This is a genomic window from Pseudomonas vranovensis (assembly GCF_040438935.1).
GTDB classification, from domain to species: Bacteria; Pseudomonadota; Gammaproteobacteria; order Pseudomonadales; family Pseudomonadaceae; genus Aquipseudomonas; species Aquipseudomonas vranovensis.
Genome location: NZ_CP159259.1, coordinates 5,725,693 through 5,780,563, shown reverse-complemented (window position 1 = coordinate 5,780,563; position 54,871 = coordinate 5,725,693). Strand labels below are relative to the sequence as shown.

Below are 54,871 nucleotides of genomic sequence, written 5' to 3'. Positions count from 1 at the left end.
TTTGTTTCAGAAGAAGCAATTTGGCTATAAGCAGCAAGGTTCAGGCGGCAAATAGAAGCAACGGTGCATTCAGGCTTTTGTTGCAGAGAATCTTGGGATATGCCGCGCAAACACGGGAATACGCAGCGCCAATAGAATCACCCCGATCCCCGCATACACCGCCCACTCTTTAAGATCGGCACGCACGACCCACAGGAAGTGCAGCAACCCCAAGGCAAGAATCACATAGACCAGCTTGTGCAACTTCTTCCAACGCGCGCCCAGACGCCGCTGGCTGTAGCGATTGGACGTCACCGCCAATGCCAGCAACCCCAGGAATCCCAACGCCCCCACAATAATGTAGGGGCGCTTGCTCAACTCCACACCCAATTGCCCCCAGTCCAAGCCGAGGACGAACACCATGTAGGCACTCATGTGCAGCACTATATAAGCAAAGCACCACAACCCCAGTTGCCGGCGTGACACGATCCATCCCGCCCAACCTGTCAGTCGCTGCAGCGGCGTCATGGACAATGTGATAAGTAGGAAGATCAGCGCACCCAACCCCAGTCGATCGACCAGGATTTTCCCGGGGTCAGGCCCCAGGGCATTCATGGCGGCCTCATACAGCCACCAGAGCGGCCAAATGCTGGCCAGGATGAAAATACCCAGGCGCAACAGTGGATAGCGCATCAGTAGTTCTTCCGCAGATCAAGACCGCCATACAGCTCCGCCACTTCCTCGGCGTACCCGTTGAACATCTGGGTAGTACGCACGTTGGGGCTGAACAACCCACTGGGCAGTCGTCGCTCGCGGGCCTGCGTCCAGCGAGGATGATCCACCTCGGGATTGACGTTGGCATAGAAGCCATACTCTTCAGGCGCTATGGCTTGCCAGGTGGTCCGCGGCTGCTCTGCTACCAGGCTGATACGCACAATGGACTTGATGCTCTTGAACCCGTACTTCCACGGCACCACCAAACGTAGCGGCGCACCATTCTGATTGGGCAGCTCGCGCCCATACATTCCCACCGCCAAAATCGCCAACGGGTTCATCGCCTCATCCAGGCGCAGTCCCTCTACATATGGCCAATCGATCAAGGCAAAATTGGAGCGCTGCCCAGGCATGCTCGAAGGGTCTTGCAGGGTTTCAAAGCGAATGAATTTTGCCTTGGAGGTTGGCTCCACCTGCTTGAGCACTGCTGACAAGGGAAAGCCCAGCCAGGGAATGACCATCGACCAGGCTTCAACACAACGCAACCGATAGATCCGCTCTTCCAACTGGTAGGGACTCACGAAGTCTTCTAGCACATAGCGCCCCGGCTTACCGACTTCTCCGTCAACCACCACGGTCCAGGGCTGCACCTTGAGACTGCCGGCATTTTCTGCCGGATCGCCCTTGTCGGCACCGAACTCATAGAAATTGTTGTAGTGCGTCGCGTCTTTATAGGGCGTGATCCCCTCCCCTGGCGCGGTTACCGCCTGCCAGCGAGCGGTGGCGAGCTTGTCGCTGAACCAGCCTGGCGCCGCTCCCGCCTCGACATCTGCATAGCGCGATATATCAGCGGCGCCAACCTCGCAGGGAAGTGCCGAAGCCGCCAACGCAGCAACAGAGCCACCGAGCAATGCCCGGCGCGAGAGATAGAAGGATTCAGGAGTAATGTCCGACGCTTTGCAATCGGAGGCTTTGGACAGCTTGATAAGCATGGTGGCTCCGTAGAACTGGAGGACTGATGCACCAGTAGACTACGGAGCCTGAGCGAAATTACATCACTCGATGTTTTTCCGGCGGCGGATACGCAGCAGGTACTGCACCGGGCCGGATGCCGCATAGCCAAGGAACACCAACAGCAGAATGCGCGGTGGATCACTGAAGACTACCGCGAACACCAGCACCACCGCGAGGATCGCTACGAACGGTACGCGCCCCTTGAGGTCCAGCTCCTTGAAGCTGTTGTACTTGATGTTGCTGACCATCAGCATACCCGCCGCGGCCACCAGCAAGGCGACCAGGAACGAGAGTTTCGAGCCCTGGATACCATAGTCGCTGAAGGCCCAGACTGTACCGGCCACCACACCCGCCGCAGCCGGACTGGCCAGACCGATGAAGTAACGCTTGTCAGCTGTACCGACCTGAGTGTTGAACCGCGCCAGACGCAGTGCAGCACCGGCCACGTAGATGAAGGCGACCATCCAGCCGACCTTGCCCATGTCCCCGAGCGCCCAACCGAATGCCAGCAGCGCGGGAGCCACACCAAAGGCGACCATGTCCGACAGCGAGTCATATTCGGCGCCGAAGGCACTCTGGGTGTTGGTCATGCGGGCCACACGGCCATCGAGACCGTCGAGGACCATGGCCACGAAAATGGCGATGGCAGCAAAGGCGAAGTACTTGCTCGCCTCGCGCGGATCACCGGCACTCAGGGCAGCCTGGGCGCTCATGGAGTTGATGATGGAGTAGAAACCGGCGAACAGGTTCGCAGTAGTGAAGAGATTGGGCAGCAGATAGATGCCGCGATGCCGAACCTTGCGTCCTTCGGCGTCATGCCCTTCTTCAACATGCTCATCGATCGGTAGCAGGCTTTCGGCGTCAGAGGCCTTGTTCGGCTCTTCGGGACGTTCGCTCATTGACATTACCTTGCAACGGTGTGGAAAGTTTCGACAGAGGTCTGCGACGAGGGTTCACCGGCAGACGATGAAGCTTTATACCAGATGCTGAGCGCCTAAACGAAAAAACGCGGCCGAAGCCGCGTTTTCATCGCATCAAGCCAGAATCAGTTCTTGGCCTTGTCAACGATCTTGTTGGCGGCGATCCAAGGCATCATCGAGCGCAGTTGCTCGCCGATGACTTCGATGCCGTGAGCGGCGTTGTTACGACGCTTGGCGGTCATCGATGGGTAGCCGGTAGCACCTTCGCTGATGAACATCTTCGCGTATTCGCCGTCCTGGATGCGCTTCAGAGCGTTGCGCATGGCCTGACGGGACTCGGCGTTGATGACTTCCGGGCCAGTCACGTACTCGCCGTACTCGGCGTTGTTGGAGATCGAGTAGTTCATGTTGGCGATACCGCCTTCGTACATGAGGTCAACGATCAGCTTCAATTCGTGCAAGCACTCGAAGTAAGCCATTTCTGGCGCGTAGCCTGCTTCAACCAGGGTTTCGAAACCGGCCTTGACCAGTTCGACAGTACCGCCACACAGAACAGCCTGCTCACCGAACAGGTCGGTTTCAGTCTCGTCCTTGAAGGTGGTTTCGATGATACCGGTACGACCACCACCAACGCCTGCAGCGTAGGACAGGGCGACGTTCTTGGCGTTGCCCGAAGCGTCCTGGTAGATAGCGATCAGGTCAGGGATACCACCGCCTTTGACGAACTCGGAACGTACAGTGTGACCCGGCGCTTTTGGCGCGATCATGATCACGTCCAGGTCAGCACGTGGCACAACCTGGTTGTAGTGGATAGCGAAGCCGTGGGAGAAGGCCAGGGTGGCGCCCTTCTTGATGTTCGGCTCGACTTCGGTCTTGTACAGCTGGGACTGGAACTCGTCCGGGGTCAGGATCATGACCAGGTCGGCACCGGCAACAGCGGTTGCCACGTCGGCAACTTTCAGGCCATGGGCCTCAGCCTTGGCAACGGTGGCCGAACCTTTACGAAGACCGACAGTGACATCCACACCGGAATCTTTCAGGTTGCACGCCTGAGCGTGGCCCTGGGAGCCGTAACCGATGATGGCAACTTTCTTGCCCTGGATGATCGAAAGATCGCAGTCTTTATCGTAGAAAACTTTCATGAACATACCCCTGTTATCTCGGCCCGATAGGGCCATCGCTAATTTTTTGAGTTAGATGCTGAGCACTTTGTCGCCGCGGGCAATGCCGGTGACGCCACTGCGCACTGTTTCGAGAATGGACGCGGTACCGATGGCCTGAATGAAGCTGTCAAGCTTGTCGCTGGCGCCAGTCAGCTGGACGGTGTAGACGCTGCTGCTGACATCGACGATCTGCCCACGATAGATATCGGTGGTGCGTTTGATCTCGGCGCGCTGTGCGCCCGTGGCCTTGACCTTTACCAGCATCAGCTCACGTTCGATGTGCGCGCTTTCCGAGAGGTCGACAAGCTTCACGACTTCAACCAGCTTGTTCAGGTTTTTGGTGATCTGCTCGATCACCTCATCATGACCGACCGTGGTCAACGTCAAACGCGACAGGGTCGGGTCTTCGGTGGGTGCTACGGTCAGGCTTTCGATGTTGTAGTTACGCTGCGAGAACAGACCGACCACGCGAGACAAGGCACCGGGTTCGTTTTCCAACAGCAGGGAAATAATGTGCCGCATGATTAGGTACGCTCCGTCTTGCTCAGCCACATGTCGCGCATGGAACCATCTTTGATCTGCATCGGGTAGACGTGCTCGCTGTTGTCGACCTGGATATCGATGAACACCAGGCGGTCTTTCATGGCGAACGCTTCCTCGAGCTTGGGCTTGAGGTCCTTCAGACTGGTGATGCGAATGCCCACGTGGCCATAGGCTTCAGCCAATTTGACGAAGTCAGGCAGCGACTCCATATAGGAGTGCGAGTGTCGGCTGTTGTAGGCCATGTCCTGCCATTGGCGGACCATACCCAATACACCGTTGTTCAGGTTGACGATCTTGACCGGCAGGTCGTACTGCAGGCAGGTCGACAGTTCCTGGATGTTCATCTGGATGCTGCCTTCGCCGGTTACGCAGGCTACGTCCTGGTCCGGGAAGTTCAGCTTGATGCCCATGGCCGCCGGGAAACCGAAGCCCATGGTGCCCAGGCCGCCAGAGTTGATCCAGCGATTAGGCTTGTTGAAGCGGTAGTACTGTGCGGCGAACATCTGGTGCTGACCCACGTCGGAGGTCACAAAGGCATCACCCTTGGTCACTTCGCACAGAGTCTCGATCACCGTCTGCGGCTTGATAACGCTGCCATCGCCCTTGTTATAAGGGAACATGTCGCGATCACCACGCCACTCTTCGATCTGCTTCCACCACGCGTCGATAGCGGCCTTTTCTGGCTGCTCGCCGATTTCGCGCAAGGTCGCGACCATTTCAGTCAGCACGCTGTCGACCGGACCAACAATCGGTACGTCAGCCTTGATGGTCTTGGAGATCGACGCTGGGTCGATATCGATGTGGATAACTTTGGCGTTCGGGCAGAACTTGGCCGGACCGTTGACCACGCGATCATCAAAACGCGCACCGACGGCGAAAATCACGTCGGCATGGTGCATGGCCAGGTTGGCGGTGTAGCTGCCGTGCATGCCGAGCATGCCGAGGAACTGGCGATCGGTACCCGGATAGCCACCCAACCCCATCAGGGTGTTGGTGACCGGCAGGTTGAGCATCTGGGCGATCTCGGTCAGGGCTTCGGAGCCGCCACCGAGGATCACGCCGCCACCGGCATAGACCACTGGACGTTTGGCAGCCAGCAGCATTTCGGCGGCCTTGCGGATCTGCCCCGAATGACCACGGACAGCCGGGCTGTAGGAACGCATCTTGACCTTTTTGGGGTAGACGTATTCGAACTTTTCCGCCGGGTTGGTCATGTCTTTCGGGATATCGACCACGACCGGGCCTGGACGGCCGGACTGAGCCAGATAGAAAGCTTTTTTCAGGACTTCCGGGATTTCCGAGGCATGCTTGATCATGAAGCTGTGCTTCACGATCGGCCGGGAGATACCGATCATGTCGGTTTCCTGGAAGGCATCGGTACCGACCATGGTGCTAGGCACCTGGCCAGAGAGGATAACCATCGGAATGGAGTCCATGTAGGCGGTGGCAATACCGGTAATGGCATTGGTCGCACCAGGACCCGAGGTCACCAGTACCACGCCGGCCTTGCCGGTGGCACGGGCATAACCGTCCGCCATATGGGTAGCGGCCTGCTCGTGACGAACCAGGATGTGATTGACTTCCGGTTCCTTGAACAGGGCATCGTAAACATGCAGGAGAGCACCACCAGGGTACCCGTAGATGTGCTTAACGCCTTCGTCACGCAAAAAGCGGACGACCATCTCAGCGCCAGATAAAAGCTCCACGTTGTTCACCTCTAAAACGCCAGAATACCGCCCACGGTGGACGGGTCTTAATAGGTTTACTGCCAAGCAGAGCATGAGCGACGGAATCGCCGACTACGTCAGCACTGACTGAGCAAGTATTGGGAGCGCCCCAAAGTGTTGCGGGGTTTTCCCACCCAGCGCGAGGTAACGCGTTGCGGGGTGTAACAGGTCGGCGCGGGTGTGCGCCTCATGATCTGCTTAGCGGGTCTGCTTCTGGCAGTCCCTCTACAGCGGAATCTGGATTCTTGTGATTCGGCGCGCGCAAGTCAAGAAAAATTATTGCCAATTTTCCCCAAGGACGATCAACAGCCACCATTAATGCTAATAGCTGCAGCAGAAAAACAAACATTACAAAGAAAAAGAGCCACATTCTGTGGCTCCAAGGGTGAAAAGAGGGAAATTCAGGCAGATGGACTGATCAATTGATCAAATTCTGCTAGTAGCCTGCGCAGCTCGCGACTTTCGTCCGGGCGGTCTACGTATACCGTTTCAGCCATGACCAGGATGCCGGAAGCATTTGGCAGCGGCAGCCCCTTTTCGAGAATCTCTTTCATTTTCGGCAGGAAAATCCACTGCAGCCACTGATCGAAGCTCATGCTGTCGACCGCAAACGGCACGGTACTCGCCAACGCCTGTGAAGAGGGGGCAACATCGCTCCACCAACCCTGGGCATGCAGTTCGTGTTCGATCAGCAGCAGGTGATCGGCGATATCCAGAATGCGCGGGTCCATTACAAGTTGACCTGGGCTTTCTGCCGCGCCAGCGCCGCGCCGGCCGAATCGCCCTGTTTCTCGCGTGCCTGGGCAATGATGTTCCACAGCCCGGCTTGCAGGTCTGGACGACCATTGGCGTACGTCAGCGCACGTCGCGCCAACTGCTCCGACTGGGCCGCATCTCCTTGGGCCAGGCGCACCTGGGCCAGGCGGTAGAGCACCTGCGGCTCGCGTGGCGCGATGCGCTGGGCGCGCTCAAGGCTCGATGAGGCGCCGTTGTAGTCACCACTACCCTGTTGTTGCTGGGCGGTGGTCAGCAGTGCCAGCACCGGGCCATCGAGTTGCTCGTCGGCCGACAAACCACCGCTGGCTGCGCCGCTGCGCGGGATACCGCTCGGAGCGCTGGGCGCGGTGCTAGGCATGGTGTAACTGCCCGCGTTCACCGAACCACTGTTGTAAGGCGCCGAGCTGACAGGGCCAGGTGTCATCGGACCGGTCGAGATCGGCGCAGCTGCCGTCGAAGCCGGGAATGTCTGGATGGGTGCCGCACCCGCCCCTTGCGGAACCATCACGGTCACACCGGAGTCCTGGGGCACGGCCTGTGCCTGGCGGGTGCCGGCATTGACCTGAGCACCCCGTGCAGCTGAAACCCGATCACTGTTGGAGACTCGAGTACTCGAGTCGACCACAGGAATCGAGCCGCGTTGTACGCTGGCGCAACCGTTGAGCAAAGCCAGTGCCGTAAAGGCAGGTATCCACCACTTGTTCACTTCACACCCTCTTTGCCTAGTGCTTAATTCATCCAGCCCTTGACCCAGTCCATCACGGACTCGGCGGGATCCTGCGTGCCACCACAAGCGGCGCCGGCAGGGGGCTCACTGCCGCGAATATACGGCATCTGTACTGCACCCGGGCAACTGGCGTCGGAGCCTTGCCCAGTGTGTGGATCTACCCAGGCCTGAACCACGTTGTCGGGCAATGGCATGTCCAGCGGTAGCGGGTCGGCCTTGCGCATGAAGCTGGTCCACACCTGCAGGGCACCAGTAGCGCCGGTGAACGGCGTCTTGCCGTTGTCGTCACGACCCAACCAGACCACGGCCAGCAAGTCCTGGCTGAACCCGGCGAACCAACTGTCGCGAGAATCGTTACTGGTGCCGGTCTTGCCTGCCAGGGTCAGGGAGCTTGGCAGTACGCTATAGACCGAACGCCCGGTACCTTCGCGCATCACCCGCTGCATGGCGTTCTGCACCAGATAGATTGCCCCCGGGTCGAAGGTCTGCTGGATCTGAAACGGATAGCGCTTGAGTGGCTCGCCCTCGGCCGTCAGCACACTGCGGATGCCGCGCATCGGTGTGTTGAAGCCGCCATTGGCCAGCGTCTGGTACATGGTCGCAACCTGCATTGGCGACATGCCGCCGGCACCCAGCAGCATCGACGGGAACGCCGGCCAGTCGACGTTCACGCCCAGTCGTCCAATGGTTTTGAGCACATTCGGCACACCCACTTCCAGGCCCAGCTTGGCCGTCGACAGGTTGTAGGAGTTGGCCAGGCCTTGGTACAGATAAATGGTGCCGTGAGAGCGGCGATCATAGTTCTGTGGACGCCAGACCTGTCCGTCGCCGCCTTTCACCGCGAACGGCTCATCCTGCATCCAGGTAGTCAGGGTGTATTTGCTCGGCTTTTCCAGGGCGGTCAGATAGACCGCCGGCTTGACCAGCGAGCCTATCGGGCGAACGGCATCAATGGCCCGGTTGAACCCGGCAAAGCCCGCCTGACGACTGCCGATCAGCGCCTGCACTTCACCGGTTTCCGGATTGGTGACCACCATCGCAGCTTCGACTTCGTCGGACCCCTTGCGTCCGGCCAGGCGCTTGAACGTCTCGGACATCGCCGCCTCAGACTTCATCTGCAGGATCGGGTCGAAACTGGTGAAGATGCGCAGGCCTTCTTCGGTCAAGTCTTCGTCGCGGTAGTCCTGGCGCAGCTGACGCTTCACCAGGTCGAGGAACCCAGGGAAGGAGCTGTCGGCCAGACTGCCACGCTTGGTCACACCCAGCGGCATTTTCTTCGCTGCAGCGACGGCCTCGGGTGTCGCCACCCCCTGCTCGGCCAGCAGGTCGAGCACCAGGTTACGCCGCACGGTGGCCCGTTCCGGGTAACGACGCGGGTTGTAGTAGGACGGCCCCTTGACCATACCTACCAGCAACGCCACCTGATGCAACTTCAATTCCGACAGTGGCTGACTGAAGAAGAACTGGCTGGCCAGGCCGAAACCATGCACTGCACGCTGACCATCCTGACCGACGAACACCTCGTTGAGGTAGGCCTCCAGGATCTCGCGCTTGTCGTAGTGCAATTCAAGCAGCAGGGCCATCATCGCTTCGGTGAGTTTGCGACTGAGGCTGCGTTCGTTGGTCAGGTAGAAGTTCTTGACCAATTGTTGCGTCAGGGTACTGCCACCCTGGCGCATCGCACCCGACGAAGTGTTGACCCAGACCGCACGAGCGATGGACTTGGGCGATACGCCAAAGTGGCTGTAGAAATCGCGGTCTTCCACGGCAACCAGGGTTTCGAGCAGGTACGGCGGCACCTGGTCGAGCTTGATCAGAATCCGGTCTTCGAGGTTCTTGGGGTACAGGCCGCCAATCAGCAACGGTTCAAGCCGCACCACGTCGAGCTTGGAGCCATTGGCGCCGCTCAGGCCCGCCACATAGTCGCCGGAGAAACGCACGCGCACCGCTTGTGCCTGCTCCATGCCTTCATAGAACTGGAAACCACGGGTGTTCAGGTCAACGGTGTTGCCGCTGACGGCAGCGGCACCCGGACCATTGGCGACGCTTTCGCGGCGATAACCCAGGGCATCGAGTTCAATGAGAAAATCGCTCTTGCTCAGCTTCTGTCCGACGAACAGCTCCAGCGGCCGGGCATACACCTTGGCAGGGATGGTCCAGCGCTTGCCGGAGAACTTCTCCTGGACCACAGCGTCGAGATAAATGGCAAAGCCGGCCAGCACCACAAGGCCAACCAGGCTGAGCTTGATGGCCCAGCCCAGCCAGGCGCCAGAGCGGCCAGACGGGCGTTTTTTCGGGGTACGGGGGGATCGGGTACGAGTCATGGCGGCGGATTATACGCACTTTATTGATCGTCGACAGGCGCCCTCCGGCGGTTTGCACCAGCCTCGCTTGCCGCCATAATGGCCGATTCGAATCTCCATGCCCCAGAAGGATCGCCCGTGAGCCAAGCCTTGATCACCGCATTGCAAAACCCCGCCCTGTTTCCCCATCCGGTCAAGCAATTCCAGGTGATTGAAACTCACATTTCCTGGGTGCTGTTGACCGGCGACTACGCCTACAAGATCAAGAAGCCGATGAACTTCGGTTTCCTGGACTTCACCGAGCTGTCCGGGCGCAAGCACTTCTGCGCCGAAGAACTGCGCCTGAACCAGCGCCTGACCGAAGGTTTGTATCTGGAGGTATTGCCGATTACCGGCAGCGCCGAAGCGCCACAACTGGCAGGCGATGGCGAGCCTGTCGAGTACGCGCTGAAGATGCGCCAGTTCCCGCAGGACCAGATGCTCAGCACCCTGCAAGCCAATGGCGAACTGACTGCCGAGCACATCGACCAGATGGCCCGCCAGATCGCCGAGTTCCACCTGCAGGCGCCCAGGGTGCCTGTCGATCATCCACTGGGAACCCCGGACAGCGTCATGGCGCCGGTGGAGCAGAACTTCGAGCAGATCCGTCCGTTCCTTTCCGACAAGGCCGACCTGCAACAGCTCGATGCCCTGCAAGCCTGGGCCCAGGACAGCTTCAAGCGCCTGCACGGCCTGCTCGAAGCCCGCAAGGCCGAAGGTTTCATCCGTGAGTGCCACGGTGATATCCACCTGGGCAATGCCACCCTGATCGACGGCAAGGTCGTGATCTTCGACTGCATCGAGTTCAACGAACCTTTCCGCCTGACCGACGTGTATGCCGACACCGCCTTCCTGGCCATGGACCTGGAAGACCGTGGGCTGAAGTCGCTGTCGCGCCGCTTCATCAGCCAGTACCTGGAACTGACCGGCGACTATGCCGGCCTTGAACTGCTGAACTTCTACAAGGCCTACCGTGCACTGGTACGCGCCAAGGTCGCCCTGTTCAGCATGCCGGCCAACGCCGATGCGGTGCAGCGCGCTACTACCCTGCGCACCTACCGCAACTATGCCAACCTGGCGGAGAGCTACAGCGCCATCCCGTCGCGTTTCCTGGCGATCACCCATGGTGTGTCTGCCGTAGGCAAGAGCCACGTGGCCATGCGCCTGGTCGACGCCCTGGGTGCCATTCGCCTGCGTTCGGATGTAGAGCGCAAGCGCATGTTCGGTGAGCAGGCAAGCGCCAGCGCCGGCCAGTTGCAAGCCGGCATCTATAGCGAGGACGCCAGCCAGGCAACCTACCAGCGCCTGCACCAACTGGCCGAAATCATTCTGCGCGCGGGGTTCCCGGTGGTCATTGATGCCACCTACCTCAAGCAGGCGCAGCGTCAGGCCGCCGCTGGTGTCGCCAGCGAGACAGGCGTGCCGTTCCTGATCCTTGACTGCAATGCCCCCGATGCGGTCATTGCCAGCTGGCTGGCACAGCGCCAGGCCGACCAGAACGATCCATCGGATGCCACGCTGGACGTGATCAAGGCACAGCAAAGCAGCCGCGACCCGCTCAGTGCCGAGGAAGTACTGCAAAGCAAACGAGTGGAAACCAACGAAAGCGGCAGCCTGGATCTGCTGGTCAAGCAGATTCGTCAGCGCCTTCCCGGGCTCTGATCGCCCTCGGAGCGTGAAGCAGTCGACACTTCACGCTTGCGCTCGAACGCCTCCCTGGCGATGACACTATAATGCCATCATCGGGTTTCACAGGGAGGCGTCTTCATGAATCAGCCACGGCAATTGGACAGCGCGCTGTATGCGCTGGTGCATGACGAACAGATCGCTCACTTCAACCGCGAGAAACCCAAGGACGCCGCCATCGACTTTCGCGGTGGTGACTTTCGCGGACTCGATCTGCGGGATCTGGACACCACCGGCATCGACTTCACCGATGCCTATTTCCGCGCCGCAGATCTGCGCGGGCTAGATCTTCGCCATAACGGCCTGGAAGGTGCGAGCCTGGCTCATGCGCAAATTTCCGGCACCTACTTTCCCGGCGAACTGAGCGCCGACGAGATCCTCATGTCGGTCAACTTCGGCACACGGCTGCGATACCGCACCCGCTGATAAACCTTGAACACCCCGCCAGGCGTGGCCTGACGGGGTGTTTGTGGCTGCCCGTCGGCACCCGATGGCAAAACGCCGCGTATTTTTGAAGTGCCGCTACACTGCTCATTGACCTGCCAGCGATTCCCTCTCAAGACCGTTCAGCCGTCGCAAGGAGGCTTGATGAACGATGAACTCCAGCATCTGAAAAATCTTGGCAAGACTTCTGCGCAGTGGCTGCATGCGGTCGGCATTCACAGCGCTTCGGATCTGCGTCGGCTCGGAGCGGTGAATGCCTACCAGGCAGTGCGCACCCGCGGCTTTCGGGCTTCGAAGGTGCTGCTGTACGCGATCGAAGGCGCCCTGCTCGATATGCACTGGAACGACATCCCCCCTGAACGCAAGGAAGCGCTCAACCAGCAACTGGATGCCAAGACGCCGAGGAAAAATAATTGAAAATATGAGATCGCAACGATTGACTTCGAAATGAGAATCGTTATGATTATCACAACTGGTCGCGAGACTGGTTGGGTAACCTGAAAGCCCCTGGTTCGGACTCTCAGATTATCTCCTCATCAGGCTAATCACGGTTATTGACCCGGCAGTTTTGCCGGGTCTTTTTTTGCCTGCGTTTTGTCATTAGCGGGCAATGATCAACGGATGTCCACGCTCCGGATGCGGTTGTACCAGCACATCGATACCAAACACCGCCTTGAGCGATTCAGGTCGCAGAGCCTGTTCAGGGCTGTCCAGTGCATGCATGTGCCCCTGTTCAAGCAACAGTATCCGGTCGCAGTAACGCGCGGCCAGGTTAAGGTCATGCAATATGACCAGCACCGCCGCACCGCGATCGGCGAAATTGCGCACGGCTTGTAATGTGGTGTGTTGATGCAAGGGATCGAGCATCGACGTCGGCTCATCGAGCAGCAGCGTCCTCCCCTCCTCCCCCGGCCACAACTGCGCCAGCACCCGTGCCAGATGAACCCGTTGCCGCTCGCCCCCAGACAATGCCAGGTAGCTGCGCCCGACCAGGTGCCGGGCATCCGCGGCGTCCAACGCCGCGTCGACGATCTGCTGATCACAGACCAGTCCCGTACGATGCGGCAGTCGGCCCATGCCGACCACTTCTTCGACCTTGAACGCGAATCCGAGACTGGAGATCTGAGGCAACACCGCCAGGCGCTGGGCTCGCTCCTGACCAGGCCAGTACGACAGGTCTCTGCCATCCAGGGTCACGCGCCCCTGACTGGCATTCAACTCACCGCACAGCGCACCGAGCAAGCTGCTTTTCCCTGCACCATTGGGGCCAAGTACGCCCAGCACCTGGTAGGACTGCAGCGCCAGGCTGATATTACTCAGCACCTGATTGCTGCCCCGCTGCAGGAACAGGTTTTCGACACAAAGCATCAGGTACGCCCCCGCAGCAACAGGTAGAGGAAAAACGGTGCGCCGATGAAAGCAGTAACGATACCGATGGGCAACTCGGCGGGCGCCAGCGCCAGCCGCGCTATCAGGTCGGCAAACAGCAGCAGTGAAGCCCCTGCCAGCAGCGAGGCCGGCAACAGTACGCGATGATCGGGCCCGGACAACAGGCGAACCAGGTGCGGTACCACCAACCCGATGAAACCGATCAGACCGGCAGCCGCCACCGCCGCTCCGACCCCCAATGCGGTACAGAACACCAGCTCGCGCTTGAGCGCCTCGACCTCTATACCCAGGTGCCTTGCTTCCGACTCACCCAACAACAAGGCATTCAGGGCCTGGGCCCGACGCGGCAGCCACAGCGCGACGCCGACGGCAACCATCACCAGCGGCCACAGCCGCTGATAGCTGGCACCGTTGAGACTGCCCAGGTTCCAGAAGGTCAGCGTGCGCAAGGTCGCGTCATCGGCCAGGTAAGTGAACAGGCCAACGGCGGAACTGGCCAAGGCGGTCAAGGCGATACCCGCCAGCAGCATGGTTGCGACGCTGGTCTGTCCGTCACGCCGGCCCAGGCGATAGACCAGGGCTGTCACGCCCAAGCCTCCGAGAAACGCACAGACCGACAACAGGTACGGCGCAAAGGCTTCCGGGATACCGCCCAGCCAACTGCCGCCAACTATCGCCACCGCCGCGCCAAGCGCCGCGCCACTGGACACTCCGACCAGGCCCGGGTCGGCCAGCGGGTTACGAAACAGGCCCTGCATGGCCACTCCGGACAAAGCCAGCACTGCCCCGACAGTCAGGCCGAGCAGGGTGCGCGGAAGGCGAATCTGGCCAAGGATGAGTTCGGCCTGATCCAGCCCCTCCCCGGCAATCGGTATGCCCAGCAGTCGCAGGCCGGCACGCAGCGTATCAAACAGTGGCAAGCTGACCGGCCCCAGGGCCAGGGACAGCCACACCGCCAGCAGGCACAGCAATGCCAGGGCGACGAAGAGCGTCCTGGGTTTGATAAGCCGGTTCATTGAGCGTCGGGGTAAAAGGCTTGCGAAAGACGCTGCAAGGTGCTCGGCAGGCGTGGACCTAGCCCCCCCACCAGCAAGGTCGGGTCGAGCTCAACCAGTCGCCCCGCTTGTGCCGCCTTCGAGGCCTTCAAGGCAGGATTCTCCTTAAGCAGTGCCTGCAGGGCCTGTTCACCGGTGAGACTGCGATCGGCAAACACCAGCACGTCCGGATTCAAGGCGGCCAAGGCTTCGACCGAAAAATTCTTGTAACCGTCGTTGTCGGCCAGGTTTCGGGCGCCTGCCCGCTGGAGGAGCCAGTCACCGGCGGTATCCTTGCCGGCGATCATCGGCTTGGCGCCGGCATGGCCGACCAGCAGGATTACCCCTGGGGCCGGGTGCCGAGCCTGGATTTGCTTGAGCTTGTCTTGCAGGTGCTCGAGCTGCTGGCGGTACTGAACATAGACCTTCTCGGCCTGTGCCGGGTTACCGAGCAGTTGCCCCAGATGCTTCAGGTTGGACTCCACCGCCTGCAGATCGGCCTTGCTGGAAAACAGTTCGACCTGGACCCCGGCCCCACGGATTTGCGCCAGCACCGGTGGTGGTCCCATTTCTTCGGTACCCACCAGCACATCGGGGCGCAGGCTCAGCACGCCTTCGGCCGACAATTGACGCTGATAGCCAATACTGGGCAAGGTCTTGAGCGATTCGGGATGTTGACTGGTGGTATCAACCCCCACCAATCGCTCCTCTCCGCCCAGCGCCGTGACCCATTCACTCAGTGCCCCACCGGCACTGACCCAACGTTGCGGCAAGGCTTCGGCTTGGACGAGGCTTGTGAATACAAGACCCAGACACAGAGTGATCAGGCTGGCACTTCGGCACATAACGGACTTCCTGGGAAAAGGAGCGGCATCCGGGTGGATAACGCTGGAGCCACGGGGTATAAAGCGTCCGACGCGGCATGTTCGAGCAATTTGATAATTATTTGCATTTGAACGTCAAGCGGCCACCGAGACTTCAGGTACCTCACTTCGCCATGCACTTTCTTTGTTTACCCGACGAATTGGCTGAAGGCCACAGCCGTGGCTTCAGCCTCGACGATACCCAACTGTTCGCCGTTCGCCGCGCAGGCAGGGTCTTCCTGTACCAGAACCGCTGCCCCCATCGCGGCATCCCGTTGAACTGGGAGCCCGATCAATTTCTCGACAGCAGCGCCAGCCTGATCACCTGCCGACGACATGGCGCGCTGTTTCTGATCGAATCGGGTGAATGTGTGGCCGGGCCCTGTGCCGGCGATTACCTGACCGCCCTGGCGTGCCGGGAAGACAGCCAGGGTATCTGGCTCGTCACCTGAGGAGTACCGGCAAGGGCCGATCGATATAGATCTGCTCGCCGTCGATGTGCGTACCGTACGCCAGCACCTCGACCCCATCTGCCACCGCAGCGCGCAAGGCAGATGCATAGGCGGCATCAATTTCTTCGGCTGGGCGCACCGCCTCGATGCCGCTGAGGCTCACACAGTACAGCTGTACCGCCCGCACGCCTTGGCGCGCCAGCGCCGCCAGTTCGCGCAGGTGCTTGGCGCCGCGCTGGGTGACCGCGTCCGGAAAGGCCGCAACGGCCGTTTCGGTGTACCCAAGGGTCACGCTCTTGACCTCGACATAAGCCGGCCCCTGGGCATAGTCCAGGCGAAAATCCACCCGGCTGCGCTCCTCGCCGTAGGCAACCTCGCGCTTGAGCCCAGTGAATCCGGCCAGCTCGGGGATGCGACCGGCACGCAATGCTTCCTCGACCAGTGCATTGGCCCGCCCGGTATTCACACAGGCCAGCCGCCCCTGGGGGGTTTCGCTGATTTCCCAAGTGCCCGGCAGCTTGCGCTTGGGGTCGTTGGAGCGGCTGAACCACACCTGCCCGCCTTCGACCATGCAATTGAACATCGAGCCCGTGTTGGGGCAATGGATAGTGATCTGCTCGCCGCAGGGCAGCTCGATATCGGCCAGGAAGCGTTTGTAACGACGCAGTAAACGAGCGGTTTCAAGGGGTGGACTAAAACGCATCAGCCTTGCCAACTCCGCAAGCCCCGGGCAATCCGCTCCACCGCTTCCTGCAGACGCGGCAAGCTCTGGGTATAGGCAAAACGCACATGATGCCCAGCCAGGTGGCGGCCGAAATCCAGTCCAGGCGTAAACGCAACGTGTTCGGTTTCAAGGAAATGCTGGCAAAACGCAAAGGCGTCACCACCAAAGGCGCTAATGTCGGCGTACAGGTAGAACGCGCCTTGGGGCTCCACGGCGATGCCAAAGCCCAGCTCACGCAAGGCAGGCAGCAGGAAATCGCGGCGACGTGCAAACTCGGCACGACGCTCTTCGAGAATGGCCAGGGTTGGCGGCTCGAAGCAGGCCAGCGCCGCATGTTGAGCCATACTCGGGGCACTGATGTAGAGATTCTGCGCCAGCTTCTCCAGATCGCCTACCGCTTCTGGAGGGGCCACCAGCCAGCCAAGGCGCCAGCCGGTCATGCCGAAATACTTGGAAAAACTATTCAGGACGAAGGCGCCGTCATCGACTTCCAACACGCTGGCAGCGTCCATCCCGTAGGTAAGCCCGTGGTAAATCTCGTCGACGACCAAGTGACCACCATGGGCGCGTGTGGCCGTAGACAGGTCAGACAGTTCGGAGCGATCCAGCACCGTACCGGTCGGGTTGGCCGGGGATGCCACCAGGGCCCCCACAGTGTCGTTGTCCCAATAGCGCTCGACCAGATCGGCAGTCAGTTGATAGTTGACTTCAGGCCCTACAGGTACCAGTTGCGCCCCCCCTTCGACCAAGCGCAAAAAGTGCCGGTTGCAGGGGTAGCCCGGGTCTGCCAGCAACCAGTGCTTGCCCGGATCCACCAGCAGGCTGCTGGCCAGCAGCAAGGCGCCGGAACCACCAGGGGTAATGAGAATGCGCCGGGGGTCGATGTTCAGCCCGTAGCGCTGCTGGTAGAAGCCTGCAATGGCTTCTCGCAAGGCAGGTAGACCGCGTGCAGCGGTGTAGCGCGTGTGCCCGGCAGCCAGCGCGGCCTGCCCGGCCTCGATGATCGGCGCGGCGGTGGTGAAGTCCGGCTCGCCGATTTCCAGGTGAATCACATCACAGCCGCTGGCTTGCAACTCATTGGCGCGCGCCAGCAGGGCCATGACGTGGAAGGGTTCTATGGCGCGACTGCGCGCACTGTAGGACTGGGCCATCAACCTTCTCTCAAATGGGTCTAGAATAATGATTCTACCCATGTGCCGAAGCGAACGTGTGGCTAAACCTGCTGTCAACCACGAAGACAACCGGGAGTAGCGCGCCCCGATTCGATCTGGTAAGTTCGGCGGCTCGCAGTCGCAGGGCCGGCGGGCGCCGGAGATGGAGCAGCCTGCGCAATGGATTAGAAGAGTGAGAGGCGGTCTATTCATGTCCACCCAAGAAAAGCAACAAAGCAGTCAACTCGTTCGCGGCTTCGAACCCTACAAAGAAACCAAGGGTGAGGAGTACATGGGTGCCCCCATGCGCAAGCATTTCACCACGCTCCTTCATAAGTGGAAGAAAGAGCTGATGGAAGGTGTGGACGCGACTGTGGACCACATGAAAGACGAGGCAGCCAACTTCCCGGACCCGGCCGATCGCGCCAGCCAGGAAGAAGAGTTTGCCCTTGAGCTGCGTAATCGCGATCGCGAACGCAAGCTGATCAAGAAAATCGACAAGACCCTGCAACTGATCGAAGACGAAGAGTACGGCTGGTGCGAAAGCTGCGGCGTGGAAATCGGTATCCGTCGCCTGGAAGCACGTCCGACCGCCGACCTCTGCTACGACTGCAAGACCTTGGCGGAAATCAAGGAAAAGCAGGTCGGCAAGGCCTGATCTGACCAGAACGGGGCGCTCAAGGCGCCCCGCTTCATTTATAGCTGCACCGATTGTCTCGTACCCTCGCCATGAGCATGAACAACCCTCGCTATATCGGGCGCTTCGCCCCTACTCCCAGTGGATTCCTGCATTTTGGTTCGCTGGTCGCAGCCTTGGCCTCCTGGCTCGATGCGCGCGCAGTGGACGGGCAGTGGCTGCTGCGCATGGAAGACATCGACCCACCGCGTGAAGCTCCCGGTGCCCAGGCGGCCATCCTGCACACCTTGGAAAGCTACGGCCTGACATGGGACGGCGAAGTCGTCTACCAAAGCCAGCGTCACGACGCCTATGCCGAAGTGGTCGAACGCCTGTTCCGCCAGGGGCTTGCCTACGCATGCACCTGTTCGCGCAAACAGCTTGAGGCCTACAACGGCATCTACCCGGGCCTGTGCCGCAACCTGGGCCATGCCCAGCAGGATGCCGCCATTCGCCTGCGCGTACCGGAATTGACCTACCGCTTCGAGGACCGGGTGCAGGGCATTTTTGAACAACACCTGGGGCGCGAAGTGGGCGATTTTGTGATCCGCCGTCGCGATGGCCTCTACGCCTATCAACTGGCCGTCGTGCTGGATGATGCCTGGCAAGGGGTGACCGATATCGTGCGTGGCGCCGACTTGCTCGACAACACTCCACGCCAGCTCTACCTGCAGGAACTGCTGGGCCTGTCGCAGCCTCGCTACCTGCATGTTCCGCTGATCACCCAGCCTGACGGACATAAACTGGGCAAGAGTTACCGCTCCGCTCCATTACCTGCCGAACAAGCGACGCCGCTGATCCTGCGCGCCTTGCGCGCGCTGGGCCAACCCACTGATCCCGCCATGCAACACGCCCGGCCCGCCGAGGTACTGGCCCATGCCGCGCGGCACTGGAGCGCCAATGCCGTCCCCCGGCGCCTGAACGTGCCCGAAGCAGACCTGCACTGAATCCGGTAGGAATGGGCCTGCCCAGCGATTACACGCTCGCGGGGCAAGCGCGCTCCTACACAAAGCTCAATAAATTCAAAACTTTGGCGAAAGCACGCCCATCCGTTACCATCGCCGCAGCCATTTGCGCCAATAATAAGTCCAAGCAGCAGCGCCCTAACCTTTGAGGCCAGCATGTATATCTATCGTTTGGTCCTGCTTCTGGTCGTGGGGATCTACCTGTTCTCCCCGGCCATCATGGACTGGTGGATCGAGCCGACCGGAGCCTGGTATCGCCCATACCTGCTCTGGCTGATCCTGATCGTCGTGACCTTTATCCTGCAGAGCCAACGTGATGCCGATGAGCTTTAGCCTGACCCAGATGATCCTGATCAGCGCCGCCTACCTGCTGGTGCTGTTCGGCGTGGCCTGGGTCAGCGAACGCGGCATGATCCCGCGCTCGATCATTCGCCACCCGCTGACCTATACCCTGTCACTCGGGGTCTACGCGAGTGCCTGGGCCTTCTATGGCTCGGTCGGCCTGGCCTACCAGTACGGCTATGGATTCCTCGCCTGCTACCTCGGTGTTTCCGGCGCCTTCCTGCTGGCGCCGGTGTTGCTGTACCCCATTCTGAAGATCACCCGCACCTATCAGCTGTCGTCCCTGGCCGACCTGATCGCCTTCCGCTTCCGCAGCACCTGGGCTGGTGCGCTGACCACGGTGTTCATGCTGATCGGCGTGCTGCCGTTGCTGGCGTTGCAGATCCAGGCGGTGGCCGATTCCATCAGCATCCTCACCGGTGAACCTGTAAAGGCCAGAGTGGCCCTGGCGTTCTGCGCGCTGATTACCCTATTCACCATTTTCTTCGGCTCGCGGCATATCGCCACACGGGAAAAGCACGAAGGCCTGGTATTCGCGATTGCCTTCGAGTCGGTCATCAAGCTTCTGGCGCTGGGGGGCATCGGCCTGTATGCCCTCTATGGCGTGTTCGGCGGCCCGCACCAGCTGGAAGTCTGGCTGCTGCAGAACCAGACCGCCCTGGCCGCACTGCACACCCCCTTGCAGGAAGGTCCATGGCGCACCTTGCTGCTGGTGTTCTTTGCCTCGGCCATCGTCATGCCGCACATGTACCACATGGCCTTTACCGAAAACCTCAATCCCCGCTCGCTGGTCAGCGCCAGCTGGGGCCTGCCGCTGTTCCTGCTGCTGATGAGCCTGGCGGTGCCGCTGATCCTCTGGGCGGGCCTCAAGATGGGCGCCACTACCAGCCCCGAGTACTTCACCCTGGGCCTGGGCATTGCCGCCAACAACCAGGCGCTTGCCTTGCTTGCCTATGTCGGTGGTCTGTCTGCCTCCAGCGGCCTGATCATTGTCACGACCCTGGCGCTCTCAGGCATGGCCCTCAACCATCTGGTACTGCCGCTGTACCAACCGCCAGCCGAGGGCAATATCTATCGTTGGCTGAAGTGGACCCGCCGGGCCTTGATCGTCGCCATCATTGCCGCAGGTTTCGGTTTCTACCTGACCCTGGGCAGCCAGCAGGATCTTGCCAACCTCGGCATCGTCGCCTTCGTTGCCACCCTGCAGTTCTTGCCCGGCGTCCTCTCGGTCCTGTACTGGCCGACCGCCAATCGACGTGGGTTCATCGCCGGGCTGCTCGCCGGGATCCTGGTGTGGATGGTGACCATGTTGCTGCCGCTGGTGGGCAACCTGCAGGGTTTCTACATCCCGCTGCTGAACATGATCTACGTGCTCGACGACACCAGCTGGCACATGGCAGCCATTGCCTCGCTGGCAGCGAACGTGCTGTTGTTCACCCTGATCTCGCTGTTCACCAACGCCAGCAGCGAAGAAGTCAGCGCTGCCGAAGCCTGTGCCGTCGACAACGTGCGCCGCCCACAGCGGCGCGAGCTGCATGCCGCGTCCCCCCAGGAGTTCGCCACGCAACTGGCCAAGCCCCTGGGTGCCAAGGCGGCACAAAAGGAAGTCGAGCAGGCCCTGCGCGACCTTTACCTGCCGTTCGATGAACGCCGCCCCTATGCACTGCGCCGCCTGCGCGATCGGATCGAGGCCAACCTGTCAGGCCTGATGGGCCCCAGTGTTGCCCAGGACATGGTGGAAACCTTCCTCCCCTACAAATCCGGTAATGAGAACTACGTCACCGAAGACATCCACTTCATCGAAAGCCGCCTGGAAGACTACCACTCACGTCTGACCGGCCTTGCCGCCGAACTCGATGCCCTGCGTCGCTACCACCGCCAGACCCTGCAAGAACTGCCCATGGGCGTCTGCTCGCTAGCCAAGGACCAGGAAATCCTGATGTGGAACAAGGCCATGGAAGAGCTCACCGGCATCCCGGCCAAGCGCGTGGTAGGCTCTCGCCTGACCACCATCGGCGAACCCTGGCGCGGGCTGTTGCTGGGCTTTATCAATGTCCCCGATGAACACCTGCACAAGCAGCGCCTGGGGCTCGATGGCCAGACTCGCTGGCTGAACCTGCACAAGGCCGCCATCGACGAGCCGCTTGCGCCGGGCAACAGCGGCCTGGTGGTACTGGTCGAAGACTTGACCGAAACCCAGGCCCTGGAAGACAAGCTGGTGCACTCCGAGCGCCTGGCCAGCATCGGCCGCCTGGCTGCAGGCGTCGCCCACGAAATCGGCAACCCGGTCACTGGTATCGCCTGCCTGGCCCAGAACCTGCGCGAAGAACGTGAAGACGATGGCGAGATCACCGAGCTCAGCAGCCAGATTCTGGAACAGACCAAACGTATCTCGCGCATCGTGCAATCGCTCATGAGCTTTGCCCATGCCGGTAGCCACCAGCAAAGCGACGAGCCGGTGTGCCTGGCTGAAGTGGCGCAGGATGCCATCGGTCTCCTGGCCTTGAACCGGCGCAATTTCGAAGTACAGTTCTTCAACCTGTGCGACCCCGAGCACTGGGTCGAGGGCGATCCGCAACGCCTGGCCCAGGTACTGATCAACCTGCTTTCCAACGCCCGCGACGCGTCCCCTCCCGGCAGCGCCGTGCGGGTAAAGAGCGAAGCGAGCGAGCATACCGTCGACCTGATCGTCGAGGACGAAGGCAGCGGTATTCCGAAAAACATCATGGATCGGCTGTTCGAACCCTTCTTCACTACCAAGGACCCGGGCGAAGGTACCGGACTGGGGCTTGCTCTGGTCTATTCCATCGTGGAAGAGCATTATGGACAAATCACCATCGACAGCCCGGCCGATACTCAAAGCCAGCGCGGCACCCGGATCCGAGTGACCCTGCCGCGTCATGTCGTAGCGACGTCCGCTGTGAACTGAGACCGTCGAGAGAATTGAATCAATGCCGCACATTCTGATCGTCGAAGACGAAACCATCATCCGCTCGGCACTGCGTCGACTGCTCGAGCGGAACCAGTACCAGGTCAGCGAAGCCGGCTCGGTGCAGGAAGCCCAGGAACGCTTCAGCATTGCCACCTTCGACCTGATTGTCAGCGACCTGCGCCTGCCCGGCGCCCCGGGCACCGAGCTGATCAAGCTCGGCCAGGGTACGCCGGTGCTGATCATGACCAGCTACGCAAGCCTGCGCTCTGCCGTCGACTCGATGAAGATGGGCGCGGTGGACTATATCGCCAAGCCGTTCGATCATGACGAAATGCTCCAGGCGGTAGCGCGTATCCTGCGCGATCGCCAGAACGCTCCGACGGTTCCCACCGAGCCCCGTGGCAATGGCAAGTCTGCTCCGGCAGACAAAGGCACCAGCAATGCGGCCAATGGCGAGATCGGCATCATAGGCTCATGCCCCCCGATGCAGGACCTGTACGGCAAGATCCGCAAGGTGGCGCCTACTGACTCCAATGTATTGATCCAGGGGGAGTCGGGCACTGGCAAGGAACTGGTCGCCCGTGCCTTGCACAATCTGTCGCGCCGGGCCAAGGCACCGATGATTTCGGTGAACTGCGCAGCGATTCCTGAAACCCTGATCGAATCGGAACTCTTCGGCCACGAAAAAGGCGCCTTTACCGGTGCCAGCGCCGGCCGCGCCGGCCTGGTCGAAGCCGCAGACGGCGGCACCCTGTTCCTCGACGAGATTGGTGAGCTGCCCCTGGAAGCCCAGGCGCGCCTGCTTAGGGTGTTGCAGGAAGGCGAGATCCGCCGGGTCGGCTCGGTGCAGTCGCAAAAGGTCGATGTGCGCCTGATCGCGGCAACCCACCGTGACCTGAAGAACCTGGCCAAGGTCGGCCAGTTCCGTGAAGACCTTTATTACCGCTTGCACGTCATCGCCCTCAAGCTACCCGCCTTGCGCGAGCGCGGCGCCGACGTCAACGAAATCGCCAACGCCTTCCTCGCCCGCCAGAGTGCGCGCATCGGTCGTAACGACCTGCGCTTTGGCCATGACGCAGAACAGGCCATCCGTCACTACTCCTGGCCCGGTAACGTCCGGGAACTGGAGAATGCGGTCGAGCGTGCGGTCATTCTTTGCGAAAGCCCGGAAATCTCCGCCGACCTCCTGGGTATCGACATCGAGCTGAGCGATCTGGACGACGATGAACCCTTCGCCAACCTGCCCAGCAGTGGCAGTACGGCCAGCAACACCAGCCACGAGCCCACCGAGGACCTGTCCCTTGAGGACTATTTCCAGCACTTCGTACTCGAGCACCAGGACCACATGACCGAGACCGAGCTTGCACGCAAGCTGGGGGTCAGTCGCAAGTGCCTGTGGGAACGTCGTCAGCGTCTGGGCATCCCACGGCGCAAGAGCGGCGCGACCAGCGACAGCTGATACCTTTCAGCTGTCACCGCGGGCGCGCGGCGGTAACACTGTCACGTTGCGACAAACTGTTACCTCGCCACAATCTCGTAACAAAAACCGGGGCTTACGGTAACGAAGCCTCGGTTTTTTTTTACCGTCCAAGGCCCGCAGAATCGCTCCAACCCCTTGTTTTACTGGGGTTTGCAAAAGTTGGCACGGCACCTGCTATATGTTTGGTACAAGAACAATAACAAGCACTGCAAAAGACAATAAAAATAAGACGAATCGGCTCACGCACAATAAGAACAAGACGGCGGAGGCGCAGCTAACTGATTCTTTTGGAGAGGAGTTGTTTTTGGGGCTTGCCCCACAACCAGGCAGAGAACAACAAAAACTGCACTCAAGCAGGGCCTGAACTGGTTGGATCGCAAGATCATTGCAACGTCAGCGACCAAAGCAATCCGTTTGCTCTTGAATCCCGGTTAGGGAGATCGTCCACAAGCTTTGCGTTTTGTGGATAGGGCGCTCAACAAAAACAAAAAGCCCGGCAAAAAAACAATAAGAGCACGCAACTACTTCTTGGGGAGCTTCGGCTCCCCTTGTAGTTTCTCCCCGGCGTCACCCCCACGTTGCTACCGCCTACACCATCTGCCCAGTAAATGCTAGAATCCCCGGCCATCATGCGGCCATTCTTCTTTTTTGGCCGAACATTCCTTCAAACAGTGCATCCCATGCTGAAGAAGCTGTTCCAGTCGTTCCGTCCTCCCGTACGTGGTCCGCACCACAAGCGCACCACGCCTGAAGTGATCAATAGCGGTCAACACTCGCTGCAACGTGGCCAATTCAGTCGTCATGCGGTGAGCATCGTCGAGCGCCTGCAAAATGCTGGCTACCAGGCCTATCTGGTTGGTGGCTGCGTGCGTGACCAACTCCTGGGGATTACCCCCAAGGACTTCGACGTCGCCACCAGTGCCACGCCAGAACAAGTTCGCGCCGAGTTTCGCAACGCACGCATCATTGGTCGCCGTTTCAAACTGGTTCACATCCATTTCGGACGTGAAATCATCGAAGTCGCCACCTTCCGCGCCAACCACCCGGAAAGCGAAGCTGAAGACAGCCACACCTCGTCCCGCAACGAGAGTGGGCGAATTCTGCGCGACAACGTCTATGGCACCCTGGAAGAAGACGCGCAACGCCGCGACTTCACCATCAATGCCCTGTACTACGACCCGGTCAGCGAGCGCATCCTCGACTACGCCAATGGCGTACACGATATTCGCAATCGCCTGATCCGCCTGATTGGCGATCCGACCCAGCGGTACCAGGAAGACCCGGTACGGATGCTGCGTGCCGTGCGGTTTGCCGCCAAGCTGAATTTCGGCATCGAGAAGCACACCGTGCAGCCGATTCGCGACCTGGCGCCCATGCTGCGTGAAATTCCAGCCGCCCGCCTGTTCGAGGAAACGCTCAAGCTGTTCCTCTCCGGCTACGCCGCCGATACGTTCGAGATGCTGGTCGACCTGCAACTGTTCGATCCACTGTTCCCGGCCAGTGCCGAGGCCCTGGAAGAACACCCGACCTATACGCATACCCTGATCAGCCAGGCACTGATCAACACCGACTTGCGCATCAAGCAAGGCAAGCCTGTGACGCCCGCGTTCCTGTTTGCCGCCATGCTCTGGCCGGCCTTGCCAGGTCGAGCGTTGCGCCTGCAAAGCCGTGGCATGCCGCCGATTCCGGCCATGAACGAAGCGGCCCATGAGCTGATCGCCGAACAGTGCCAGCGCATTGCAATCCCCAAGCGGTTCACCCTGCCGATCCGCGAGATCTGGGACATGCAAGAGCGTCTGCCGCGGCGCAGCGGCAAGCGTGCCGACCTGTTGCTGGACAACCCACGCTTCCGGGCCGGTTACGATTTCCTGTTGCTGCGCGAGAGTGCTGGCGAGGAAACCGACGGCCTGGGCCAATGGTGGACCGACTACCAGGACTGCAACGACACCGAGCGCCGCGACATGATTCGTGAGCTGGGCTCTCGTGACGAAGGTACCGGTGCCGCTCCGCGCAAACGCAAGCGCAGCCCGAGCAAACGCAAACGTGCCGACGCCGCAGGCGAATAAAGCATGGAGCGCGTGTATATCGGCCTGGGCAGCAATCTGGATGAGCCTAACCAACAGTTGCGCAGTGCAATCGATTCGCTGCGCCAGCTGCCTGAAACAACGATGACGGGGGTTTCTGCGTTCTACAGCAGCGAATCACTGTCACCGGGCCAACCGCGCTACACCAATGCCGTTGCCGCCCTGGAAACCGATCTGGCCCCACTGGTGCTGCTTGATAGCTTGCAGACCATCGAGGCCGCGCAGGGTCGCGAGCGCAAGGAGCGCTGGGGCCCGCGCACCCTCGACCTGGACATCCTGCTGTACGGCGACCAGGTTATCGATATTCCCCGCCTCAAGGTCCCGCATTACCACATGCAGGCCAGACCGTTCGTCCTTTACCCCCTTGCCGAACTGGTCCCGAACGACTTCCTGCTGGCCGATGGGCGCGCGCTCGCCCAACTGCTGGCAGATTGCCCGTTCGTCGGCCTGGAGCGCCTGTAGACGGGTACTCCCCCACACGGTAACGCCTGTAACAGCGCATTCGTAACAATGCGGTAACAGGGTAATTGACTTCAGCCCCCACCCTCACGACTATAGGCGTCCCGCGGCGCCTGCGCGCCGCAAAAAGGCGTATATAGGCCTGGAACAGGTCGTAACCAAAACACCACAATCGATGATGTGCTGTTCCAGAAGATGAATACACGCGTTGTACGCAGTCGTTTTTCACAGCGCCTGAACGAGGATTCCTTTTCATGCCAGAAGTAACCCTGACCACCCTGCAGAGCCTCAAGGCCAAGGGTGAGAAAATAACCATGCTGACCTGCTATGATGCGACCTTTGCTCAGGCTGCCAGCCGTGCCGGCGTGGAAATCCTGCTGGTGGGTGACTCCCTGGGCATGGTCCTGCAGGGCCATGACAGCACCCTGCCCGTCAGCACCGCCGACATGGCCTACCACACCGCCTGTGTGAAGCGCGGAAACGAAGGCGCGCTGATCCTTGCCGACTTGCCCTTCATGGCCTACGCCACTGCCGACCAGGCCTTCGCCAACTGTGGCGCCCTGATGCAGGCTGGCGCCCATATGGTCAAGATCGAGGGTGCCGCCTGGCTGGGCGATACCATTCGCATGCTCGCCGAACGTGGCGTACCGGTATGTGCCCACATGGGCCTGACCCCTCAGGCGGTCAACATTCTGGGTGGCTACAAGGTCCAGGGTCGCCAGGAAAGCCAGGCGCGCCAGATGCGTGCCGACGCCATTGCCCTCGAGCAGGCCGGCGCCGCCATGCTGCTGCTTGAATGCGTACCGAGCGAACTGGCGGCTGAAATCACCCAGGCAGTGAGTATTCCAGTGATTGGCATCGGCGCCGGCAGCGCGACCGACGGTCAGGTCCTGGTGCTGCACGACATGCTGGGCTTGTCGTTGACTGGTCGAGTGCCCAAGTTCGTGAAAAACTTCATGGCCGGTCAGAGCGACATCCAGGGTGCGCTCCAGGCCTACGTAACAGCGGTCAAGGACGTCAGCTTCCCAGGCAGCGAACACGGGTTCAGTGCATGAATACAGTCAAGACCGTCCGCGAACTGCGCGCCGCCGTGGCGCGCGCGCGCAGTGAAGGCAAGCGCATCGGCTTCGTACCGACCATGGGCAACCTGCACAGCGGCCATGCCGCCTTGGTGACCAAGGCCGCGCAGCGTGCCGACTTCGTGGTCGCCAGCATCTTTGTCAATCCGTTGCAGTTTGGCCCCAGCGAAGACCTCGACAAATACCCTCGTACCCTCGCTGCCGACCAGGAGACCCTGCTCCAGGCGGGTTGCCACCTGCTGTTCGCGCCCACTGTCGAAGAAATGTACCCCGACGGCACGGCCGGCCAGACCCGGGTCAGCGTCCCACAATTGTCTGAAGGCCTGTGCGGTGCTAGCCGCCCGGGGCACTTCGAAGGCGTGGCGACCGTGGTCAACAAGCTGTTCAACATGGTCCAACCGGACTTGGCCGTGTTCGGCCAGAAGGACTTCCAGCAGCTCGCGGTGATCCGCGCGCTGGTACGCGACCTGAACATGCCGATCCAGATCATTGGCGAGCCTACCGTGCGCGCCGACGATGGCCTGGCGTTGTCGTCGCGCAACGGCTACCTGAACGAAGAACAACGCGCCACCGCGCCAGCGTTGTATCGCGTGCTGAGCGCCATGGCCGCGGCCATCGAGCAAGGCACGCGTGATTACCCGGCCCTGATCGCCGGCAGCCAGGAACAACTAATCGCTGCCGGCTTTCGCCCCGACTACCTGGAAGTCCGCCAGGCCCTCAGCCTGCGCCCGGCCACCGCCGATGACCGCGACCTGGTGATCCTCGTGGCTGCGTTCCTGGGGGCGACGCGCCTGATCGACAACCTGCACTTGAACCTCGACGACCAGTAACAAGATCCCGCAGAGGAACCCCATGCACGCCATCATGCTCAAGGCCAAACTGCACCGCGCCGAAGTCACCCACGCGGTGCTCGACTACGAAGGCTCCTGCGCCATCGACGGCCTCTGGCTCGACCTGGCCGGTATTCGCGAGTACGAACAGATCCAGATCTACAACATCGACAATGGCGAGCGCTTCACCACCTATGCTATTCGCGGCGAAGAAGGCTCGCGGATGATCTCGGTCAACGGCGCTGCCGCACACAAGGCCAAGGTCGGTGACCGGGTGATCATCTGTGCCTATGCTCACTACAGCGAAGCCGAGCTGGTCAACTTCAAGCCCCGCATGCTCTACATGGCCCCAGGTAACGAGCTGAGCCACACCAGCAACGCCATTCCCGTACAACTGGCATGAGGCCAGCGCGCCCTGATCTCCAGGCTGTGTGCCTATAATTGTCACCAGCCTGCAAACAGGTCGTTTTTTCTAGTGTCCCAGGTAGCTCACGCAATAAGGAAATCTGCAGCAATGGCGTATTACCGCACCCCCCATGACGTTACGTCCCTGCCAGCCTGGCTGGCACTCCAACAGCACCGCGAAGCCTTGCAGGATTTCAGCATGCGGGACGCATTCAATGCTGATGCGCAACGTTTCAATCAGTTCTCCTTGAGCACCTGCGGCCTGTTTCTCGACTACTCGAAGAATTTGATCAACGGCCAGACCCGCGACCTGTTGGTCAACCTGGCCAACGAAGTCGGCTTGCAGGACGCGATCAAATCGCTGTTCGCCGGCGAAATCCTCAACGCCTCCGAAGGCCGCCCGGCGCTGCACACGGCCCTGCGCCGTCCGGTGGGCGACAAGTTGAACGTCAACGGCGTCAATGTGATGCCCGAGGTGCACAAGGTCCTGAACCAGGTAACCGAACTGGTCGGGCGCATCCATGACGGCCTGTGGCGCGGTTACAGCGAAAAGCCGATCACTGACGTGGTGAACATCGGTATCGGCGGCTCGTTCCTGGGCCCCGAGCTGGTCTCTGAAGCCTTGCTGCCCTACGCCCAGCGCGGCGTACGCTGCCACTACCTGGCCAATATCGACGGCAGCGAGTTCCACGAGCTGTCGGCCAAGCTTCGCGCCGAAACCACGCTGTTCATCGTTTCATCGAAATCCTTCAACACCCTGGAAACCCTGAAGAACGCCCAAGCGGCGCGCAGCTGGTACCTGGCCCAGGGTGGTTCTGAAGCCGAGCTGTACAAGCACTTCATCGCTGTTTCCAGCAACAAGGCCGCCGCCGTGGCCTTTGGTATCCGCGAAGAAAATATCTTCCCGATGTGGGACTGGGTGGGCGGTCGTTATTCGCTGTGGTCGGCGATCGGCCTGCCGATCGCATTGGCCATCGGCACTGCCAACTTTAAGGAGCTGCTGTCGGGTGCCTACACCATGGACCAGCACTTCCAGAACGCGCCTTTCGAGCAGAACATGCCCGTGCTGCTGGCCCTCTTGGGTGTCTGGTACGGTAACTTCTGGGGGGCGCAGAGCCATGCAATCCTTCCCTATGACCACTACCTGCGAAACATCACCAAGCACCTGCAGCAGTTGGACATGGAGTCGAACGGCAAGAGCGTTCGCCAGGACGGCACCCCAGTCAACCACGACACCGGTCCGGTGATCTGGGGTGGCGTGGGCTGCAACGGCCAGCACGCCTACCATCAGTTGCTGCACCAGGGCACCCAGCTGATCCCGGCCGACTTCATCGTTCCGGTCGTCAGTTTCAATCCGGTCGCCGATCATCATCAGTGGCTATACGCCAATTGCCTGTCGCAAAGCCAGGCCCTGATGCTCGGCAGAACACGCGCCGAAGCAGAAGCCGAACTGCGCGACAAAGGCCTGGCCGAAGACGACATCCAGAAACTTGCGCCACACAAGGTGATTCCGGGCAACCGTCCGAGCAACACCCTGGTGGTCGAGCGCATCAGCCCCCGTCGCCTGGGTGCGCTGGTTGCGATGTACGAGCACAAAGTGTTCGTGCAGAGCGTGATCTGGGGTATCAACGCCTTCGACCAATGGGGCGTGGAGTTGGGCAAGGAGCTTGGCAAGGGTGTGTACCAGCGCCTGACCGGCGGCATCGAAGAGCCCGCCGAGGACGCATCCACCCAAGGCCTGATCAACTTCTTCCGCAGCCGCCACCGCGGTTGAACCGCCTTCGCTACCCCGGGTCGAACGAACACGGCCAGGGGTAGCGGCTACACTGTTCTGACACTGTTGCAGGCGCCTGCCCCCGGCAGGCTTCTGACCAAAACAAGCAGAACAGGACCCCGCCATGTTCGATATCAGCGCATATCCCCATGCCGACGCCGTCAGCAAAGCGGCACGACTGAGCCAGGCCGATTACGAGCGCCTGTACCGCCAGTCGATAGAAGATCCCGATGCCTTCTGGACAGAACAGGCCAAACGCCTGGACTGGATAAAACCCTTCGCCAGTGTTCAGCACAGCGACATGAAGACCGGCCAGGCACGCTGGTTTGAAGGCGCGCAACTCAATGTCAGTTACAACTGCATCGATCGTCACCTGGCCACGCGCGCCGATCAAGTCGCGATCATCCGCGAAGGCGACGATCCCAACGATTCCAGCCAGATCACCTACCGCGAATTGCATGACAAGGTCAGCCGCCTGGCCAACGTGCTCAAGCAGCGCGGGGTGAAAAAAGGTGACCGGGTGTGCATCTACATGCCGATGATTCCCGAAGCGGCGTACGCCATGCTGGCCTGCAGCCGGATCGGCGCCATTCACTCGGTGGTGTTCGGCGGCTTTTCTCCCGATGCCTTGCGTGACCGGATTCTAGACGCCGACTGCCGCACGGTCATTACCGCTGACGAAGGGGTACGCGGCGCCAAGACCATTGCCTTGAAAAAGAATGTCGACAAGGCCCTGGCCAGTTGCCCGAACGTGAGCACCGTCGTGGTGGTGAAGCGCACCGGCGGCGCTATCGACTGGAGCGAAGGACGCGATATCGCTTACCACGACGCCATTGCCAAGGTCAGCCCTGACTGCCCACCCGAGCCGATGGCCGCCGAAGATCCGCTGTTTATCCTCTACACCTCCGGCAGCACCGGCAAACCCAAGGGAGTGATGCACACCACCGCCGGCTACCTGCTGCAAGCCACCATGACCTTCGAGACAGTGTTCGACTACCGCGACGGCGAAGTATTCTGGTGTACCGCTGACGTGGGTTGGGTCACTGGCCATAGCTACATCGTCTATGGGCCGCTGGCCAACGGTGCGATTACCCTGATGTTCGAAGGCGTGCCCAACTATCCAGACGCCTCGCGCTTCTGGCAGGTGGTGGACAAGCACAAGGTGAACATCTTCTATACCGCTCCCACCGCGTTGCGCGCCCTGATGCGTGAGGGCGATGGCCCGTTGAAGAACACCTCGCGCAAAAGCCTGCGCCTGCTTGGCAGCGTTGGCGAGCCGATCAACCCTGAAGCCTGGGAATGGTATTTCGAGGCCGTGGGCGAGAAACGCTGCCCCATCGTCGACACCTGGTGGCAGACCGAGACCGGCGGCATCATGATCAGCCCGCTGGTGGGTACGCGGCGCATCAAGCCCGGTTGCGCGACACAGCCCATGTTCGGCGTACAGCCCGTGCTGCTCGACGACAAGGGCAAACTGATCGAAGGCGCCGGAAGCGGGATGCTGGCGATAAAGGCCAGTTGGCCTGCTCAGATCCGCAGCGTGTACGGCGATCATCAACGAATGATCGAAACCTACTTCAAGCCGCTGCCGGGGTACTACTTCACCGGTGATGGCGCACGCCGCGATGCCGATGGCGACCTGTGGATAACCGGCCGCATCGATGACGTGATCAATGTGTCCGGACACCGGATCGGCACCGCCGAAGTCGAAAGCGCACTGGTGCTGCACGATGCCATCGCCGAGGCGGCCGTAGTCGGGTACCCTCACGATCTGAAGGGGCAAGGGGTCTACGCCTTTGTGACACCGATGAACGGCGTTGCGGCAGATGACGTCCTCAAGCAGGAGCTACTGGCCCTGGTCAGCAAGGAAATCGGCAGCTTCGCCAAGCCGGAACTGATCCAGTGGGCCCCGGCCCTGCCCAAGACCCGCTCAGGCAAGATCATGCGCCGCATCCTGCGCAAGATCGCCTGCAACGAACTCGACAACCTCGGCGACACGTCGACCCTGGCCGACCCCAGCGTGGTCCAGGGGCTTATCGACAAGCGCCTCAACCAGTAAGCGGCAGCCTGTACACGGCTACCGCGCAATAAGGTAGCCATGGAAGCGATTCGCCGCCGCATCGAAACCCAGGTGATGAGCCTCACGGGCTTGTCCCTGGGGCAACTGGATCTGGAAAACCCCAAGGGCGACCCTGGCCTGTTCGGCCCAGACAGCGTCAGCTGGCGCGTCCATGGGGATTTTCCGAGCATGCTGGTCGGTGGGATCAGTGCCTTGCTCTTGCAACTGCTGCATCCGCTTGCCCTGGCTGGGGTGTGGGATCACTCCAACTTCCGTCAGGACCTGCTCGGGCGCCTGCGACGCACCAGCCAGTTCATCTCGGGGACCACGTTTGGCGCCACCCGAGATGCCGACTGGCTCATCGACAAAGTACGCACCATTCACCTTCAGGTGGTGGGAAGCGCCGCAGATGGTCGTCCTTACGCCGCCAGCGACCCTGACCTGCTGACCTGGGTGCATGTGGCTGAAGTCAGCAGCTTTCTCGCTGCCCATCTGCGTTACCGCAACCCGCACATGCCGCTGGCCGAGCAGGACGCTTACTATGCTCAGATCGCCCTGATCGCCGAACGCCTGGGGGCCCGCAATGTACCCCGCTCCCATCAGCAAGTGAGTGACTACCTGCAGGCCATGCGCCCGCACTTGCACTGCGATGCCCGCAGCCAAGAAGTGGTACAGGTGTTGCTCGATGCCCCGGCGCCCAGCCGCCTGGCCAAGCCGATGGGCAGTCTGATGCTGCGCGCGGGCATCGACCTGTTACCGCCATGGGCCAGCGCCATGCTCGACCTGCACCAACATCCCATGCAACGCCGACTGATCCGCCTGGGCATCAGCAGCACCGCACCGGTGCTGCGCTGGGCCATGCGCGATGGCTCGCTGCAACGAGCCCGGCGGCGCATGGGGCTCGGTTGAACACGAGCGAGCGGTTCGCCGTTGGCGGTCCCCCCGGCATCTATGCCACCATGACGGTCTATCAAGGCCCGAGGGGCCTGTGCTGTTCTGACACCAAATCGAATAAGAGTGAGGACCTGCGCCATGCAAGATGTCGTTATCGTTGCCGCCACCCGTACCGCTGTCGGTAGCTACCAGGGAGCGTTGGCCACCATCCCAGCCGTAGACCTGGGCGCGGCCGTGATTCGCCAGTTGTTGGCCCAGACCGGCGTCGACGGTGAACTGGTCGATGAAGTCATCCTCGGCCAGGTATTGACCGCAGGCGCCGGGCAAAACCCCGCGCGCCAGGCGGCGATCAAGGCTGGACTGCCCCACGCCGTCCCCGCCATGACCCTGAACAAGGTGTGCGGCTCGGGGCTAAAAGCCCTGCACCTGGCCACTCAGGCCATCCGCTGCGGTGACGCCGACGTCATCATCGCAGGTGGCCAGGAAAACATGAGCCTGGCCAACTATGTGATGCCCGGTGCCCGAACTGGCCTGCGCATGGGTCACAGCAGCCTGATCGACAGCATGATCAGCGACGGCCTGTGGGACGCCTTCAACGACTACCACATGGGCATCACCGCCGAGAACCTGGTGGCGAAGTACGGCATCAGTCGCGAGGACCAGGATGCCTTCGCCGCGGCCTCGCAACAAAAAGCCGCAGCGGCCATCGAGTCGGGACGGTTTGTCGACGAAATCACGCCGATCCTGATCCCTCAGCGCAAGGGCGACCCGATTGCCTTTGCCGTCGACGAGCAACCCCGTGCCGGCACCACCGCCGAGTCCCTGAGCAAACTCAAGCCTGCCTTCAAGAAAGAGGGTACGGTTACGGCCGGTAACGCCTCTTCACTGAATGATGGTGCTGCGGCAGTGATGCTGATGAGCGCAGCCAAGGCACAGCAGCTGGGCTTGCCGGTCCTGGCTCGGATCAAAGCCTATGCCAACGCTGGTGTCGACCCGGCAATCATGGGCATCGGCCCGGTAAGCGCTACGCGTCGCTGCCTGGACAAGGCCGGCTGGCAGTTGGCCGACCTGGATCTGATCGAAGCTAACGAAGCGTTCGCTGCCCAGGCGTTGTCGGTTGGCAAGGAGCTGGGTTGGGATGCCAGCAAGGTCAACGTCAATGGCGGTGCCATTGCCCTGGGCCATCCGATCGGCGCTTCTGGCTGTCGCGTACTGGTCACTCTGCTGCACGAAATGATCAAGCGTGATGCCCAAAAAGGCCTGGCTACCCTGTGCATTGGTGGCGGTCAGGGCGTAGCCCTGGCGATCGAGCGCTAATCACCCCGGGAGGGGCTGCAACGGCCCCTCCCCCGCCTTCTGCTGCTAAACTGCACGTCCGCAAACCAAGGCCACGTGCATGTCCCTCTTGAATCAGGCGCTGCGCGCCGCCCTCGATGCCCGCAAGGGCCTTCTCAGCGAACTGCATGCCCAAGGCACCGATTGCTACCGTTTGTTCCATGGCAGCCAGGAGGGCGCCGGCGGCTTGACCATCGATCGTTATGGCCCACAGCTGCTGGTGCAGAGTTTTCACCATACCCTGGACACCGACACCCTTCTTGCCCTGCACGCAGCCATCGAAGCAGAACTGCGCCTTGCCTTGCTGCTGGTGTACAACGACCGCTCCCAGGGCAACAGCCGGATAGACCGCCGCGACCCGGTCTACCAGGCGAGCGAAGCAGCCCTGGGCGATCACATCGGCCACGAGTGGGGCCTGAACTACCGGGTACGAGGCCGCCATGCCGGCCAGGACCCGCTGCTGTTTCTCGACCTGCGCAATGCCCGCGGCTGGGTCAAGCAGCACAGTGCCGGCAAGCGTGTGCTCAATCTGTTCGCCTACACCTGCGGTGTCGGCCTCAGCGCTGCGGCGGGAGGTGCTCGCGAGGTGTGCAACCTGGACTTTGCAGAGGGCAACCTGGCAGTGGGCAAGGAAAACAATGCTCTCAACCCACAGTTGCCAGCGATGGCATTTGTCCAGTCCGACTACTTCCCTGCCATCCGCCAGCTCGCAGGTCTGCCCGTCAGCCAGCGGCGCGGGCACAAGCTGCCGCCTTACCCGCGCCTGGAGCAGCGTCAGTTCGACCTGGTGTTTCTCGACCCACCGGCCTGGGCCAAGAGCGCCTTCGGCACCGTCGACCTGCTGCGTGACTATCAGAGCCTGCTCAAGCCGGCCCTGTTGAGCACTGCCGAAGACGGCGTACTGATCTGCTGTAACAACCTGGCCAAAGTCAGCTTCGACGAATGGCGCGACCAAGTCCTGCGCTGTGCCGAAAAAAGTGGTCGTCCGGTACGTGATTGGCAAGCCCTCAAACCCGCCGGCGACTTTCCGTCGCAGGACGGCCAATCACCGCTCAAGACCTTGATTCTTCAGCTCTGAAGCGAAATTTCGCTAATTATTGGAGTAATTTCGGAACCGATTTTACGTGCCATACTCCAAGCACTCCCGTTCGAGACAGACGACGTCGCACATGCCCAAAGGATTGAAACGCGCCATCGGCGCCATGCTGGCCGCAGTGGCCTTGTACAGCCTGCTAGGCTTTCTGATTCTCCCAGGGGTGGCCCTGCGTATCGTCAACCAGCAGTTGGCCAATTACGCCACGGTGCCCGCCCACTTGCAGCGTATCGAGCTCAACCCGTTCAGCCTGGAGTTGACGCTGTGGGGGCTGCAGATTGGCGAGACCGGCAAGGAACAGGTCGGCTTCGAGCGCCTCTATGCCAACCTGCAGATCGACAGCCTGTGGTCCGGTGCCCTGCACCTGGAGGGCATCGAACTGGACAAGGCCCGCACCGAAGTATTGTTTGCCAAGGATGGCAGCCTGAACCTGACCCAACTGTTCAGGTTGCCGCCCAGTGAGCCCAAGTCCGAGGAGCCACCGAGCGATCCCTTTCCGGTGCGCATCGGCAGCATCAAACTGAGTGAAGGCTACCTGCACTTTGAAGACCTGCGCCCCAGCGAACCGATCGAGTTTCTCTACGACTCGATGAACCTGGAACTGAAGAACCTCAGCACACTGCCCGAAGACAGCACCGACATGACCTTGGTGGCCATCGGCCCGCACGGCGGTCGTATCGACTGGAGCGGCACGTTCAGCCTGATCCCCCTCACCTCTGAAGGCACCCTGAAGATTACGGACGGCAAGATGAAGGCCTTCTGGCCCTATGTCCGCGATGCCGTCCCGCTGGTGTTGGAAGAAGGCGTGCTCAGCCTCGACACCCACTACTCGCTGAACCTCTCAAAGGAAACCGAACTGCTGCTCGACAACACCGCGATCAGTATCGCGCCGTTTGCCATCAAGGCCCCGGATGGACGCCCGCTGGCCCGCCTGGCGCGCCTGGATGTGAGTGAAACGTCCGTGGACCTGGCCAAACAACTGGTCACTGTCGGCAAGATTCGCAGCGAGAAGCTGGAAACCTGGGCTGCCCTGGAATCGGATGGCCAGCTCGATTGGCAAAAGCTGTTCGCCAGCGAGCCCGCCAAGGCCAGCTCGCAAGAAAAGGCTGCGCCTGCAGCCGCCGCACCGGATGCCAAGGAAGACACCGCAGCCGCGGCACCGGGCAAACCCTGGCAAGTCCTGCTCAAGGACGTGCAGTTGCGCAATTATCAGGTTCATCTGGCCGACCGTTCGCAAAAAGAGCCCGTCGCGCTGGAGCTTGGCCCCCTGAATCTGGACCTGCAGAACTTCGACAGCCTCAATCAGTCGCCCTTTACTCTCAAACTCGATACCGGCGTGGGTAAGCAAGGCAAACTGCAGGCCGCCGGCGAGGTCAACCTGGCGCCGATCACGGCACGGGTCAAGGTCAACACCCAGGACATCGACCTGCGCGTTGCCCAGGCCTACATCAGCCCTTTCATACGCCTGGAGCTGCGCAGCGGCATGCTGGGCAGTGATCTCGATGTAAACCTCAAGAGCGTCGAGCCCTTGGCCTTCACGATTGAGGGCAAGGCCCAGGTCGACCAACTGCACACCCTCGACACCATCAAGGATCGAGACTTTGTCAAATGGCAGCAATTGAACCTGGATGCGGTGTCCTACCGCCACGGTGATGCCCTGAGCATCGGCAAGGTAACCTTGAAGCAACCGTATGCGCGCTTCATGATCAACGAGGACCGCACGACCAACATCGACGACCTGCTGATTCCGCAGCCGGCCACGGCTCAGACCCAGACTGCGAACAAGCCTGCAGCAGGCAGCGCCAAGCCACTGGGCATTCGCATCGGCGCCATCGACATCAACGATGGCTCGGCCAACTTTGCCGACTTCAGCCTGACGCCCAACTTTGCCACGGCTATCCAGCAACTCAACGGCCAGATCGGTACCATCGACAACCGCCAGCCCAAGCCAGCGAAGGTTGACATCAAGGGCAAGGTCGATCGCTATGCACCTGTCACCATCAAAGGTGCACTTAACCCCTTCGACCCGATGGCCAGCCTGGATATCGCTACCAGCTTCAAGCGTGTCGAGCTGACCACCCTGACGCCCTACTCAGGCAAGTTCGCCGGGTTCCGCATCCGCAAGGGCCGTCTGAATATCGACCTGCACTACATCATCACTCAGGGTCGGCTAAAGGCCGAGAACAAGGTGGTGGTCGAGCAATTGCAACTGGGGGAGAAAGTGGACAGCCCGGATGCCGTCGACCTGCCGATACGCCTGGCAGTGGCGCTGCTCAAGGATACCGATGGCAAGATCTCCATCGAGCTGCCAGTCACAGGCGACCTGAACGATCCGCAGTTCAGCGTCATGCCAATTGTCTGGCAGACCCTGCGCAACCTGGTGCTGCGTGCAGCCCAGGCGCCGTTCAAGTTCATTGGCGGCTTGATCAGTGGCGGCGATGCCCAGGACCTTGGCAGCGTGGCCTTTGCCGCCGGCTCCAGCGACCTGGCACCGGATGCCCAGAGCGCTCTGGACAAACTGGCTGCCGCCCTCAAGGAACGCCCGGCCCTGCGCCTCGAGATCGAAGGCACCAGCGCCCAGAGCAGCGACGGCCCGCTGATTGCCCAGCAGCGCTTGGAGCGCGAGTATCAGAGCACCTATTACAAGATCCTCCAGCGCCGCGGCGACAAGGTGCCGGCCCAGGCTTCCGAGCTGAAAGTGCCGGATGGTGACAAACCGGCCATGCTCGAAGGCATCTACCGTACCCGCTTGAAGAAGCAACCGCCTGCAGAGTGGGAGCAACTGGACCGTGAACAGCGCACGACGCAGTTGCGTGATGCGGTGCTCAAGTCATGGGCTGAAAGCGCGCTGCTACTGCGCCAGCTCGGCCAGGCGCGGGCCAGCAGTATCAAGGACTACCTGGTCGACAAGGCCAAGCTGGAAGATGACCGGGTGTATTTCATCGATGCCAGCCTGGGCCAGTCCGAACCTGACGGGCGAGTCATCACGCCTATGCATCTGGATGCCGAGTAGGCGCGGCCAATAAAGAAGCCCCGGCAACCTGTGCCGGGGCTTTGAGCGACCAAGTCCTTTTGGTCTTTCGCATGAACCGTTGAGTTCTGCGAGTCGGGACAAACTTGCTGCTTATTCGGATTTCAGGCCATCAGCCGAGACGGCTTTCACGCCTTGGATTTTCTTGGTAATGGCCACTGCCATATCTTTCTGCGAGTCGGACAGTGTCACGTCGGAAGACAGGGAAACCACGCCTTTGTTGGTTTCGACTTTGATGTCTGTGCCAGGGATACCTTTTTCAGTCATCAGGTCAGCTTTGACCTTGGTAGTGATCCAGGTGTCGGAGGTCGCTTCTTTTGCCTCGGTCATTTCACCGGCAGCAACGGTCAGCGGTGCCTGAGTAGCCTGTTGGGCAAATGCCGCGTTAGCCATGGTCAGGGTCAGGGCGGTGGCAGTAGCGGCAGCAATAGCGAACTTCTTCATACGAGACACTCCTGTTTTTCGAAAAGTCTGCGCCGTAAGTCCTGGCAGCAGGGGTATGAATACCATTGCAGGGCTTGTGCCAGTTTGCGCAACAATATAAGTCCTTTAAAATCAAATACTTAAAAATCAAACTCAAAACCATGATCGTGCATTTTGCAAGGCCGGTGAAAATCCTGCTTGCAAGATGCATGTCCACAAGGTATTTCCTGCCGGCATAAAAAAAGGACCCCGGAGGGTCCTTTTTCAACACACCAAGCTTAGACGCCCGATGCCTTTGCTGCTGCAACGTCTTTGATCGACAGCTTGATACGGCCGCGGTTGTCCACGTCCAGTACCAGTACTTCCACTTCCTGGCCTTCCTTGAGGATGTCGGTCACTTTCTCGACGCGAGCATCACTCAGCATAGAGATGTGAACCAGACCGTCCTTGCCCGGCAAGATGTTGACGAAGGCACCGAAATCAACGATGCGCTCGACCTTGCCGACGTAGATCTTGCCGATCTCGGCTTCTGCAGTGATGCTCAGAACGCGCTGACGAGCAGCTTCAGCGGCGTCTTTGGTCTCACCGAAGATCTTGATCGAACCGTCGTCTTCGATATCGATCGAAGCCTTGGTTTCTTCGCAGATGGCACGAATGGTCGCGCCGCCTTTACCGATGACGTCACGGATCTTGTCGGTGTCGATCTTCATCGCGATCATGGTCGGAGCGTTTTCCGACAGTTCGCTGCGGGACTGACCGATGATCTGGTTCATCTGACCGAGGATGTTCAGGCGCGCTTCCAGGGCCTGGCCCAGGGCGATTTCCATGATCTCTTCGGTGATGCCGTTGATCTTGATGTCCATCTGCAGCGCGGTAACACCTTTGGCGGTACCCGCTACTTTGAAGTCCATGTCACCGAGGTGGTCTTCGTCACCCAGGATGTCGGTCAGAACAGCGAATTTTTCGCCTTCTTTAACCAGACCCATGGCGATACCGGCAACTGGCGCCTTCATCGGTACACCAGCGTCCATCAGAGCCAGGGAAGCACCGCAGACCGAAGCCATGGAGCTGGAACCGTTGGACTCGGTGATTTCCGATACGACGCGGATGGTGTAAGGGAACACGTCAGCGGCAGGCAGCATGGCCTGAACCGAACGACGGGCCAGACGGCCATGACCGATTTCGCGACGGCCAGCACCACCCATGCGACCACACTCGCCCACCGAGAACGGAGGGAAGTTGTAGTGCAGCATGAAGGGGTCTTTCTTCTCGCCTTCGAGGGTGTCGAGCAGCTGTGCGTCACGGGCAGTACCCAGGGTCGCAACGACCAGGGCCTGGGTTTCGCCACGGGTGAACAGGGCCGAACCGTGAGTTTTCGGCAGCACGCCGACTTCGATGTTCAGCGGACGCACGGTCTTGGTGTCGCGACCGTCGATACGTGGCTTGCCGTTGACGATGTTTTCGCGAACGGTGCGGTATTCGATTTCGCCGAAGATTTCCTTCACTTCGGAAGCCGAAGGTTGACCTTCTTCACCAGAGAACTTGGCGATCGCCTGATCACGCAGCTCGCCCAGGCGCGCGTAGCGGTCGGCCTTGACGGTGATGGTGTAGCCCTGGGAAACGGCTTCGCCGAATTCGGCGCGGATGGCGTTCAGCAGTTCGGTGTTGGCAACAGCGGGTTTCCAGTCCCAGGTCGGCTTGGCAGCTTCGGCAGCCAGCTCTTTGACAGCCTGGATAACAGCCTGGAACTCGTCGTGGGCGAACAGGACGGCACCCAGCATCTGGTCTTCGGTCAGCTCTTTGGCTTCCGATTCAACCATCAGTACGGCGTCGGAAGTACCGGCAACGACCATGTCCAGGCTCGAGGCAGCCAGTTGCTCGTAGGTCGGGTTCAGCAGGTAACCGGTGCTTTCATGGAAAGCAACGCGCGCGGCACCGATCGGGCCTTCGAACGGAATGCCGGAAATAGCCAGGGCAGCCGAGGTACCGATCATCGCAGCGATGTCCGGATCGGTCTTTTTGCTGGTGGAGACGACGGTGCAGACAACCTGCACTTCGTTCATGAAGCCTTCTGGGAACAGCGGACGGATCGGACGGTCGATCAGACGCGAAGTCAGGGTTTCTTTCTCGGAAGGACGGCCTTCACGCTTGAAGAAACCACCAGGGATCTTGCCGGCGGCGTAGGTCTTTTCCTGATAGTGAACGGACAGGGGGAAGAAGCCTTTGCCTGGATCGGCCTGTTTGGCACCGACCACGGTCACCAGTACGGTGACATCGTTGTCGACGGTGACCAATACGGCGCCGGACGCTTGACGAGCAATACGGCCCGTCTCGAGGGTAACGGTCGATTGACCGAACTGGAATTTCTTGATTACCGGGTTCACGGTTTCCTACCTTCTTCAGTGGCTCTGGGGGAACTGGTTCTTGCGAATTCTTGGGCAGAACAGGGAATCGGCCCCGTTGACCGTCCAGATAAAACTAGAGGTTGGGAGCCTGCCCTGCCCTTGCGGTAAACCGCTCAGGCGAGGCAGACAGCCAACCTCATAGATACGCGCGGCGTGTTCATCACTCCCGATGCCAGGCACCGGAAGCGAAGAATGCAACACGCCGTGCACACCACTGGCCAGGCCGCTATTAGCGACGCAGACCCAGGCGACCGATCAGGGCGCTGTAACGAGTGGTGTCTTTGCCCTTCAGGTAGTCCAGCAGCTTACGACGCTGGTTAACCATGCGGATCAGACCACGACGGGAGTGGTGATCTTTACCGTTGGCCTTGAAGTGGCCTTGCAGCTTGTTGATGTTGGCGGTCAGCAGTGCAACTTGCACTTCCGGGCTACCGGTGTCACCAGCTGCTTGCTGGAATTCGCCAACGATCTTTGCTTTTTCTTCAACGCTGAGTGCCATTTGGCTTCTCCAAATCAAGGGAAACCGAACAAACGGTTTCCAATAGGCCAGGGACAAATCCCTGTATTCATAAGTGAGGCGTAACCGTGCCTATTAACAGCCATCCTCTTTGCCACCAGTGCCGGGCCTGGGCCCGACACTGAAGGTTTCGATCATTCTGACCGAATCAATCGACGCGGCGCGATGCGCCCGTCTTCGCTCACTTCACCGATACCGATGAAACGACCGTTTTGATCTTGTACCCGAACCATGCCGAACTTCGGCGCGTCGGGAGCCCTGACTGGCTGGCCATGCAGCCAGTAGAAGGCGCTGTGCTCGGAAAACTGCAACAGTGGCCAGTCTTGCAAGCCGCTATCGGACGGCATCAGGAAACGGTCGACCGCCTCGTTGCCGCCTTCGGCGTGAACCGCCTCGAGCGCTTCGAGGGTCACCGTCTGGGCAAGCTCGAAGGGACCGGCATGAGTACGACGCAGTTCAGCAACATAGGCGCCACAACCAAGGATCTCGCCGATATCTTCGACCAGCGTGCGGATGTACGTGCCTTTGCTGCAACCAACTGAAAGCCGAACCCGGGTGCCTTCACACTCGAGTAACTCCAAGCGGTTAATAGTAACAGAACGTGCTTCACGCTCCACTACTTCACCTGCGCGCGCCAGCTTGTACAACGGCTGGCCATCACGTTTGAGGGCCGAGTACATCGGTGGTATCTGACTGATTTCACCACGAAATTGTGGCAGAACCGCTTCAATATCGGCGCGACCAACGGTCACATCCCGGGTTTTCAGCACTTCGCCTTCAGCATCGCCCGTGGTGGTGGTCTGCCCCAATTGCATGACCGTCTCATATCCCTTGTCGGAATCGAGCAGGTACTGGGAAAACTTGGTGGCCTCCCCGAAGCACAGCGGCAACACGCCGCTGGCCAGTGGGTCGAGGCTACCCGTGTGACCAGCCTTTTCAGCGTTGAGCAGCCAGCGGACTTTCTGCAGGGCAGCATTGGAGGTGAACCCCAACGGCTTGTCGAGCAGGATGATGCCGCTGACATTGCGACGGATACGTTTGACCTGGGCCACCGCTTACTCCTTGGTGTCCGAGGTATCGGCGGCCTGGTGCTGGCTGTCTTCGGCGACAGCGCGCTCGATCAGTGCCGACAGGTGGGCACCGCGGGTCACGCTTTCGTCGTAGTGGAAGTGCAACTGCGGCACGCTGCGCAGTTTCATTTCCTTGCCCAACTGCATGCGCAGGAAACCTGCAGCGGAATTGAGCACTTTCAGGCTTTGCTTGATGTCCTCGGCGCTGTCCTGGCCCATGACGGTGATATACACCTTGGCATGGCCAACATCGCGGCTGACGTCTACGGCGGTGATGGTCACCAGGCCGACGCGTGGATCTTTGACTTCGCGACGAATCAGTTGAGCCAGCTCGCGCTGCATCTGATCGCCAATGCGTTGGGTACGGCTATATTCTTTTGCCATTTTTGCTACCTGTAACTAAAGCGGCAAACGCCCGGCCAGGCTTGAGCCTGACCGGGCGTTGCGTTCAGAGCCGCTGACGACCGCCTTGCGACGGGCATTTCGCGCCTCCCATGCTCGATACTTAGAGCGTACGAGCCACTTGGACTTTCTCGAAGACTTCGATCTTGTCACCGACTTTGACGTCGTTGTAGCTCTTCACGCCGATACCGCATTCCATGCCGGCACGCACTTCGGACGCATCGTCCTTGAAGCGACGCAGCGATTCCAGCTCGCCTTCGAAGATCACCACGTCTTCGCGCAGAACGCGGATCGGACGGTTGCGGTAAACCACACCCTCGATGACCATACAGCCAGCGATGGCGCCGAACTTCGGCGAGCGGAACACATCACGCACTTCGGCGATACCCAGGATGTTCTCGCGAACATCGCTGCCGAGCATACCGGTCAGGGCTTTCTTGACGTCTTCAATGATGTCGTAGATCACGTTGTAGTAACGCATATCCAGACCTTCCTGCTCGACAATCTTGCGCGCACCGGCATCGGCACGCACGTTGAAACCGAACAGTACTGCATTGGAAGCCAGGGCCAGGTTGGCGTCGCTCTCGGTGATACCACCGACACCACCGCCAATCACGCGAACCTGTACTTCGTCGTTACCCAGACCGCTCAGGGAACCCTGCAGGGCCTCGAGAGAACCACGAACATCGGACTTGAGCACGATGTTGAGGGTTTTCTTCTCTTCCTGGCCCATGTTCTCGAAGATGTTCTCGAGCTTGCCGGCATGTGCGCGAGCCAGTTTGACTTCGCGGAACTTGCCTTGACGGAACAGAGCAACTTCACGGGCCTTCTTCTCGTCAGCCACAACGCTCAGCTCGTCGCCAGCGTCCGGGGTGCCGTCCAGGCCGAGAATCTCGACTGGAATCGACGGACCGGCTTCCTTAACAGGCTTGCCGTTTTCGTCGAGCATGGCACGTACGCGGCCGTAGTTCGAACCACACAGGACCATGTCGCCTTGACGCAGGGTACCGTCCTGAACCAGCACGGTGGCCACTGGGCCGCGGCCTTTGTCCAGACGCGACTCGACAACTACACCACGACCTGGGGCCGATGGAGTGGCCTTGAGCTCGAGGATCTCGGCTTGCAGCAGAACGGCTTCGAGCAGTTCGTCAACACCGGTACCCATCTTCGCCGAAACCTTGACGAACGGAGTATCACCACCCCAGTCCTCGGAGGTAACGCCTTCGACGGCCAGCTCGTTGCGAATGCGATCGAGGTCAGCACCTGGCTTGTCGATCTTGTTCACCGCCACGACCAGCGGAACACCGGCAGCCTTGGCATGCTGGACTGCTTCGCGGGTCTGAGGCATGACGCCATCGTCCGCCGCGACCACGAGGATCACGATGTCGGTCGCCTTGGCACCACGGGCACGCATGGCGGTAAACGCGGCGTGGCCCGGGGTATCGAGGAAGGTGACCATGCCGCGGTCGGTTTCTACGTGGTACGCACCGATGTGCTGGGTGATACCACCGGCTTCGCCGGCAGCTACCTTGGCACGACGGATGTAGTCGAGCAGCGAGGTCTTACCGTGGTCAACGTGGCCCATTACGGTCACAACCGGAGCACGGGAGAAGGTCTCACCTTCGAACTTCAGCGACTCTGCCAGGGAATCTTCCAGGGCGGTGTCGCTGACCAGGGTAACCTTGTGACCCAACTCTTCAGCGATCAGCTGAGCGGTCTCCTGGTCGAGCACCTGGTTGATGGTCACCGGAGTGCCCAGCTTGAACATGAACTTGACCACTTCAGCGCCCTTGACGGACATCTGGTTGGCCAGGTCGGAAACCGTGATGGTCTCGCCGATCTGCACGTCGCGGATAACCGGACCGGTCGGGTTCTGGAAACCGTGGGCATTGCGCTTCTTCGGCTTGCCCTTGCCACGGCCACCACGACGGAAACCATCGCTTTCTTCGTCGGTGGTACGTGGAGCGGCACGCGGAGTTGGCGCCTTTTCCTTTTCCTTGACCTTGACCGAAACACGCGGTGCTTCGTTACGGCGCTCACCACCACGACGTTCGTCGTCACGCGACTTGTCGTTGCGACGCACGTCGTCTTTCTTGCGGTCGGCGACAGGTGCCGGAGCGGCGTCTGCAGCCTCGATCACCGGGGCCGGAGCCGGGGTAACCGGAGCAGCGGCAGCAGGTGCGGCATTCGCAGCGGCTGGCTGGCGACGAGCGTCTTCCTCGGCACGCTGACGTGCCTCGGCATCGGCTTTTTCACGCGCAGCGTTCTCGGCTACACGGCGCTCTTCCTGCTCGCGTTTCTGCTCGGCCTGGATTTCTTCCGGGCTGCGCTGAACGAATACTTTCTTCTTGCGTACTTCTACGCTGATGCTCTTGCTACCGGCAACACGCAGGGTGCTGGTGGTCTTGCGCTGCAAGGTGATCTTGCGCGGCTCTTCCACCTTCGCCTTGTGGCTGCTCTTCAAATGAGCCAGCAAAGCCTGCTTCTCATTGTCGGTCACTACCTGACCGGCGTCGGTGTGCGGCAGACCTGCCTCACGCATCTGCTGCAGCAGGCGCTCTACCGGTGCAGCGACCTCTTGGGCCAATTCTTTCACCGTGACTTGCGTCATGCACTTCTCTCCTCAGGCCGCGCCTAATTACTCGAACCAATGGGCTCGGGCGGCCATGATCAACTTGCCGGCACGCTCTTGGTCGATGCCGTCGATGTCGAGCAGGTCGTCAATCGACTGCTCGGCCAGGTCTTCGCGGGTAACTACGCCGCGCACCGCCAGTTCCATCGCCAAATCCTTGTCCATACCCTCAAGCGAGAGCAGGTCTTCGGCCGGATGGGCGTCTGCCAGCTTTTCCTCAGTAGCGATGGCTTTGGTCAACAAACGATCCTTGGCACGAGCGCGAAGCTCGTTGACGATGTCTTCGTCAAAGCCGTCGATGTTGAGCATTTCTTCCAACGGTACGTAGGCAATCTCTTCCAGGCTGGTGAAGCCTTCATCGACCAGCACCTGTGCCAGCTCTTCGTCGACTTCCAGCTCGTCGATGAAGTTGCGCAGGATGTCACCGGTTTCAGCTTGCTGCTTGGCCTGGATGTCCGATTCGGTCATCACGTTCAGGGTCCAGCCGGTCAACTGGCTGGCAAGACGCACGTTCTGGCCACCACGGCCGATCGCCTGGGCCAGATTGTCGGCACCTACAGCGATATCCATGGCGTGGGCATCTTCATCGACGATAATCGCCGCGACTTCAGCCGGCGACATTGCGTTGATGACGAACTGTGCCGGATTGTCGTCCCACAGGACGATATCAACACGTTCGCCGCCCAGTTCGCCGGACACTGCCTGGACACGCGAACCGCGCATGCCGATACAGGCGCCTTGCGGGTCGATGCGCTTGTCTTTGGAGCGTACGGCGATTTTGGCGCGCGAGCCCGGATCACGGGACGCGGCCATGACTTCGATCAGGCCCTCGGCGATTTCCGGCACTTCAATGCGGAACAATTCGATCAGCATCTGTGGCGCGGTACGCGACAGGATCAGCTGCGGGCCACGGTTCTCGGTGCGGATTTCCTTGAGCAGGGCACGCAGGCGCACACCAACACGGAAAGTCTCGCGGGAGATGATGTCTTCACGGGCCAGCAACGCTTCGGCGTGGTTGCCCAAGTCAACGATGACGTTGTCACGGGTGACTTTCTTGACGGTACCGGAGATGATTTCGCCCAGACGCTCACGGTAGGCATCTACCACTTGGGCGCGCTCGGCTTCACGGACCTTCTGTACGATGACTTGCTTGGCGGTCTGGGCAGCGATACGACCGAATTCGATCGACTCGATCTTTTCTTCGATTACATCGCCAACCTTGGCTTCAGGATGGGTTTCCTGAATCTTGGCCGGCCAGACTTCGATTGCTGGATCATCCAGATCCGCTTCTTCGACGACCGTCCAGCGACGGAAAGTCTCGTAGCTACCGGTGTGGCGGTTGATTTCCACACGCAGGTCCACTTCGTCGTCAAAACGTTTTTTGGTTGCAGTGGCCAGTGCCACTTCCAGTGCTTCAAAAATTACGCCAGCCGGTACGCCTTTTTCGTTGGATACCGACTCAACAACCAGCAGTACTTCTTTGCTCATCGTACGCCTCGCCTTTCGCAAGCCATTGGATCCGCGCGGTCCGCCGGACCCGGCACGTCTCAGTCAAAACTGGGAATAATGTTGGCCTTGTCGATCGAATCGATCGGCAACAGGAACTCATTGTTGTCTACCTGGACAACAACATCCTGCTCCTCCACACCACGGAGAAGGCCCTGAAAGTTACGACGACCTTCAAAGGGCGTACGCAGCTTGATCTTCACTTGTTCGCCGGCATGCGAAGCAAACTGTTCCAATGTGAACAGTGGGCGATCCATGCCAGGAGAGGACACTTCAAGGGTGTATTCGGAACTGATCGGATCTTCGACATCCAGGATACCGCTGACCTGGCGACTGACAACTTCACAGTCTTCGACCAGAATGCCGTCCGCTTTGTCGATATAAATACGCAGTACCGAATGCTTGCCCTGAGAGATGAATTCGATCCCCCAGCATTGATAGCCAAGAGCCTCGACCACCGGGGCCAACAAGGCCTGCAACTGTTCTAGCTTGCTCGACACCTGAACCCCCTCGTGCATGCTGTGCAAATAAAAAATGGGCAAAGCGCCCATCCCTGATACGTCGTTGAATACCGACGTTATGACTGTTCAGCCAAGAAAAAGCCCCTGCAAAAGGGGCTCCGCTGAAACTGGTTGCGGGGGCTGGATTTGAACCAACGACCTTCGGGTTATGAGCCCGACGAGCTACCAGACTGCTCCACCCCGCGACAAAGCTGGGGCGAAAGTATACGACCGAACCCCGACAGGGTCAATCTAACCTCCACCTACAAGAAAGCCCGCTGTAGCGGGCTGTCTTGTTTCAATTGGTACCGAGAAGGGGACTCGAACCCCTACACCCTATGGGCACAACCACCTCAAGGTTGCGTGTCTACCAATTCCACCACCTCGGCAATACTACTTTGAAACCCGTTACTTCTGCTCTTGAGCGGGAGGAACATCGCCAGCATTAGTGGCTTCGCTCTTCTGCTCCTGGAGCACCGGTACATCATCTGTTGCCGGTTTTTGCTGCTTCACTTCCAACACTGCTGGATCTGGCAACCCTACTTGAGTCAGCTCGTGAGCTTTCTCTTTAGCAAAGTATCCTAACCCAAGAGCAGTTAAGAAGAAAGAGGCAGCTAGTATAGCAGTAAACTTACTTAGAAAGGTAGCAGAACCTTGGCTTCCGAACACAGTATTTGAAGCACCTGCGCCGAAAGATGCACCCGCTTCCGCACCTTTACCCTGTTGCAGCAACACCAGCACTACCAAACCCAGTGCGCCCAACAGATGAAAAACTACTACGACTGTTTCCAGCATTTTTCAGTTTCCTGCGGCGCGACAAATTGCACCGAATTCGTCTGCGTTCAGGGACGCCCCACCAATCAGGCCCCCATCGATATCCGGCATGCCGAACAGCTCAGCCGCATTGGCCGCCTTCACGCTGCCGCCGTATAGAAGCTGCACATTTTGTGCAACTTCGGCATTCTCTGCCGCCAGCTGGGCGCGGATGGCTGCGTGCACATCCTGCGCTTGCTGTGGCGAGGCCGTCAGCCCTGTACCGATGGCCCATACAGGCTCATAGGCAATCACCGCACTGGTGAAGGCTTCAACACCGAAAGCTTCGATGATGCTGCCCAGCTGACGCCCGACAATCTCAAGCGTTTTACCTGCTTCGCGCTCTTCGAGGGTTTCCCCCACACAGAGCACTGGCTTCAAACCACAAGCCTGTGCTGCAGCGAACTTGCGATTCAGGACTTCGTCGTTTTCACCAATGATCTGGCGACGCTCCGAATGCCCAATCAACACCAGTCCGCAACCTGCATCAACCAGCTGACTCGGTGCAATTTCACCGGTCAGCGCGCCTTGCGCAGGCTCTACCGCAGAATTCTGAGCGCCAACGGTAATCGACTTGCCCTGCAACCCATCAACCACTTGGCTGATGTACAACGAGGGAGGAAACACCGCGACCTCAACACCGCTCGGCAAGGCCAGATTACTCAGGCCATCGATCAGCTCAGCGACGCTGGCGCGGGTACCGTGCATCTTCCAGTTACCAGCTACCATAGGGCGACGCATGCTGTACCTCGTCGGTCAAAGTGGGCGCAGATGTTACCCAACCCGATCACTGCTGGCAAGCGTATTTCAGACGCAAACTTCACTTACCAGTTTTGCCAGGGCTTCGGCATGGCTACGCACCTGACCTTCGTCATCGCCTTCCACCATTACACGCACCAGCGGCTCTGTTCCGGACTTGCGCAACAACACACGCCCGCGACCCGCCATTTCCTCGGTAACCCGCGCACTGGCCTCTTTTACAGCAGGGTGCTCGAGCGGATCGACCTTGCTTGCGCCAAAGCGCACGTTGATCAATACCTGCGGGCATTTGCGCAGTGCCTGGCGAGCCTGCGCCAGCGTCTCGCCACGGCGCTTGAGCGCCATCAACACCTGGAGCGCGGCGATGATGGCGTCACCTGTGGTGGTATGGTTGCAGCACACCACATGCCCGGAGTTCTCCCCCCCGATCACCCAGCCGCGCTCCAGCAACTCTGCCATCACGTAACGGTCACCAACTTTGGCCCGCACAAAAGGTATGTCGAGATCTTTCAGGGCCAGCTCAAGCCCCAGATTGCTCATCAACGTACCGACCACCCCACCCTGCAGCTTGTTACGCTCCTGCAGGTCGCGGGCAATGATAAACAGCAACTCGTCACCGTCGACGACTGCGCCGGTGTGATCAACCATCAGAACACGGTCACCGTCACCATCGAACGCAATCCCGAGATCGGCATGCCCCACCAAAACTGCGGCCTGAAGTGACTCTATGTGGGTCGAGCCGCAATTTTCATTGATATTCAGGCCATCCGGCTGAGCCGACAGGACGGTGACTTCAGCACCCAACTCGCGAAACACACTCGGTGCGACCTTGTAAGTGGCGCCATGCGCACAATCGACCACCAGCTTGAGACCGGCAAAATCGGTGCTGCTCGGCACACTGCTCTTGCAGAATTCGATATAGCGCCCGGCAGCATCATTGATTCGTGACACTTTGCCCAGTTTGCTGGACTCGACTACTGTCATCGGCTGGTCGAGCAATTCCTCGATCATCAGCTCGACTTCGTCAGGCAGCTTCGTCCCCTGACCCGAGAAGAACTTGATGCCGTTGTCATCATGCGGATTGTGCGAGGCACTGATGACGATACCAGCCTCGGCATGGAAGGTGCGTGTCAGGTAGGCGATGGCCGGAGTTGGCATCGGCCCCAGCAGCAACACATCGGCTCCCGCCGCAGACAGTCCGGCTTCCAGCGCCGATTCAAACATGTACCCGGAAATACGGGTGTCCTTGCCCACCAGAACCCTGCAGGCACCCTGCTTGCGAAATGCCATGCCTGCAGCCCAGCCGAGCTTGAGCATGAAGTCAGGGGTGATCGGATATTCGCCGACACGGCCACGAATACCGTCGGTACCAAAATATTTTCTGCTCATAGATGCTCCATCACTCTTATTCGGCGGCTTGGACCGCTGCAATCATTCGCACGACGTCGACGGTTTCGGCAACATCGTGAACGCGCAAGATGCTTGCACCCTTGGTCACGGCCAACGCAGCCAGTGCCAGGCTGCCGTAGAGTCGCTGCTCGACCGGGCGATCGAGAGCCTGTCCAACCACGCTCTTGCGCGAGACCCCGACCAGCAATGGCCGCCCCAGGCGATACAGGGACTCCATATGCTTGAACAAGCTCAGGTTGTGCGCCAGTGTCTTGGCGAAGCCGAAGCCGGGATCAAGGATGATCCGACCAGCTTCGATGCCAACAGCCGCACAAGCAGCCATCCGCTGCTCAAGATAACTCGCAACTTCGACGCTGACATCCTCGTAATGAGGATTATTCTGCATATCACCCGGCTCACCGCGCATATGCATCAGACAAACCGGCAACTCGGTCGCAGCCGCCGCATCCAGGGCGCCGTCGCGGGTGAGCGAGCGGACATCATTGATCAAGCCGGCACCAAGCCGGGCTGATTCTCGAATGACGGCAGGCGTCGAGGTATCGACAGAAATGATCACATCCAGCTCGCGAGCGATCGCTTCAACCATCGGCGCCACTCGCTCAAGCTCCTCGAGCGCGGAAACTGCCTTGGCACCGGGCCGGGTGGACTCACCACCTATATCGATCAAGGTTGCACCAGCCACGACCATTGCCTCGGCATGGCGCAAGGCAGCATCACGCTGATTGAAGCGGCCGCCATCGGAGAAGGAGTCGGGAGTGATATTGAGAATACCCATGACATGGGTATGGGACAAATCAAGAACCCGGTTGCCGCAAGGCAACCGGGTTGGGTACTGCTGTGAGGTCATATACGCCCTTAGACTTGAGCCGCTGGACCGCCGATCGGCGACTCTGGACGGTCACCCTGCTGCGCAGTGGCACCTGGAGTACCTGATCCACCTTCCCAGTCACGCGGCTCGCGCGGGGTTCGACCTGCCATGATGTCGTCAATCTGCTCAGCATCGATGGTTTCGTACTTCATCAATGCATCGGCCATGGCATCGAGCTTGTCACGGTGCTCGGTGAGAATCTGCTTGGCAGTGGCGTAGCACTGATCAATGATGCTGCGCACCTCGGAGTCGATCAGCTTGGCTGTCTCACCAGAGACGCTGGCATGCTGAGAGCCCGCACTACGTCCCAGGAAAACCTCGCCTTCTTCTTCGGCGTACATCAGCGGACCGAGCTTCTCGGACAAGCCCCACTTGGTCACCATGTTCCGGGCAATCTGACTGGCACGCATGATGTCGTTGGAAGCACCAGTAGTGACGCCGTCGAAGCCCAGGGTCATTTCCTCGGCAATACGACCGCCATACAACGAACAGATCTGGCTGATCAATGCACGCTTGGACAGGCTGTAACGATCCTCCTCAGGAAGGAACATCGTGACACCCAGCGCACGACCGCGAGGAATGATCGAAACCTTGTAGACCGGATCGTGCTCAGGCACGACGCGACCAACGATGGCATGACCTGCTTCATGATAGGCAGTGTTCTGCTTCTCTTTCTCGGACATGACCATGGTCTTGCGCTCGGCGCCCATCATGATCTTGTCTTTGGCCAGCTCAAACTCCTTCATCTCGACTACACGCTTGCCACCGCGGGCAGCGAACAGCGAGGCTTCGTTGACCAGGTTGGCCAGGTCTGCACCGGAGAAACCAGGGGTACCACGGGCAATGACCGCAGGATTGACGTTCTCGCCAATCGGCACCTTGCGCATGTGAACCTTGAGAATTTGTTCACGACCCCGAATATCCGGCAGACCGACCACGACCTGACGGTCGAAACGACCTGGACGCAGCAGAGCAGGGTCAAGTACGTCAGGACGGTTGGTCGCGGCGATAACAATGATGCCATCGTTCATTTCAAAACCATCCATCTCGACCAGCAACTGGTTGAGGGTCTGCTCGCGCTCGTCATGACCACCGCCCATGCCCGCGCCACGATGACGGCCGACGGCGTCGATTTCGTCGATGAAGATGATGCACGGCGCATGCTTCTTGGCTTGCTCGAACATGTCACGGACACGGCTGGCACCGACACCCACGAACATTTCGACGAAGTCGGAACCGGAAATCGTGAAAAACGGCACCTTGGCTTCACCGGCAATGGCCTTGGCCAACAGGGTTTTACCAGTACCTGGTGGACCGACCATCAGGACGCCACGAGGAATGCGACCGCCCAGGCGCTGGAATTTGCCCGGATCACGCAGGAACTCAACCAGTTCGCCTACTTCTTCCTTGGCTTCGTCACAACCTGCAACGTCGGCCAGGGTAGTCTTGACCTGATCTTCGGAGAGCAGGCGCGCCTTGCTCTTGCCGAAGCTCATTGGCCCGCCCTTGCCCCCTGCACCGCCTTGCATCTGGCGCATGAAGAACATGAACACGGCAATGATGACGAGGATCGGGAAACTGGCGACCAGCAGCTGAGTCCAGATGGACTGTTGCTCAGGCTGCTTGCCTTCGACCACGACATGGTTGTCGACCAGATCGCCGATCAGGCCGTTGTCCTGAATGGCCGGACGGATGGTCTTGAAGCTGTCGCCATCGGTACGCTTGCCGGTAATGACATAGCCATCGACCGCAACGCGCTCGACCTTGCCATCCTTGACCTGCTGAATGAAGTCGGAATAGTTGAGGGTCTGCGGCTCATTCGGGCTGGAGAAGTTGTTCATCACCGTCACCAGGACAGCTGCGATGATCAACCACAGGATCAAGTTCTTTGCCATATCGTTCAATTAGCTACCCTCTGAGGCCGGCTGACGGCGCAACCGTGCCTCGCATGATATTCACCGGCTTAACTTACTACATAACCTACACAACTGCAGGCGCCGTCTGTAACCCTTTGTGAAACCTAGACTACACGAAGTTCATCCAGGTCAGGCAGGATAGCCGATTGGAAAAAGCTATCGGACACCCTGAAAGCTGCCGGCCTGACGCCCTACTCGCCGCGATAACCTCTCGCCAGCAAGTACTGTTCGCGGGAGCGATCCCGCGAAGAATCCGGTTTGAGCATCTGGACCTTGTCGAATTTCTGACGAGCGTCCTTCAGGTAAACGTCAAACCCTTCACCCTGGAAAATCTTGATCAGGAAATCGCCACCCGGCTTGAGCACACGGGTCGCAAGATCCAGGGCCAGTTCACACAGGAACATGGCCTTGGGGATATCCACGGCGGGCGTACCACTCATATTGGGGGCCATATCGGAAATCACAAGGTCCACGTGCGAATTACCTACCGCCTCCAGAATTTGCGCCAGCACTTCATCCTGGGTGAAGTCGCCCTGGATAAAGGTGACATCCGGAATGCTGTC

At 60.0% G+C, this 54,871-nt stretch carries 47 protein-coding genes, 2 tRNA genes and 1 pseudogene (1 of these 50 cut by a window edge); 20 read left to right on the top strand and 30 right to left on the bottom strand.

Annotation, left to right across the window (positions count from 1 at the left end; genetic code table 11):
• Window positions 1-69: 69 nt before the first annotated feature.
• From msrQ to mrcB, 9 genes are all read right to left on the bottom strand, one after another.
• Window positions 70-672, bottom strand: a complete 603-nt coding sequence (gene msrQ, locus ABVN19_RS26790) for a protein-methionine-sulfoxide reductase heme-binding subunit MsrQ (RefSeq protein WP_028944486.1) — start codon at window positions 670-672, stop codon at window positions 70-72.
• On the bottom strand, window positions 672-1,685 hold the full coding sequence (gene msrP / locus ABVN19_RS26785) for a protein-methionine-sulfoxide reductase catalytic subunit MsrP (RefSeq protein WP_028944487.1): 1,014 nt from the start codon (window positions 1,683-1,685) through the stop codon (window positions 672-674). Before msrP ends, msrQ begins: the two co-directional genes overlap by 1 nt.
• Before the next feature lie 63 nt (window positions 1,686-1,748).
• The gene (gene pssA, locus ABVN19_RS26780; RefSeq protein ID WP_028944488.1) at window positions 1,749-2,606 is read right to left on the bottom strand and encodes a CDP-diacylglycerol--serine O-phosphatidyltransferase; all 858 of its coding nucleotides are present in this window, start codon (window positions 2,604-2,606) and stop codon (window positions 1,749-1,751) included.
• A 146-nt stretch (window positions 2,607-2,752) separates the two neighbouring features.
• A complete protein-coding gene (gene ilvC, locus ABVN19_RS26775; RefSeq protein WP_028944489.1) occupies window positions 2,753-3,769 on the bottom strand; it encodes a ketol-acid reductoisomerase in 1,017 nt (338 codons plus the stop codon).
• Between the two features lie 51 nt (window positions 3,770-3,820).
• Window positions 3,821-4,312 carry an acetolactate synthase small subunit gene (gene ilvN, locus ABVN19_RS26770; protein ID WP_028944490.1) on the bottom strand — a complete coding sequence of 164 codons (492 nt, stop codon included), beginning with the start codon at window positions 4,310-4,312 and terminating at the stop codon, window positions 3,821-3,823.
• 2 nt (window positions 4,313-4,314) lie between these two features.
• A complete protein-coding gene (locus ABVN19_RS26765; protein ID WP_028944491.1) occupies window positions 4,315-6,039 on the bottom strand; it encodes an acetolactate synthase 3 large subunit in 1,725 nt (574 codons plus the stop codon).
• Between the two features lie 422 nt (window positions 6,040-6,461).
• Complete coding sequence (locus ABVN19_RS26760) at window positions 6,462-6,791, bottom strand: YqcC family protein (protein WP_028944492.1); 330 nt, start codon at window positions 6,789-6,791, stop codon at window positions 6,462-6,464.
• Entirely contained in the window at window positions 6,791-7,543 is a 753-nt protein-coding gene (locus ABVN19_RS26755; RefSeq protein ID WP_028944493.1) for a tetratricopeptide repeat protein, read from the bottom strand. Before ABVN19_RS26755 ends, ABVN19_RS26760 begins: the two co-directional genes overlap by 1 nt.
• 23 nt (window positions 7,544-7,566) lie before the next feature.
• Window positions 7,567-9,888 carry a penicillin-binding protein 1B gene (mrcB, locus tag ABVN19_RS26750; protein ID WP_028944494.1) on the bottom strand — a complete coding sequence of 774 codons (2,322 nt, stop codon included), beginning with the start codon at window positions 9,886-9,888 and terminating at the stop codon, window positions 7,567-7,569.
• 117 nt (window positions 9,889-10,005) lie between these two features.
• On the opposite strand from mrcB, the gene ABVN19_RS26745 reads away from it, so the two are divergent.
• The 3 genes from ABVN19_RS26745 to ABVN19_RS26735 all read left to right on the top strand — a co-directional run bounded on the left by ABVN19_RS26745 (window position 10,006) and on the right by ABVN19_RS26735 (window position 12,453).
• Window positions 10,006-11,568 carry a bifunctional aminoglycoside phosphotransferase/ATP-binding protein gene (locus tag ABVN19_RS26745; protein ID WP_105642699.1) on the top strand — a complete coding sequence of 521 codons (1,563 nt, stop codon included), beginning with the start codon at window positions 10,006-10,008 and terminating at the stop codon, window positions 11,566-11,568.
• A 105-nt stretch (window positions 11,569-11,673) separates the two neighbouring features.
• A complete protein-coding gene (locus tag ABVN19_RS26740) occupies window positions 11,674-12,018 on the top strand; it encodes a pentapeptide repeat-containing protein (RefSeq protein ID WP_028944496.1) in 345 nt (114 codons plus the stop codon).
• 162 nt (window positions 12,019-12,180) lie between these two features.
• Entirely contained in the window at window positions 12,181-12,453 is a 273-nt protein-coding gene (locus ABVN19_RS26735) for a TfoX/Sxy family protein (protein ID WP_028944497.1), read from the top strand.
• A 183-nt stretch (window positions 12,454-12,636) separates the two neighbouring features.
• On the opposite strand, the gene ABVN19_RS26730 is transcribed toward ABVN19_RS26735, so the two are convergent.
• Genes ABVN19_RS26730 through ABVN19_RS26720 form a run of 3 tightly spaced genes read right to left on the bottom strand, consistent with a single transcriptional unit; the run spans window position 12,637 to window position 15,304 of the window.
• Entirely contained in the window at window positions 12,637-13,404 is a 768-nt protein-coding gene (locus ABVN19_RS26730) for a heme ABC transporter ATP-binding protein (RefSeq protein ID WP_028944498.1), read from the bottom strand.
• Window positions 13,404-14,387, bottom strand: coding sequence for an iron ABC transporter permease (locus ABVN19_RS26725; protein WP_167332122.1), 984 nt, complete (start codon window positions 14,385-14,387; stop codon window positions 13,404-13,406). The genes ABVN19_RS26730 and ABVN19_RS26725 overlap by 1 nt, the downstream gene beginning before the upstream one ends.
• A 50-nt stretch (window positions 14,388-14,437) precedes the next feature.
• Entirely contained in the window at window positions 14,438-15,304 is an 867-nt protein-coding gene (locus ABVN19_RS26720) for a helical backbone metal receptor (RefSeq protein ID WP_028944500.1), read from the bottom strand.
• Window positions 15,305-15,456: 152 nt separating this feature from the next.
• Between ABVN19_RS26720 and ABVN19_RS26715 the strand changes: the two genes are divergently transcribed.
• Complete coding sequence (locus ABVN19_RS26715) at window positions 15,457-15,774, top strand: Rieske 2Fe-2S domain-containing protein (protein WP_028944501.1); 318 nt, start codon at window positions 15,457-15,459, stop codon at window positions 15,772-15,774.
• On the opposite strand, the gene sfsA is transcribed toward ABVN19_RS26715, so the two are convergent.
• Together sfsA and ABVN19_RS26705 are read right to left on the bottom strand one after the other, a co-directional pair.
• Complete coding sequence (gene sfsA, locus ABVN19_RS26710) at window positions 15,767-16,477, bottom strand: DNA/RNA nuclease SfsA (protein ID WP_028944502.1); 711 nt, start codon at window positions 16,475-16,477, stop codon at window positions 15,767-15,769. The two genes, ABVN19_RS26715 and sfsA, sit on opposite strands and share 8 nt — an antisense overlap.
• Window positions 16,477-17,649: a pyridoxal phosphate-dependent aminotransferase gene (locus ABVN19_RS26705; RefSeq protein ID WP_105642700.1), complete on the bottom strand. Its 1,173-nt coding sequence runs from the start codon at window positions 17,647-17,649 to the stop codon at window positions 16,477-16,479. The genes sfsA and ABVN19_RS26705 overlap by 1 nt, the downstream gene beginning before the upstream one ends.
• Before the next feature lie 211 nt (window positions 17,650-17,860).
• On the opposite strand from ABVN19_RS26705, the gene dksA reads away from it, so the two are divergent.
• From dksA to ABVN19_RS26625, 16 genes are all read left to right on the top strand, one after another.
• Entirely contained in the window at window positions 17,861-18,307 is a 447-nt protein-coding gene (gene dksA, locus ABVN19_RS26700; RefSeq protein ID WP_028944504.1) for an RNA polymerase-binding protein DksA, read from the top strand.
• A gap of 77 nt (window positions 18,308-18,384) precedes the next feature.
• Window positions 18,385-19,272 (top strand): tRNA glutamyl-Q(34) synthetase GluQRS, encoded by an 888-nt coding sequence (gene gluQRS, locus ABVN19_RS26695; protein WP_028944505.1) that lies wholly within the window; start codon window positions 18,385-18,387, stop codon window positions 19,270-19,272.
• Between the two features lie 174 nt (window positions 19,273-19,446).
• The gene (locus tag ABVN19_RS26690) at window positions 19,447-19,623 is read left to right on the top strand and encodes a hypothetical protein (RefSeq protein ID WP_003250005.1); all 177 of its coding nucleotides are present in this window, start codon (window positions 19,447-19,449) and stop codon (window positions 19,621-19,623) included.
• The gene (locus ABVN19_RS26685) at window positions 19,607-22,561 is read left to right on the top strand and encodes a sensor histidine kinase (RefSeq protein ID WP_028944506.1); all 2,955 of its coding nucleotides are present in this window, start codon (window positions 19,607-19,609) and stop codon (window positions 22,559-22,561) included. The genes ABVN19_RS26690 and ABVN19_RS26685 overlap by 17 nt, the downstream gene beginning before the upstream one ends.
• Before the next feature lie 22 nt (window positions 22,562-22,583).
• Window positions 22,584-24,023, top strand: a complete 1,440-nt coding sequence (locus ABVN19_RS26680; RefSeq protein WP_028944507.1) for a sigma-54 dependent transcriptional regulator — start codon at window positions 22,584-22,586, stop codon at window positions 24,021-24,023.
• 701 nt (window positions 24,024-24,724) lie between these two features.
• Entirely contained in the window at window positions 24,725-26,110 is a 1,386-nt protein-coding gene (locus ABVN19_RS26675) for a polynucleotide adenylyltransferase PcnB (protein ID WP_028944508.1), read from the top strand.
• A 3-nt stretch (window positions 26,111-26,113) separates the two neighbouring features.
• The gene (folK, locus tag ABVN19_RS26670; protein WP_028944509.1) at window positions 26,114-26,590 is read left to right on the top strand and encodes a 2-amino-4-hydroxy-6-hydroxymethyldihydropteridine diphosphokinase; all 477 of its coding nucleotides are present in this window, start codon (window positions 26,114-26,116) and stop codon (window positions 26,588-26,590) included.
• 251 nt (window positions 26,591-26,841) lie between these two features.
• The gene (panB, locus tag ABVN19_RS26665; RefSeq protein ID WP_028944510.1) at window positions 26,842-27,642 is read left to right on the top strand and encodes a 3-methyl-2-oxobutanoate hydroxymethyltransferase; all 801 of its coding nucleotides are present in this window, start codon (window positions 26,842-26,844) and stop codon (window positions 27,640-27,642) included.
• Window positions 27,639-28,496 carry a pantoate--beta-alanine ligase gene (gene panC, locus ABVN19_RS26660; RefSeq protein WP_028944511.1) on the top strand — a complete coding sequence of 286 codons (858 nt, stop codon included), beginning with the start codon at window positions 27,639-27,641 and terminating at the stop codon, window positions 28,494-28,496. The genes panB and panC overlap by 4 nt, the downstream gene beginning before the upstream one ends.
• A 22-nt stretch (window positions 28,497-28,518) precedes the next feature.
• On the top strand, window positions 28,519-28,899 hold the full coding sequence (gene panD / locus ABVN19_RS26655; RefSeq protein WP_028944512.1) for an aspartate 1-decarboxylase: 381 nt from the start codon (window positions 28,519-28,521) through the stop codon (window positions 28,897-28,899).
• A gap of 111 nt (window positions 28,900-29,010) precedes the next feature.
• Window positions 29,011-30,675 carry a glucose-6-phosphate isomerase gene (gene pgi, locus ABVN19_RS26650; protein ID WP_105642702.1) on the top strand — a complete coding sequence of 555 codons (1,665 nt, stop codon included), beginning with the start codon at window positions 29,011-29,013 and terminating at the stop codon, window positions 30,673-30,675.
• Between the two features lie 124 nt (window positions 30,676-30,799).
• Complete coding sequence (gene acs, locus ABVN19_RS26645; protein ID WP_105642703.1) at window positions 30,800-32,734, top strand: acetate--CoA ligase; 1,935 nt, start codon at window positions 30,800-30,802, stop codon at window positions 32,732-32,734.
• 39 nt (window positions 32,735-32,773) lie between these two features.
• Entirely contained in the window at window positions 32,774-33,643 is an 870-nt protein-coding gene (locus ABVN19_RS26640) for an oxygenase MpaB family protein (RefSeq protein WP_105642704.1), read from the top strand.
• Window positions 33,644-33,766: 123 nt separating this feature from the next.
• Complete coding sequence (locus ABVN19_RS26635; RefSeq protein ID WP_105642705.1) at window positions 33,767-34,945, top strand: acetyl-CoA C-acetyltransferase; 1,179 nt, start codon at window positions 33,767-33,769, stop codon at window positions 34,943-34,945.
• Window positions 34,946-35,024: 79 nt separating this feature from the next.
• Window positions 35,025-36,041, top strand: coding sequence for a class I SAM-dependent methyltransferase (locus ABVN19_RS26630; protein ID WP_105642706.1), 1,017 nt, complete (start codon window positions 35,025-35,027; stop codon window positions 36,039-36,041).
• A gap of 91 nt (window positions 36,042-36,132) precedes the next feature.
• Entirely contained in the window at window positions 36,133-39,069 is a 2,937-nt protein-coding gene (locus tag ABVN19_RS26625) for a DUF748 domain-containing protein (RefSeq protein WP_105642707.1), read from the top strand.
• A gap of 111 nt (window positions 39,070-39,180) precedes the next feature.
• Here ABVN19_RS26625 and ABVN19_RS26620 read toward each other — a convergent pair whose 3' ends face one another.
• From ABVN19_RS26620 to rlmE, 16 genes and pseudogenes are all read right to left on the bottom strand, one after another.
• Entirely contained in the window at window positions 39,181-39,531 is a 351-nt protein-coding gene (locus ABVN19_RS26620; protein ID WP_028944519.1) for a BON domain-containing protein, read from the bottom strand.
• A 257-nt stretch (window positions 39,532-39,788) separates the two neighbouring features.
• Window positions 39,789-41,894 carry a polyribonucleotide nucleotidyltransferase gene (gene pnp, locus ABVN19_RS26615; RefSeq protein ID WP_028944520.1) on the bottom strand — a complete coding sequence of 702 codons (2,106 nt, stop codon included), beginning with the start codon at window positions 41,892-41,894 and terminating at the stop codon, window positions 39,789-39,791.
• Window positions 41,895-42,144: 250 nt separating this feature from the next.
• The gene (gene rpsO, locus ABVN19_RS26610) at window positions 42,145-42,414 is read right to left on the bottom strand and encodes a 30S ribosomal protein S15 (protein WP_028944521.1); all 270 of its coding nucleotides are present in this window, start codon (window positions 42,412-42,414) and stop codon (window positions 42,145-42,147) included.
• A 152-nt stretch (window positions 42,415-42,566) separates the two neighbouring features.
• Complete coding sequence (gene truB, locus ABVN19_RS26605) at window positions 42,567-43,484, bottom strand: tRNA pseudouridine(55) synthase TruB (RefSeq protein WP_028944522.1); 918 nt, start codon at window positions 43,482-43,484, stop codon at window positions 42,567-42,569.
• Window positions 43,485-43,487: 3 nt separating this feature from the next.
• Entirely contained in the window at window positions 43,488-43,886 is a 399-nt protein-coding gene (rbfA, locus tag ABVN19_RS26600) for a 30S ribosome-binding factor RbfA (RefSeq protein ID WP_028944523.1), read from the bottom strand.
• Between the two features lie 121 nt (window positions 43,887-44,007).
• Window positions 44,008-46,515, bottom strand: coding sequence for a translation initiation factor IF-2 (gene infB / locus ABVN19_RS26595; RefSeq protein WP_028944524.1), 2,508 nt, complete (start codon window positions 46,513-46,515; stop codon window positions 44,008-44,010).
• 27 nt (window positions 46,516-46,542) lie between these two features.
• On the bottom strand, window positions 46,543-48,024 hold the full coding sequence (gene nusA, locus ABVN19_RS26590) for a transcription termination factor NusA (protein WP_105642708.1): 1,482 nt from the start codon (window positions 48,022-48,024) through the stop codon (window positions 46,543-46,545).
• A gap of 59 nt (window positions 48,025-48,083) precedes the next feature.
• Entirely contained in the window at window positions 48,084-48,542 is a 459-nt protein-coding gene (gene rimP, locus ABVN19_RS26585) for a ribosome maturation factor RimP (protein WP_036989972.1), read from the bottom strand.
• A gap of 129 nt (window positions 48,543-48,671) precedes the next feature.
• Window positions 48,672-48,748: transfer RNA gene (locus tag ABVN19_RS26580), tRNA-Met, on the bottom strand.
• Window positions 48,749-48,845: 97 nt separating this feature from the next.
• Window positions 48,846-48,931: transfer RNA gene (locus ABVN19_RS26575), tRNA-Leu, on the bottom strand.
• A 19-nt stretch (window positions 48,932-48,950) separates the two neighbouring features.
• The gene (gene secG, locus ABVN19_RS26570; protein WP_028944527.1) at window positions 48,951-49,337 is read right to left on the bottom strand and encodes a preprotein translocase subunit SecG; all 387 of its coding nucleotides are present in this window, start codon (window positions 49,335-49,337) and stop codon (window positions 48,951-48,953) included.
• Window positions 49,338-49,340: 3 nt separating this feature from the next.
• On the bottom strand, window positions 49,341-50,096 hold the full coding sequence (gene tpiA / locus ABVN19_RS26565) for a triose-phosphate isomerase (protein WP_028944528.1): 756 nt from the start codon (window positions 50,094-50,096) through the stop codon (window positions 49,341-49,343).
• Between the two features lie 66 nt (window positions 50,097-50,162).
• The gene (glmM, locus tag ABVN19_RS26560) at window positions 50,163-51,503 is read right to left on the bottom strand and encodes a phosphoglucosamine mutase (RefSeq protein ID WP_028944529.1); all 1,341 of its coding nucleotides are present in this window, start codon (window positions 51,501-51,503) and stop codon (window positions 50,163-50,165) included.
• A gap of 16 nt (window positions 51,504-51,519) precedes the next feature.
• On the bottom strand, window positions 51,520-52,371 hold the full coding sequence (gene folP / locus ABVN19_RS26555) for a dihydropteroate synthase (RefSeq protein ID WP_105642709.1): 852 nt from the start codon (window positions 52,369-52,371) through the stop codon (window positions 51,520-51,522).
• A gap of 8 nt (window positions 52,372-52,379) precedes the next feature.
• A complete protein-coding gene (gene ftsH, locus ABVN19_RS26550; RefSeq protein ID WP_105642710.1) occupies window positions 52,380-54,287 on the bottom strand; it encodes an ATP-dependent zinc metalloprotease FtsH in 1,908 nt (635 codons plus the stop codon).
• 212 nt (window positions 54,288-54,499) lie between these two features.
• Window positions 54,500-54,871 (bottom strand): annotated as a pseudogene (gene rlmE / locus ABVN19_RS26545) (23S rRNA (uridine(2552)-2'-O)-methyltransferase RlmE) (it continues 251 nt past the right edge of the window).

What these genes read in the sequence shown, in the direction of transcription:
- msrQ (WP_028944486.1), bottom strand. Translation starts at nt 672, where the DNA reads ATGCGCTATCCACTGTTGCGCCTGGGTATTTTCATCCTGGCCAGCATT.
- msrP (WP_028944487.1), bottom strand. Translation starts at nt 1,685, where the DNA reads ATGCTTATCAAGCTGTCCAAAGCCTCCGATTGCAAAGCGTCGGACATT.
- pssA (WP_028944488.1), bottom strand. Translation starts at nt 2,606, where the DNA reads ATGAGCGAACGTCCCGAAGAGCCGAACAAGGCCTCTGACGCCGAAAGC.
- ilvC (WP_028944489.1), bottom strand. Translation starts at nt 3,769, where the DNA reads ATGAAAGTTTTCTACGATAAAGACTGCGATCTTTCGATCATCCAGGGC.
- ilvN (WP_028944490.1), bottom strand. Translation starts at nt 4,312, where the DNA reads ATGCGGCACATTATTTCCCTGCTGTTGGAAAACGAACCCGGTGCCTTG.
- ABVN19_RS26760 (WP_028944492.1), bottom strand. Translation starts at nt 6,791, where the DNA reads ATGGACCCGCGCATTCTGGATATCGCCGATCACCTGCTGCTGATCGAA.
- mrcB (WP_028944494.1), bottom strand. Translation starts at nt 9,888, where the DNA reads ATGACTCGTACCCGATCCCCCCGTACCCCGAAAAAACGCCCGTCTGGC.
- ABVN19_RS26740 (WP_028944496.1), top strand. Translation starts at nt 11,674, where the DNA reads ATGAATCAGCCACGGCAATTGGACAGCGCGCTGTATGCGCTGGTGCAT.
- ABVN19_RS26735 (WP_028944497.1), top strand. Translation starts at nt 12,181, where the DNA reads ATGAACGATGAACTCCAGCATCTGAAAAATCTTGGCAAGACTTCTGCG.
- ABVN19_RS26730 (WP_028944498.1), bottom strand. Translation starts at nt 13,404, where the DNA reads ATGCTTTGTGTCGAAAACCTGTTCCTGCAGCGGGGCAGCAATCAGGTG.
- ABVN19_RS26720 (WP_028944500.1), bottom strand. Translation starts at nt 15,304, where the DNA reads ATGTGCCGAAGTGCCAGCCTGATCACTCTGTGTCTGGGTCTTGTATTC.
- ABVN19_RS26715 (WP_028944501.1), top strand. Translation starts at nt 15,457, where the DNA reads ATGCACTTTCTTTGTTTACCCGACGAATTGGCTGAAGGCCACAGCCGT.
- sfsA (WP_028944502.1), bottom strand. Translation starts at nt 16,477, where the DNA reads ATGCGTTTTAGTCCACCCCTTGAAACCGCTCGTTTACTGCGTCGTTAC.
- ABVN19_RS26705 (WP_105642700.1), bottom strand. Translation starts at nt 17,649, where the DNA reads ATGGCCCAGTCCTACAGTGCGCGCAGTCGCGCCATAGAACCCTTCCAC.
- dksA (WP_028944504.1), top strand. Translation starts at nt 17,861, where the DNA reads ATGTCCACCCAAGAAAAGCAACAAAGCAGTCAACTCGTTCGCGGCTTC.
- gluQRS (WP_028944505.1), top strand. Translation starts at nt 18,385, where the DNA reads ATGAACAACCCTCGCTATATCGGGCGCTTCGCCCCTACTCCCAGTGGA.
- ABVN19_RS26690 (WP_003250005.1), top strand. Translation starts at nt 19,447, where the DNA reads ATGTATATCTATCGTTTGGTCCTGCTTCTGGTCGTGGGGATCTACCTG.
- ABVN19_RS26685 (WP_028944506.1), top strand. Translation starts at nt 19,607, where the DNA reads ATGCCGATGAGCTTTAGCCTGACCCAGATGATCCTGATCAGCGCCGCC.
- ABVN19_RS26680 (WP_028944507.1), top strand. Translation starts at nt 22,584, where the DNA reads ATGCCGCACATTCTGATCGTCGAAGACGAAACCATCATCCGCTCGGCA.
- ABVN19_RS26675 (WP_028944508.1), top strand. Translation starts at nt 24,725, where the DNA reads ATGCTGAAGAAGCTGTTCCAGTCGTTCCGTCCTCCCGTACGTGGTCCG.
- folK (WP_028944509.1), top strand. Translation starts at nt 26,114, where the DNA reads ATGGAGCGCGTGTATATCGGCCTGGGCAGCAATCTGGATGAGCCTAAC.
- panB (WP_028944510.1), top strand. Translation starts at nt 26,842, where the DNA reads ATGCCAGAAGTAACCCTGACCACCCTGCAGAGCCTCAAGGCCAAGGGT.
- panC (WP_028944511.1), top strand. Translation starts at nt 27,639, where the DNA reads ATGAATACAGTCAAGACCGTCCGCGAACTGCGCGCCGCCGTGGCGCGC.
- panD (WP_028944512.1), top strand. Translation starts at nt 28,519, where the DNA reads ATGCACGCCATCATGCTCAAGGCCAAACTGCACCGCGCCGAAGTCACC.
- pgi (WP_105642702.1), top strand. Translation starts at nt 29,011, where the DNA reads ATGGCGTATTACCGCACCCCCCATGACGTTACGTCCCTGCCAGCCTGG.
- acs (WP_105642703.1), top strand. Translation starts at nt 30,800, where the DNA reads ATGTTCGATATCAGCGCATATCCCCATGCCGACGCCGTCAGCAAAGCG.
- ABVN19_RS26640 (WP_105642704.1), top strand. Translation starts at nt 32,774, where the DNA reads ATGGAAGCGATTCGCCGCCGCATCGAAACCCAGGTGATGAGCCTCACG.
- ABVN19_RS26635 (WP_105642705.1), top strand. Translation starts at nt 33,767, where the DNA reads ATGCAAGATGTCGTTATCGTTGCCGCCACCCGTACCGCTGTCGGTAGC.
- ABVN19_RS26630 (WP_105642706.1), top strand. Translation starts at nt 35,025, where the DNA reads ATGTCCCTCTTGAATCAGGCGCTGCGCGCCGCCCTCGATGCCCGCAAG.
- ABVN19_RS26625 (WP_105642707.1), top strand. Translation starts at nt 36,133, where the DNA reads ATGCCCAAAGGATTGAAACGCGCCATCGGCGCCATGCTGGCCGCAGTG.
- ABVN19_RS26620 (WP_028944519.1), bottom strand. Translation starts at nt 39,531, where the DNA reads ATGAAGAAGTTCGCTATTGCTGCCGCTACTGCCACCGCCCTGACCCTG.
- rpsO (WP_028944521.1), bottom strand. Translation starts at nt 42,414, where the DNA reads ATGGCACTCAGCGTTGAAGAAAAAGCAAAGATCGTTGGCGAATTCCAG.
- rbfA (WP_028944523.1), bottom strand. Translation starts at nt 43,886, where the DNA reads ATGGCAAAAGAATATAGCCGTACCCAACGCATTGGCGATCAGATGCAG.
- infB (WP_028944524.1), bottom strand. Translation starts at nt 46,515, where the DNA reads ATGACGCAAGTCACGGTGAAAGAATTGGCCCAAGAGGTCGCTGCACCG.
- nusA (WP_105642708.1), bottom strand. Translation starts at nt 48,024, where the DNA reads ATGAGCAAAGAAGTACTGCTGGTTGTTGAGTCGGTATCCAACGAAAAA.
- secG (WP_028944527.1), bottom strand. Translation starts at nt 49,337, where the DNA reads ATGCTGGAAACAGTCGTAGTAGTTTTTCATCTGTTGGGCGCACTGGGT.
- tpiA (WP_028944528.1), bottom strand. Translation starts at nt 50,096, where the DNA reads ATGCGTCGCCCTATGGTAGCTGGTAACTGGAAGATGCACGGTACCCGC.
- glmM (WP_028944529.1), bottom strand. Translation starts at nt 51,503, where the DNA reads ATGAGCAGAAAATATTTTGGTACCGACGGTATTCGTGGCCGTGTCGGC.
- folP (WP_105642709.1), bottom strand. Translation starts at nt 52,371, where the DNA reads ATGACCTCACAGCAGTACCCAACCCGGTTGCCTTGCGGCAACCGGGTT.
- ftsH (WP_105642710.1), bottom strand. Translation starts at nt 54,287, where the DNA reads ATGGCAAAGAACTTGATCCTGTGGTTGATCATCGCAGCTGTCCTGGTG.